The following is a 57,671-nucleotide window of genomic DNA, read 5'->3' on the forward strand; positions in this document are numbered from 1 at the left end:
CAACAAATAACTCCGCCTACACAACAACAAATAACTCCGCCTACACAACAACAAATAACTCCGCCTACACAACAACAAATAACTCCGCCTACACAACAACAAATAACTCCGCCTACACAGCAACAAATAACTCCGCCTACACAGCAACAAACTCAATATCAGTTAATACCTAACTATGTTGGGATAGGTGGTAATTTTGGATTGAGTGGAGATACTGCTTTAGGTGAAAATGCCTTTACTGTCTTCGGTAAAATTGGTTTAACAAAAAACTTCTCTTTTCGACCTGCTGTTGCGGTCAGTGACAAAGCTGTATTTCTTCTACCTGTAACAATTGACTTTCCAGTGGAATCATTCACAGAACTTGGAGAATCCAAAATAATAGCAGTTCCTTATATTGGAGGGGGAGCAGCAATTTCTACAAGTGGAGGTGATTCCGTCGGATTTCTTCTCACCGGTGGTGTAGATGTACCATTATCACGTGAATTTACTGCAACTGCTGGATTAAATGTTGGCTTCTTCGATCAAACAGATGTTGGGTTAGTGTTAGGAATTGGATACCACTTTTAAGAGCGTTTGTACTTAACTGTATCTGGAATCCTTAGTAGCGAAATCGCATCAAAATGACAATTATAGACGAAAGTCGAATAAGTCTGGAATGTATTTTCTCTTATGCTTATCTTAAAGCACAGTACAATAATCCATCAAAACTAGTGGTATGTGTAATTAATTTCACGCTTACGTAGACGTTACATGTCAAAGTCTCTACAACAATTTATAATTTGGAAATAGTATTTTTTGATACTTAAATGCTTGATATATAACGATGAGCGCAACGACTACCAGCAATCAGAACGTTGATAATCATGCGTATATGACGATCGCCTTAAGCCAGCTTAGGGAGACTTTGCTGAACCACGCTGATCCAAGTTTGCTGGAGGAGGATATTACACATGGGGAAAGTCCAGTAGCGAAAGATTTAATAGATTCGATTACATCCGCTGAACCGTCTGCGTTAGATAGACTTTGTGCGACTTTTGGTTTAAGTGATTTTGAACGAAATTTACTGCTGTTATGTGCTGGTGTAGAACTTGATGCGAGTTTTCCAATACTTTGCGCTGCTGCTTGTGGAAATGCACAGCGTACTTATCCGACTTTTGGTTTGGCGATGACGGTATTGGAAGGTATGCACTGGGGCGCCTTTACTCCGGCTGGTTCATTACGCAGGTGGAAGTTAATCGAAGTGGGTTCTGGAAGTGAGTTGATGAGTAGCCCTTTGCGGATTGATGAACGGATACTGCATTATTTAATGGGTGTACAGCATTTAGATGACCGTTTGTTGGGAATAGTCGAACCTGTAGGGGCGCCTTCTGATTTAGTTCCCTCTCACTCACAAATCTCGGAAAAAATGGTAGCTGCTTGGTGGGTAGAGATTCATGATTTTCTCAAGCTGCCAATATTACAGTTATGTGGAAATGAGGTAGCTAGTAAACGTCCAATTGCAGCTCTAGCTTGTCACTATTTGGAATTAAACTTATATGCAATTGCTGCTCATGCTTTGCCAACAACTCCCAGTGACCTCAAACAATTTAAATTACTTTGGGAGCGGGAAGTGTCACTAGCTAATTGTGCGCTGTTAATTGACTGCGATGACTTGGAAGGTGCAGATACCGGAAAAGAAGGAACGATTACGTATTTATGCGAGTGGATGCGTTCTCCGGTAATTCTTACTACTACCGAACGCAAGCGATCGCGATTAAGACCATTACTAGTTTTTGACATCGAACGTCCGACAACAAAGGAGCAGTACACTATTTGGGAACAAGCATTGGATGGCACGTCTGAATCTATTAATGTTCAAGTCGATAACTTAGTATCTCAATTCAATCTCAGTGTTCCGGTGATTCAAGCGGCTTGTTCTCAAGCTAGCGTTCAGTGGCGTCAGCAAGAGTCAGAAGTTGCAGAAAATATAGAACCCACAACAGATTTTAACTATCTTCTCTGGGATACTTGCCGTGCGCAAGCTCGTCCGAAATTAGATGATTTAGCACAGCGAATTGATTGTGCGGCGAATTGGGAAGATTTGGTATTGCCAGAATCTCAGATACAAGTTCTTAGAGATGTTGCCATGCAGGTTAAGCAACGAGCAAAAGTATACGATCGCTGGGGTTTTGGAGGCAAAAGCAAGCGAGGATTGGGGATTAGCGCATTGTTTGCTGGTGTCAGTGGTACAGGTAAGACAATGGCAGCAGAAGTACTCGCACGGGAGTTACGATTAGATTTATATAGAATTGATTTAAGTGCAGTAGTAAGTAAGTATATTGGGGAGACAGAGAAAAACCTCGGTAGAGTATTCGATGCAGCTGAGTTGGGAGGTGTAGTATTACTATTTGATGAAGCCGATGCTTTATTTGGTAAACGTAGTGAAGTTAAAGATTCTCATGACCGTCACGCCAATGTCGAGGTAAGCTATTTACTACAGCGTATGGAAAGTTATCGAGGGCTTTCTGTATTAACAACTAATTTAAAAAGTTCATTAGACCAAGCATTTCTTCGTCGTATTCGCTTTATTACCCAGTTTCCTTTCCCAGATTCGACTCAAAGGGCAGAAATTTGGCGGCGGATTTTTCCAAAGTCTACACCAACTGAAGGTTTAGATTATCAAAAGTTGGGACAATTGAATGTCGCAGGAGGTAATATTCGCAGTATTGCATTGAATGCTGCATTTTTAGCAGCAGATGCTAACGAGGCAGTGACAATGTATTATATGTTGCAGGCAGCTAAGAGCGAGTATATCAAATTAGAGCGATCGCTTACTGATACTGAGGTTAAAGGTTGGGTTTGAGCTTCTAGTTTGGGTATTTTTTTATTTGCAAGTCCCTGATGCAAGAGTACTCTCCCGAATCCACAGGTAAAATCCCTCAGCATCTGCCCAACCTAGTTCTTATGAAAATCCAAATATAATTAAAATAAACTGAAAATGCAAATAAAACATTACTAAAGGTGAATACTGTGGATAATTGGAACATTTTATTAGAAAGTACAGCCGATGGCTCTACTGTAGCTACTGTCCTAGAAATTCCTAATTGCCAAACTACAGATGAAACTAAACAGGGCGCAGTTGAGAAAGTTCAGCAGCTATTACAGAAGCGTCTAGCAAAAGCGGAAATTATTAAGATTCCGGTGCCTGTACAAGCATCTACCTCAGATCACCCTTTGATGAAATTTGCTGGAATTTTTAAAGATGATCCAGATTTTATGGAAATCATCAAAGAAATAAGAGCAGAACGCGAACAAGACAGCGATATATGAGCTTCTGGATTCTCGATACTGACCATGCCTCATTGTTTCTAGCTGGAAATAAGCCAATAATTGCCTCTGTTGCAAAATATTCTAATGATGTAGCAATCACCGTAATTACCGTGCAAGAGCTATTTAATGCCTGGGTTGGGAGATTAAATGACCCTGCACAAGCGCCAAAGCTTATTTACCTTTACACCAAGCTGTGGGAAACTACAGAGTTTTTCAAGGTGATAACCGTTTTAAACTTTGACCTAGATGCCGAAAACTGCTATCAAGTTTTACGGCAAAACTCCAAGGCTCTAGCAAAAAAGAAAATTGAAAAAGATTTACGTATTGCGTCCATAGCTCTGGCTCTTGACGCAACGATAGTCACACGCAATTACAAAGACTTTTCCCAAATTCCAAACCTCAAGATAGAAAATTGGGAAGAGTGAAAGTTAATTTTAAGTAATTTAGTTTCTTCGTTAGCTATAAATAAAGATACTTACTTTTGGTAATGAATACTACAACAGTACCGCACGCAAGCTCGTCCGAAATTAGATGATTTAGCACAGTGAATTGATTGTGCAGCGAACTGGTCCGATTTAGTATTGCCAGAATCTCAGATACAAGTTCTTAGAGATGTTGCTGTACAAGTTAAACAACGAGCAAAGGTTTATGAGCGCTGGGGTTTTGGAGGTAAAAGCAAGCGAGGATTGGAGATAAGCGCTTTGTTTGCTGGTCTTAGTGGTACTGGTAAAACAATGGCTGCTGAAGTACTCGCGCGAAAATTGCAATTAGATTTATACCGGATTGATTTAAGTGCAGTAGTTAGTAAGTATATTGGGGAAATAGAGAAAAATCTTGGTAGGGTATTTGATGCGGCAGAGTTAGGAGGTGTAGTACTATTATTTGATGAGGTAGATGTTTTGTTTGGTAAACGTAGTCAAGTAAAAGATTCTCATGAGCGCCACGCCAATGTCGAGGTAAACTATTTACTACAGCGTATGGAAAGTTATCGAAGATTTTCTGTATTAACAACTAACTTAAAAAGTTCAGCGTACATCTATTTTTCTGTTGGCTATGTGCGTTACTTTTTTTCCTCTCCATACAAGTTTGGCGATCGCACTACACGATTTGCAAGCTCTCACATTCCCGTTTGTTCACGAGCTTTGGTTTGTCGCTTTTTTTCCACTCTTCGTCCCAATATACCCCTTTGTATGGGCGCTATTCGCTCCGACCTCCCCTCACTCGTGCCTTTTCTTCCTACCGAGTTCTAGTTTCTTCTCTCAAGTTTCCCACCATCTCCTTTTTATCGCTCCGACATGTTCCTCACAATTTTTCTTTTTGATCGCGTCCTTGGTATAGTCCGCAATTTCGCCTATCTTCCTCTTCCATGTTTACAACGGTAGCGTCAGTTTCTACACCATTTTCTGCCTCATCCCGACTGGTGGCTCAAGCTTTATTTTTTCTCTTCAAACTTTATTTTTTCTCTCTTTCTTTTTTCTGTTTAAAAAATTTTTTAAAGTCTGTAATTTCTTGGATTTCCTGTGGTAAACTAAGCTCTTCTTTTCTTAAATTACCCGTGACCGCTGTTTCAAAGTCGTTTTTCCCTGGCTCTAATCCCGCTCGACGAACATCCTGTTCATTAAAACCAGTCCTCTTCAACGCTGCGTTCGTTTCCTCTCTTTGCTGTGCCCGGGTGGCTGGCAACGGTTCGCTCGCACTCCTCTCTAATGGCTTATGTCTTTGTCTCCTCTCGTAATCTAATTGATAGTTTAACTGTTTTCCTAATCTCGTCTCCATCATTTTCTCATCATCGTTTTGGAGTGCTGCTGTCTCAGTTGTGATGATGTCTTTTTGTGACCCTTTATATGCGGCTGGCATCCGGCCCGCCGTATCTTTATTTCCATATGCTCCATCTCGGGTGGTATTTGAGTCAAATAAATATCCGCTCTCTTCTGCCATTATCTGACCTGCACCTGCCCCCATCCCCCTGGTCATTTCCGATACACTTACAGCAGCTCGCTTGTTCCTTGCGCTAGAGTCTGTGCTGTTATAGTGCGCGTTCCCGTATATATTATTATCAGCCTTTTTGCTGTAATCACTCTTATTTGGTCCGCCGTGAGCTATTATACTCGAAAAAGGTGTCTGCCCTTTTGGGCTCCTGGCTGCATTTTCACTGCGTGTATTATTACTATATGGTGAACTATAGACCTTTCCTACCTTTTTGTTTTCCTGGTCTAACAATTGCATTTTCTCCACGTTTCCACTCTGATTTTTCACTTGGCGGGCTCCTGCAGCCAAAATCTCCCTATTGTTGCGGATTGGTGTATCCGTATATCCTTTGGAGTTTTTCTGCCCCTGAGGGGGCAACTCCATCCGCTCCGCTGCCCTATGCGTTCCTCTCATATATTCCGCGACCTGCCTATTCGCATCTATGTGTCTCGCATCTCCATGTTTGTCTATGATATGGCTTTGCGCTTTGTCCCATGGTTGACCTGTTTCTTGCCACCTCCCTGCATACTTCTGCCGTAAAACTGCCGGGTCCCTTTCCTCTCCATTCTCTGCCTTTTGAATCGGTGTCATCCTGCCAAGGTTTCCCGCATCCGACGCAAAATTTCTCTCTTTACCGAGTTTTTTGGCTGCATCCACTTCGTTTTCTGCGCTTTTGCCCTTTTCGTCCGTAGGAAACTGCTTTTTACTTAAGTGATGACCGTAGCGCTCTGCTTCCTTCAACGATGCCTTCAAATCTGGCGGCTGTGACTTGAGAGCCGATTCCGACTGCACAACAAACGGGCGCGACTGGTACATCGGCTTTGCTTTTGCCGTGGTATCGGGTGTCTGTTCCCTTGTTGTCTTGTTGCGGGCGTGCATCTGGCTTTTCATCGCGAACTCCTATCCATTTTTCCTATGTTTTTTTACCTAGTTTCACTCGAAATCTCTTCAGGCATTGCTAAAATCTTTACCCTTTAAGCAGATAATATTTTCGACTTTCTCCTGCGTATCTTTCCTTTGAGTCAGAAGTTTATTTTGCATATATTTAAAATAAAATAATTACATATTCTCAGTTTACCGACTTTGCAGTCGTTGTCGTAAATCTAAATTTATCATTGCATTTTTTGCAAAATCAATTGTTCACCACCCTGTTTAGCAACTATTGCCGGGTCTAAATTCAGCCTTCCTCGAAGGTATTCCTTCACTTGTCTATCTTCGTTAACTACTTGGTCACGAACTAGCTCTGCTGCATCTTTTAATTTGACTTGCTGCTTACTATCTTCTCCTTTGCTACTTTCAGATTTATCTGTTTCGCTTACAGGAATTTTAACCGCACGCTGGGTAGTGGCAAATCTTTTGTTATTACCCAACATATCCATCGCTTCTCTCTTTGCTAAAGATTGACCGTGCGTTCCCACTTTCGGACTTGGAGCGCTTTTATTTTCATTGTAAGTAGAAGGAGGAGCAACAAACTGTTTCTCTTGATTGTTCTGTTGGATACCACCACCCGAACCTGCTAAATTACTCTGAGTTGGTTTATTTAACAATCTACTAACTTCGGGGTCTTGAGATTGCGATGATTCTTCTTTTGCTTGATTGTCCGAAATCTTACTTTTTGCAGGTGATGTTAAATGCTCATCCAAATTTTGCTTTTTCTCTTTATCTTTTGATTGGGAAGTTTCCGTTGCACTTTTCATTTCTTCATTAAAGTGTTCTTTTGGTTCAGTCTCAATCTTTGGATCTTTTTGATGTTTTTTATTAAAGCTTTTTAACGAACTAGCAACACCCAAAACCTGTTTTAATTCTGAATTATGACTTTTCCCGTCATGTGGAAACGAGGGAGTAAAACCTAACCCCTTAGCCCCCTTTCTTTCAAGAGAGGGGGGAGAATTTAAAGCCTTTTCTCTATGAGGGGAGAGGTTTGGAGAGGGGTTTTTAGCAACCTGTGATAAGTTAGGTACAGAATTATTCTCATTCAACTTGCTTAATTCTAAATTTATACCCGACGTTAGCTTTTCTTCCTCCTCTTCCACCGAGAGCATTTGTATTGGCGCCATCGTAGTAAGACCTGCACACTGAATTGCATCAAGGTGATGACCGTAACGTTCTGCCTGACTTAAAGATGTTTTTAAGTCTGGTTGCTGGGAAGTCGTCTTTAATTGCATAATAAACGGGCGACCTTGAAGCATTCCCGAATTAAGATTAGTTAGGGAATGCAGCGTTTTTTTCTTATTTCTTTCCTTGCGCTGGTACACTCGGCTATATATACAGATACTTTGACTAAGCTTTAATCATTAATACTCTATTTCTTCTATCTTAAAACCATTATTAAGTAAGTCAACACAAAAGATTAGACTTAAGTCTAATCTTTTGCAGGATTTTCAGCAAATCAATTGAGCTATAATTTCGGGTATTGCAATTCAATTATAATTTAGAATTTCATCTCACTAGTTTTGGATACTTGGTAGTAAGCAATTTATCGCTTATGTAAGCAGGTCGCTCCGATTAATATATTTATTGTTCAATATTATACCTATAATCAACAATGAATACTCAAAAACTTCTTCAGAAAAAGTCTACCTCAACAGACACTGCAACCTCAGATAATCAATTTGAAGGTCGTGGGTTTGCCGTGCAAAGTAAGTCAGATGCTCAGCACTCAGACTTAAATACTCAACTAAAACAGGCAAAACGTTTTGGTCACAGTATCACCCAAATGAAGTCAGAATCTGCTCAACCTTCAAAACAAAACCAAACTAATCAAAATTCATCCTCTGGTGCTCGTGGTTCGATGCCTGCACCAGTTAAGTCAAAGATGGAAAATTCTTTTGGAACAAGTTTTGGCGATGTCAGTATCCATACAGACAGCCCTCAAGCCAAATCAATGGGTGCTTTAGCTTTTACTCAAGGCAATAATGTTCACTTTGCCCCTGGACAATATAACCCGCAAAGTTCTTCAGGGCAAGCTTTGTTAGGACATGAACTTACGCATGTCGTACAACAAAGAGCCGGAAGAGTCGCTGTACCACACCAAAGTAAAGGTGCCCCTATCAATGCTGACCCCAGTTTAGAAACAGAAGCTGACCAAATTGGAGCAAGAGCTGCCAAGGGTGAGCAGGTACAAGTTCCTGGCGCAACTAGCAGCTTCAAAACTATCCCGCCAATCCAAAATAGCACCGAACCCGTTCAGTGTTTCTTACCCTTGTTAATGGGTGGGTTAAGCGCCTTAGGAGGAATGATGGGCGGTGGCGGTGGTCAACAAGGTGGTGGAGGTATGATGTCAGGTCTCGGTGGAGCGCTTGGCGGAATGCTTGGTCCGCTTGGAGGAATGGCTGGCAGTATGTTAGGTGGTGTTGCAGATAGCTTTATGGGTGGTGGCGGTGGTGGCCAACAGGAAGAAATGATGTAATTACAAATTTGTTTTTGGTGCGTGAAAAATAATGTAGAGACGTTCCATGGAACGTCTCTACACGTTTAAATTCGGTCGATGTCTATTATTTAATTGTGATTCTTGGTGAGTCATATTCCCCGCTTGGGTTTTTGGATAGTGCACTCTCTGCTCCATCTACCTTTACCCGCACTAAGTACTCTCCTGGTTTGATGTTTTTAAGAGGTACTGTGATAGTGTCAGTATCTTCTGTTTGTGCTGGTGCTAATAAAGAGTACGCGATCGCCTCATTATTTGATATTCGATTTAGTTGTAATATAACTCTTTGGTCTTTACCAACTTTTGGACTAAATTTAACGCTGATGTCTATTGAGCGTAAATCCCCATTATTACTCTGTAGAGACTGTACTGTACGTGTCTCTACGGTAATTTTTGGATGTAGCACAAATGCCATAACATTTGATTCGACGAGATTATGTTGCTCTGTACTTCTCATCGTTTCATGTATAATTTGTACAGTGTGCACACCTGCGCGTAATGGAGGTACTTGTAGACTTACTTGTGTATCTTGAACATCAAAAGGTGTAAATAATTTATCTATATTACTCAGTCGAACTTTGGTAATATCACCGCGCAGTCGCTTACCCCGAATTAATAGTGTACTGCCTACAGTAATATTAGCTCCTGCTTGTGAAGAAGGCGTTGTTATTTGTTCGATACTTGGTTCTGATAACACCAAGTTAAGAACCTCTGATTTATCGGTACTATCACTCTCTATCAGAACCATTGACACCTGATAAGTAGCCGAAGGGCGATAATTCGTTTGCAGGGCAGACCAAATTCTGGAAGTTTCTTCCATATTCAAGAATGCTGGACTAACTTTGATTTGCCCAACTTTAAGAGCTAGATTAGATACAGACAAACCTGTAATAGCTTGTGAAAATACACCAGACGTACTTGTCTCGGCTGCATTTTTCAAAGCATTTTCTATAGTTTCAGATGTAATAGTAGGTAATTTATGCAACATTTGCATTGCATACCCCAGTAAAATCTCCGCTTGAAAATCTTTGGGACCGTAAGCCGTTAATACATAGTGTAGGTCAAGAGCTAAGGGTGGATTGGTCGAGTATGTGTTGCTGGTGCTATAAGGACTGCGGTATTCTTGAGATATCCAATCTACGTTACGATTTTGCGTGACGTGATATAAAAAAAGGTTGATTTGCGCACGCTCGTCAGTTCCCACTTGAATTTTATCTGGTGGCAACGCCGTTACAAGTACATCACCAACACTCGCTGCGATCGCGTCACTTACTAAACCATTTTCCAGCAGGTTTTTTATCACTGCTGTGACGGTGGCTATAGAGAGCGCATTACTCATCCTGCTTCCTCATGGCAATCCCCCAATTCATCATACCTGAGACTATAGCAATCCTATTTGAGTTCCAAATGCTAGCTATCAGAAACCCGGTTTCTTAAAGAAACCGGGTTTCTCGGCATTCAGTTTAATTTTTCTTACAAAAATAGACTTATTTTAAGAATAATTGTAGATTGGCCACGCATTTTGGACACATTTTGTGATTTAGACGATAGTATAATGTCAAATCTATATAGAATATATTAGTATCGTATTAACTAAATTCTAAATTATTATTAGTATAGTTTATTAATTATCTAACTATGTTAATACATTTAGGTTGATCAAAAAACTTTATTAAAAGACAGGATGGGTTTCCCTCAATGAACTCACCACCATCAAATAATTCTTGGATAAATCGCTTGATTGGTGATAACCAGCGTTATCGTTTAGAGAAACGGTTAGGTGGAGGTGGTATGGGAGAAGTCTTCCTTGCCACAGATACGCGGGTTGGTAAAGATGTAGCCCTTAAACTGCTTAAAGACAAATTGGTTGCATCTGGCGAAATGAGAAAACGCTTTGAGCGGGAAATTGCAATTTGTGCTGCCCTACAAAGCGACCATATCATCGAAATTAGCGACTGTGGTGTGACTACAGAAGGTTATCCATTTTATGTCATGGAGTACCTGCAGGGGCAAACACTACGTCAACTGCTGATGCGCGAAAGACAATTACCACCGGAACGTGTGGTAACAATTATGACACAGGTGTGCAAGGGTTTGCAGCTTGCCCACCGAGGGGTAGTCATGCAACGCAATGGTAAGACCACAGAGCGCATCAAGGTTATTCATCGCGACTTGAAACCAGATAATATTTTTTTAGTTCCTACAGATTTTGGTGAGTTGGTAAAGATTTTAGATTTTGGGATTGCTAAAATTTACAATGAGTCTTCCGAGTTAACAAATATCACTAAAACTTTTATTGGCACGCTTCGCTATTCGTCACCCGAACAAATTCAGAACCAAAAAAATATAGATGTAACTGCTGATATTTACAGTTTGGGAATCATTCTTTATGAAATGCTTAGTACCGCAGACCCTTTTGGGTTAAGCATTCAAGGTAATAATATCAGTGAATCTTCATGGTTACTGGCTCATAGCTACGAACCACCTAGACCATTAAGCGAACAACCAGGGTGTGAGCAATTACCTTCAGAATTAGAAGCTGTGGTGATTAAATGTCTGCAAAAAAATCCAATCAACCGCTTTCAATCAGTGCAAGAACTCGGTCAAGCATTGGAAGCGGCTATTAAACCCGTAACGAAAATTACTATTAAAAATACAACAATTGTTCAACCAGTATCACAGCAACTGCCTGGTAGTTCGGATGGCGAAACTGCTGCCAAACCAATTCAAGCATCAAACGATGAGACAGTTGATAGAACACCACAATCATCACCGCAAAACAAACCTCAACCAGGTTCTCAAGATATAACAATTAATAAACCATTGCAACCGCCGTTATTACAAACACCTCAACCCGGTTCCAATGAGGAAACAATTAACAAACCATTGCAACCACCACCGCACCAACCTGTATCTAATCCACCTCCACAGCAGGCACCCGAAGGTACTATTGCACAGATGCGACCTTCTAATACTCCACAGCCGACACCCGAAGGTACTATTGCCCAGATCCGACCTTCTAATACCCCACACCAGGCACCCGAAGGTACTATTGCCCAAGTCCGACCTTCTAATACTCCACAGCCGACACCCGAAGGTACTATTTTTCAACCGCGTGCTAGTAGCGGTGACAGACAACCACCAGATAAAACCTTATTTCAACCGCGACCCGATACCAATCCTAGTGGACAACAGGTTGTCGATAACACGATTATGCAACAGCAACCTCGTGCTACTAATAGTCAGCATTCGACAAATATACCCCAGAATACACCTGAAAGTACAATATATCAACAACGACCTGTTTCTAATCAAGGGCAACAGCAGATACCAAAACAAACAATCTTTCAGCCAAAAAAAGATCAAGCAACACCTCAAAAAAAATCTCTCAACACCTTGCTGATTGCAGGTATTACTTTAGCGAGCGTAATAATATTAGGTATTATTTTTTACTTTATTTTTAGTAGAATTAGCAATAATGATAAAAGGACACCGACATCTATTATATTGAAGGTAAATCTGAGCAGTTAAGTAGGTGTAGCGAACTGCAAACATCGGGAGATGAAACTGCAAACAAGTCAAAATTGAAACCACATTAACTGCAAATAAGAGGGGTCTCAAAACCACATTATCTGCAAATGATATCATGTTCGGTAAATCACTTACGATTAAGCTCCAATTTGAATCCACCAATGAAAGCCTGTTAACCCTTGAATCAAATCTTGCTGCTGAAGTAAAGATTGACACCGATGAAATAAAATTTCCTCCAAATCATCAAGTGTCTCAAATGTTCGATTAGCGATTGGTTCGTTTACCAAAGTCCACAATCTAACTGAAGAGTTGTAACTCGGGTGAATGGGAGGGCAAAAATGTCAAATGCAGCCCGGACGGAAGTTCTAGTTCTTTACTGGTATGCCATCCAGCTTGGTCAACAGCTAAAAGAATGTGTTTGTTCGCACCTAAACTGAATTCACGAGCAAAATCTGCTAAAACCTGATTAAAAAGTTCTGTATTTACATAAGGAAGAATCCACCAATAAGTTTCTCCAGTTTGGGGATGTACAAATGCATACAACCATAACCACTTGTATCTCCAGTTAACATTGGCAATTGGTGTTTCGCCTTCAGGAACATAGACGTAGTCGTTTTATTGGCTTGAGTCCTAAACGATGTTCATCTTCGCACGCCTCGTTCAACTTCCGCTTCTGGGTAAGCCGCTTTGAGTAACTTCTTCGGCTAGTTTTTTTTCCAAGCTTCTTGCTCAAAATGGTCACTTTCTATGTGAGATGGGCGAGGTACTCGTAGCCTAAAAGTCATCTGTCGTAATATCTCCCATCCCCTGTATCTACTAATCTTTTTCCCAATGACTTCACTCAACCAATCCGCAACTTTTCGCCCATTCCAGAATCCCCCATCTGGGGCGTTTGACTGCAAAGCTTGCCATAGCTGTGCTTGGTGAATGTCATCTATTAAGGGAGTTGCTCCTTGATTTTCACAACGGCGTTAAGCGTAGCTCTGCCGTAGGCAATCGCCTAATCCTTCAACGCCAAATTCGTTATACCTTTTTACCAGTGCGTATATCCATGTTCTGCTATAGCCTGTGAGTTCCTCAATTTCTTCCGTTTTTTTCCCTTGTGCTAATAACCATATAACTTGATATTGACGTAAAGTCTGCCGGGGGAAGCTTCCCCCGGCGAGCTTTACGACTTTCTACCCCGGTTTTCGCTTGACGGTAGAGTTGTTCTAACTCAGAAATCTTTAAATGTGTGGTTATACTTATCCGTTTTGGCATATTTCATAGTTGCATTTCTTAATTTTATCATAAGCGATTATGCGAACATGATATGAAACCACAATCGCTGCAACCAAACCACATTATTTGCAAACAAACACTGATTTACTGCAAATAGCCGGAAAGCCGTAGCCCGAGGAACTTCCAAGCAATAAAATCACCAACTGCAAGAATGATAATCATTGTTAGGCTGGAGAAGTAGAAGCAGCGGTCGGCTGCTTCTACTTCTCCTTTTTGTAGTAAATTCAATTTGGAACGGAATTTTTGGGTGTTGCGAGTGTTGATAGAATTAACTGATTCAGCCAAAAAATTGTTTAACGAAACAGCAAGCCAACTCAAAGGAGCAGCACGACGGCGGTTTCAAGCACAAGTCGTGATGGAATTAGGTTACGGAGGCCAACTGCTGGCTCAAAAAGAATTGGGGTGGGATAGAAATACTATCCGTAAAGGAATCAAAGAACTAACAACTGGGATTACTTGTGTAGATAATTATTCTCTAAAAGGGCGCTGGAAAGCAGAAGAACACTTACCAACCCTTTTAGAGGATATCAAGAAATTGGTTGATTCACAAAGCCAAACCGATCCAAGCTTTAAAAGTCAAAGGCTGTATACGCGACTAACTGCAAGTCAAGTGAGAAAGCTATTAATTGAGAAGTTCGATTATAGTGATGAACAGTTACCGACCGAAGAAACAATTCGCGTTAAATTGAATTATTTAGGTTATCGACTCAAACGAGTAGCAAAAGTTCTTCCTCAAAAAAAATTCCAGCAAACTTAGCAATCTTTGAGCAACTAGCGGTAGTTAATCAATCAGCTTTAGATGATAAAAGCATTTTACGTCTTAGCCTTGATGCCAAAGCTCGTGTGAACATTGGGTCTTTTGATAGAGGGGGCAGAAATAGAGCTTTTACCGAGACTGAAGACCATGATTATAACCTAAAAACAACTGTAACTCCTTATGGGATATTTCTTCCAGAGTTAGATGAACTATTTTTATACTTTACAGAGTCTCAGGTAACGAGTGATTTTATTGTTGATATATTGGAGGATTTTTGGGAAAGTGAAAGTTGGCGATTTTCAGATATAAAAACACTTATTCTTAATCAAGATAATGGAGGAGAGAATAATTCTAGACGTACCCAGTTCATGAAGCGTATAGTGGAATTCGCTCAATCTAACCAACTTAATATACTTTAGCCTACTATCCACCCTATCACAGTAAATATAACCCAATTGAGAGAACATGGGGGATACTAGAGAAATATTGGAATGGTAGTATTTTGGATGAAGTAGAGACAGCTTTAAAATTTGCTCAAAATATGACATGGAAAGGAAAGCATCCTGTAGTTAAATTAGTAACTCAAACTTATGAAACTGGAGTTAAGCTTACCAATCAAGCTATGTCTGCTATTGAAAAACAAGTAGCCCGTCTCACTAATTCTACACATGAAAAGTTTCCCAATTTAGGTAAGTGGTTTGTTGATATCTGTTGTGGAAGCACCTAATTTAAATCATCATTACTAGAATATTTTGACTCTTTAATTATCAATATTAATTATTACCATGCACCTTACATTTATTAAAGAGTGCAAAGCTTTTCATGAATATTTAAGGAGGAGAAAGGGGTTGGCAACCCCTTTCTCCTCCCCCTAAAAATAATTCTCATTATTTTCTATACTTGGCTTCTTAGTTTTTGTTGATTAATTTATTTTTTGGAAGTCCCTGAAGTGAGATAACGACATGACTGACAGGCAAGCAGCAGATGCAGTGCGCGGTCGAATTGATTGGAAGTACCCACTTTCTCTAGAACTAACCGACCCCGGCTTTGATTTTAGCGTGCTATGCGAATTTAAAGGGCGACTAATAGCGGGGGGTGTTGAACAAAAATTACTGGATATTTTATTAAGTAAGTCGTGGTGAAATTTTATAAGTATGTAACAAAAAATTAAGCAGAAGAATTAGAGTGAAATCTTACACGGTGTGTACTGTAATTTCCTTTTTCTCCTCTTGTTTGAACTCCATCAATGACGGCATAGGCAAGATCTAACTCGTCGTCAAAACTTTTAGAAGCTAGTTGATCTTTTTTCAGGTGTTGCCATTCCAATTCAATCGGGTTCATCTCTGAGCAATATTTGGGTAGAAAAAAGATGTACAAACCCATGTCTTCCCACTTTGACCATAATTGCTGAACTTCTTTACACCGATGTATCGGCCCGTTGTCCTGGACGATGACTCTGATGCGTCCTGTTTTTTGGGCAATTGCGGCTTCCTGCTCCATCATCTGGATATAAGTTTTGCGTGAAACACCGCCAATCACCAGTCCGTACACAAAGCTAATTAGAGGCTGAAGAAAACCAATAATGCTCAACCTTCGTCCCCGGCGTTGACTCTGCTCCAAGCGTTTTTGCACAGCGAGAAAGTAGTAACTGTAACTCGGTTCTCCCTGTGCGCAAAATCCTGATTCATCCAAATACTTTAAGTCTATTTCCCCAGCCGCCGCAGACAATTTCAGCATTTCTAGGTCTGCCTGTTTGAGTTGCTGTACTAGCAGATCTTGTTTTCCCTTGTGGCAATTTCATTGTTCGCTTCCAGATAATCCCTTTTTTTTAGTACCTGCCTTAGCCAGTCAGGACTTAACTTTACTGAGCGTTCTTTTTCTAATTTTTGGGCTAACTGAACGCTGTTATATGTGCGTGGTTCTTTTTCCAAACATTCTTCCAAGAACACCATGTCAGCTTCCGTCCACCTTGGTTTTCCTCCTCGCCCTGGTTTAGACCACAGCCCCTCCACCCCTAGCTTTTTCCATCTATGCAAAACTTCTCTTACTGTTTGGGCTGTCCAGTTAAAGTGAGCGGCTATCTTCTCCACGTACCAACCATGTGCGCTCAACCTGACTACTTCTGCTCGGTCTTTTACTTTCTGGGGTACATCTGCCGTTCTCAGATTGAACAAAGTTTTATCTTGCTCAAAAGTCAGAAATACCCTTAAACGGCTGCCCATATCCCTGTTACCTTGGTAGACCATTGTACGTATTTACTTATCTTTACACAGTTTGGTTTTTTCACCTCGTTCTACTTAAAGCAGTTTCAAGAAAAAGGTATTATAAAATACAAAGGAAAACAGCGCACTGATTCAACTCATGTGCTGGCGGCAGTATTTCCTTCTTATTGCTAATAATTGAAAATGACTTGGATGTGTTATGTCATAGTCTTCACACTCTTTAAAATATTTTTACTGGATTTCCAATACTGCTTATCTAAATTCTTATACCAGCTACATATCTCTGACAATAAAGCAACATGAGATTTGGCATTCGTCAAGAACGATATAACATCACATCCAACCTTTGGGACTTCTTCCCTTAAACTACATAACTCAGATTCCAAATTATTCCTATCGCTATTATCAGTCTCTAATAACGATAGGAATATTTTTAGCCACTGTTTCCAACTCCCACCAAATTCACTCGCTAACTTAGAGATGTAGCCCTGGCTAATACCAGAAACAGCCGAAACCGTTGATTGAGTAACTTTTTGTCGCATCTCCCAAAGCTCTTTAACAGACTCCTTGATTTTCCACCAAGATTTTTCATCTAATGAACCTGCTTCAATAGTCATATCAGCAGCATTAACACACTCTACTTCCTGCTCTAGAAAGCTAAGGTCATAGTCAGCACAAAAGTAGAAGCAAAGTTGTTCTTGGGTTCGATTGTGCGCTCGTAAACGTCCTATACCCTGCTTAATCTCAGCCTGTGTTGCCCAATTTACAAAGCAATGAAACTCTGACGAATCACAAATTTCTTTGGAAATGAGATTTTTTTTACATAAGGTTAGATAAAGCGCTTCTAAACAGCCGATATTTTGGTAGGGAATACCAAAGGTGACTAAGGTAGTCACCTGTTGAAAATCATTCGACCCTCGACTATCTCTGAACCATCCACCGTCACCTTCTTCACAAAACTTCACAAAATCAATGAATTTTATATTCGGGTGACGTACTAGCAACTCCTGGCGAAGTGCATTGACTCTGCTTTGGCAATATGAACTGCGATTTTTAGAAACTTGTCCTAGTCCTGTGACTTGAACTATCTTGAGATTACTGCTAACTGGTACTTCTTGTTCAATTGTTAAAATTTCTTCGGCTGAAATATTCATCCACCAAGATAAATACTCAGCATCAGCTGTTGCATCCAAATAAATGTTCCATGCAGCAGCTGATGCTATTAATGGGTGTCTTTCATTACGAGTTGAAATGAGCAACTGACCTTGATAAAGGCGCAAAGCACCAGGAATTCGTTGAGCCCATACTTGCATAAATGGTATAAACCAACACAAAGGGAAGTTTTGTTGAATTTTCTGTATCAGTTCAAAGGTTTTATTGTTAAAACGTTTTCGCAATATCCCAGGCAAATCACTGAGGTTTACCGAATACTCCTTGGTTGTATTAAAAAGTGATTCCAAGTCGGGATGTAAAACCTTCATTGCTACAGCAATGATTTCACCCAAATTGTCTGGTGGTTCACCAAGCATCTCCCGAACTGCAGCATCATTCCAGCCATAGTGAGGTTGTTTAATTTCTCCTGTCAGGCACTGCCGTAGTACCATCCACACTGACTGTAACTTTATATTAATTTCGGGATAGTGAACAGTTAATTGTGCTATGACCTGGTCTAGGTCTTTAACGCTGGCAGCGATCGCACTAACTGGTTGCACTGTCCGCATTGCTTCGTCCCAGATGATACCACAACTTGACCAGTCAAAGCTACTGGCATCAGGAGCACTATCAGGATGTGCGCGGATACGGTCGTACTTTAAAGTCTCTCGTCGTAAAAACCGATATCCAAACCCACCACCCGCACTCGAACGACAAGCTTCGAGTAAATGGCATGTACTGCAAACAGGATTGTCTACACCTGAATAAATTGAGATATTCTTGTTCTGTAAGGCTGTAAACACAGAACTGCGATGGCAGTTACCAGTTGTGTCAGGAATTTCTTTATTTTTGGGCCATCTGAGATATTGTTTTCCGTTGGGTGTAGAGTCCCACACCATCCCGCAATTGCGAACATCCAAATATTTATAATTGTGCTCGACAGTATCTGTGGTAATGTTTCTTGCATGATTTGTAAAATACCATAGTTTGTCAACTCCTAAAGCGTCTGGAGTAGCAATTCCTACATCATGGCTTTTGAATGTTCCAGTGGGACTTTTGTCTAAAATATGTTTCCATCCAGCAGCGATCGCTTCAGAGTAAACTTGTAAGCGTTGACCTTTCTTAAAGACAATTCTGGGTGGATGTTTAAAATCACCCCATCTGGGTAACTTTCCTGGTTTGTACTCAATTGTATGGAGAGTAACTCCTTCGTCCACAGTTTTGTCAGCGGTTCGTTGTGCAGAATATGAGTTACCAAAACCGTTTTTCGGTCGATAACGTTCTACCATCCGCCCGAACCAAAGCTTAAGTTTGTAGAGCATTCCCCACTCAAAATCTATGTCAGCAAGAGCTTTTTGAACTTTTTCTGAACACAGAGCAAAGAAATCTTCTGGTGTGATGGTTGTATTGTTCCAAACTACGACTACCTGATGTCCACCTTTGCGACAGTACTCAATACCTGTGGCATACTGGCGAATGAAATCCAGGTTGTCTATGGAGTGTTCCACCGGCTGTAACTCAATTACCTTGTCCTCTACTTGATGGAACGAACTTTGTTTGAGTAGCTTCCTGATTTGGTTATGGATATGGCAATGGTTAAAGTAAGCAGCACTGGTAATCAGTTTAATTTCATTTTGACGACCAGCAGCTAGTAATTCGTCGATGTCCAAGTGTTCTTTGGTTTCTAGTTGTCCCCAATCACCCACACTCAACTTATATTTCCATTTACAGCAGCGTTGTAGGGTTTGCTCCGATGCTTTAGCAATATGGGGATTGAGTAGTGTCCCTGCATCGGGCATAAGCCGAATTTCTTTGGGACGTAATCGTTTCAGGTAATCTTGAAGGGTTTTCTCACCGTAGTGAGCAGCACTTGCTGTACCGATGACAGTGATATCAGTTTGCCCAGAACGCCATAAGAAAACAGCTGTTAGTAGTGATTTGAGTGCTCCTTCGCAGAGAATTACTATTTTCACCTTTTTGGCATCGGGGTGTTTCCAGCAAAATAGCGGTAGTTCTCCATTTGGTAATTGTGGTCCAGTTCCTCCTTGGTTGTTACCACTTAGCCAGATGTATTTGGGGCTAGTACGTAAAGTGGCAATTTGAAAGCCAGTGATGTGAAAATCGGGGTCAAGAGCTGCTATAGTTATCCCCTCTGTTCCTAATAGTTTACTATCAGGAGATATACCGGGGAGGTCAGCGGTTATCCCAATTGGGGCATACAAACCTGGTTCCCAGGTTCTTAGCCAACCTAATACTTTTAACCAGTTAATTTCTTCAGTACTGAGCTGTCTTCTTTGCTGGAGGTGTGAGGAGTGTTGAGTACTCACAGTTGTTACGGTTTTTTGTAACAGTAACTGAAATTGGCGATGTCGCTGGGCGATAAGCCCCTCCATGTCTGCGCATTTTTCTACGCTCAAATGTTTTTGAATATTAATAGAATGGCGCTGCTGTTGCGAGTACAGAGGTTTTTCTTGTTGGTGGTTACTGCCGCTGTCGTCGTCCTTTACAAACAAACCGCCCATGTCGTTACGCAGCAGCGCCAGGAAGCGATAGCCAGCTGGTGCGTCTTGTTGATTGAAACTCCGCAGGCACTCAATTAAGTTGTCGTCTCTAATGGCGCAGCCGTGATTGTTAGCGCAGATGGGACAGGGATTACGTTTGCTAGTGTATTGACGTTTCATAGACGCAATTTACTTAAGTGGGAGTTTGAATCTCCCATGCATTAGATTTACGTGCGTCTGTAAAATACCATTTTGCCTTTTTTTGCTAATTGAGTACTCCTCTATATATATAGATCAGATGAGTACTTTTAGCCAAAACTCTTGTTATATAAGCATTTCAAAAAAGTAACTATCACATGAGGGGGCGTTAATTTTAGTGGGTTGAGTACTCATTTCAAAGTTTTGCTATATAAGGGTTTCAAACAAAATAACACTCATATTAGGGGGCTATCACATGAGGGGGCGTTAATTTTAGCGGGTTGAGTACTCATTTCAAAGTTTTGCTATATAAGGGTTTCAAACAAAATAACACTCACATTAGGGGGCTATCTATCACACGAGGAGGTAATTTGAGGTGAGTAAGGAGGGTTGAGTACAAAGCAGCAAAAATTGGGCTAACACTTGAGAGTGCAATGGCTTCCGAAATTTCTCAGGAAAGTTAGATGACGCTACCCAAGACTTCCTTCAACTTCACAACGTACTTCTGCGGAATTGGCTGGTCTTTGCCCTCATTTTCAATATCTCGCACCCAACTCTGACTCATCCCTATAGCACCAGCAATCTCCCTTTGACTCATACACTTAGCAGTTCTAATTTGCTTTAAAATAGCCCCAGTAAGTTCGCTTGTTTGAGTTAATTCAACGATTTGTGGCGTAGCCTCTGCTTGGGAATGTGTTTTCACCACTTCAGGGGTGCTGACTGTGGTGCGTGCATCGTGATTTTTTGTTTGGCGTTGAGAAGTTTTTTTAGCAGTTCGGTTTTTCCGAGTCTCAAATTTACTCAAATGCCTTTGGATTTGAACTGGCACTTTCAAAATCAACTTTGCAGGTAACAAAATGTGTTGAATGTAGTTATCTGGCAGCCTCTTAGTTCCAACAAGCGCCTGATTTCGTTCTTTCGCAGACAAACTACTCAGTTCATCTGGCATTGCCCACAAAGGTCTGAGCCACAGTGGGTAACTTTCATCATCAAACTCTATTTTGATACCAACTTTATCTTTTAAAACTAGTAATGCCTCTTCTAGATTTTCTTTCAGTCTCCAGCCATAACGATAATCATTGACTGCCTGTTCTATTTGAGAAGACGGCAAAACTTTACTCAATAGGCTATGAACTGTGTAAATGCCATTCTTGTGAGCGCGACTATTCTGAATTATGTACAATGCTAAGCTAGTAGCGAGTTTATGCTGACGTGGATGTAGATCGAAAATTTGCTTGGGCATAAACCCGTACTGATACAGAGCAGTTTTGGACTGTTCACCTTGGGAATTAAGGAAGTTATAAGTCCAAAGACCTGGTTGTACCCGGATGATAACTTCGCAAAGTTCATCTTCTTCCTCGAATAAATTTGGCTGACTATATTCTTGTACACTCACCATCCAAAGCAGGCAGCGTTCTTTGATGCAAAGGTTTAACTCTCCTTCGTACCAGTGGATGACAGCACCGAGAGTCCCAACAACGAGAGCTAAGTCTGCTATAGCTTTCAGTTTTTGCGATTTTGTTAGTTTTTTACTTTTGTATACTTTTAGTGTTTTTGTGAGTTCCGAACCTCGCAGAACGAATGGTTGCTTCCAAGGTTCTGTTTGCTGAGCTGCATATGTGGCGAACACAGCATGGAGTCTTGCTGCCATCACACCATATTGCTCAAGGATTTGATGTTCGGCGCTGTCTGAGATGTATTGTGGTTGATGCTCTTGTTTGTGAAGTATGTAAAACTCAATATAACGACCCTTCCCAAATGATTTTTGGAAGTAAAGGCTGCCATTACTGTACTCACTCCAGTCTGGATGCTTAAGGTATGCTTGAGTAGCACTGACAATTGGTGCGCATGTTGCCGTCATCTCGTAGTTTTTGCTTGTAAACAGCGGTGGTTTTGTGAAAGGAAGGTTTTTCGGTTTCCTAAGACGCTTGTAAGTTTTTGCTGTTTGCGATATTTCTAACCCGGAAATTACCTGTTGATAGACTGGTGATTGCGGGTTAGCATACTCTATTCTATTCTGTTTGACCGACATCAGGGTTGCTCTCTCCCATGACGCGGAATATGCGACTTAGTGTTGTGGTGAAGGGTGAATGTCGGGATAATAATTTTTTGGGCATTATCTGAAGCATTGAGCCAGACTGCTGTTAATGCCAACGGTTGTAAATTGTTTGAGTTGTATTTAGAAATTTCTAGTTGTTTGCTCATAGACGAAGCCAAAATAAAGTGATTTGTCAAAAAAAAAGCAGACACCAAAGTTTGTGCCGTCACATGACGGTAATTACTTAGTTTGTGTAACACTAATCGAATACCAGGACTTAGACAAAAAATACAGATAAAATAGCCTCAAATGCCTATCCCAAAAGACTTTGACATCATTTAGCTTGGTTTGTTGATATATCTCGGTTCCAGGGCTTTTTGAGTATTTAGTGTATTTTCCTTGTTCTGCATGAGTTTGAGGCTTGTTTTGTCCTCAAAAATGTTTAAGTCCCAATACCTGATTCTTCTAGAAGCTGCACTCTGCACGTCTAGGGAAGCCGCTAAGCTTACCCTACGGGTACCGAAGCCGTTACTCTACCAGAAGCTAGCTTTCGGGTATTTAAGGATCTACGGCAACAATTTCTGGTTTGCACTACAGCAAGCGAAGACGTGCTTGTGATGCTCCTCTGGAGTCGCCATGCATGGCGATCGCCTTTCTCAAGCAATAGTTCTTTCGTCAGCATTTACCTCTTCTCAGGCAACTTCTGACACTGAAATATCGATAAAATCCTGATGAATCTGCGTATTTTTAGATGCATTCCTTTTGGAAACCGCCTCTTGCAAAAGCTTTGCCGCCCAGTCTACTGCAACCAAACCAGACTCTTTGGCAGCGTCTTGTATCAATGGTTGTAAGTATGCAGGCAGTTGTAGAGTTAAGGTAAAGGTTTCTTGTAATGGTGGCCGAGCCTTTTTGATTTCATCTGACTCTTCCCCTCGATAAGTCCAGAATTCGCAGCTTTGCCCCCGTTGATTACCGTCCTTTTCGATAAAGCTTAATTTCCCCAACTGGTAGCAATAAAAGCTTTGGGGATCATCAACAAACTCTCGGCTGCAATGAGTGCAGTTCCAGCAGCTGCGGGCAACTGACTGTATAGAGTTGTTAGTTGATTGTTGTTTGTCAGGAGTTTTCTTCTTCCTGAATTTGGTTGCTACACTCCCTTGCTGATACTCTTTAGCAACTTGGGTAATGTGAACAGCTGTGACTTTGCCACTTGGAGCTGTAGAAACCGCTTTCGCCCATGCTTCTCGTTGTTGTTCGGGAGGGAGTGCAACCAGAGGACGAGCTTGGCGCTCATTGGCCGGAAGAATTTGTGCGCCATGGCGCACATTTTCATAAACCGAGGCTGCCGAAATCAACTGATAAGCCGAACGCCGAGACATCTCCCAGCGAGTCATACAATATTCCTCAAAAGTACTGTAGTATTCTCGATACAGACGTTTATCTCGAATCTCTCTTAGGGCTTGTCCTATCTGCCAAAAAGCTTTTAAACAACGTTCAACTGTGGCTTCCAACCTCCTTAGTTCTTGTGCCTCAGCCTCGCTGAGCGTATTTTCTATACTCGACAGGTTTTGACCATTAGCCTTGTTTTGCTTACAGTCTCTATTTAACTCTACTTGCTCAATATCGTGAGTGAGAGTAGGGTTAAGTGTATCTAAATCAACAGTAGAGTCAGAGAATGACATTGATATGTTTTCTCCCTAGACAAGGTTAAAAGTCTTTTGTCCTATGAAAGTTACCTAAATGTTCCATGCTTGACTGATGCTTTTGTACACACCAACAAGATTTGCACCATGCAATATTAAGCCTTGCACAATGCAATGCCGATGACATCAATGCTTAAAATTTCTTAATTATTTAATTTCGTTACTTAAATAACATAAAATTATAGATATATATAGTAAAACATCTTGTGAAAAGTTCCTAAAACCCTTGTAAATGTAAGAGTTTTGGTTATAAAGTAGTACCATATGGCCAATTATTAAACTCCACAACGTCAGACCCTAACCGGATCTTTTGGCGAAGGTTAAGACACAATGGAATTAAAGACTAAAGTAGTTCACCCAAATATGACCCGTAAAGTAACTTTGATGAATGATGATTCTGGGTCTTCTACCATCCAGAAACGCCAAGAGCGGCTGATTCATTTGATTGAGCAGCTACTAAAAGACGGTTGGACTCGAACTACTTTATCCGAAGTTATTGGTGTAGATTTCTCAACTGTGTATCGGTGGTTGAAGGGTAAAACTATTCCCGAAATTGACTCCAAAAACTTTCAGCAGTTGGCACAGCTAAGTGGTGGCGACAGCAAAACGCTGCAACTTTATTTGGATGGAGAAATTTCTCTATCAGCATACCGTGAAGGTTTGGAGAGAACACTAGTAGAGAAAGTAAAAATCAGCAAAACCTTGACTTCTGATATGATTAAAAAAGAGGTTTTGGCAAAGATTTATTCACTTGATCCAGTAGATATTGCAGAGGTAATTTCTATAAGTGTAGCGTTTTTAGCTAAGCGAGCGTGAGCTAATAATAGTTACACTTATTAGATAAATAAGTTTTCAAAGCATATAAGAATTGTTTTGTTAAAAACAATTGTGTATTTTTAATTCAACTTAAATTTAGTGAGAATAAAATTTAGAATATAAATTTCCTTTATTAACGAAAACCTAGTACAGAACGGCAAAAAAAAGATTTATTTGATATTTATGACAGCATTCCCAAATGTAAAAATTTTAAAGCTTCAAAATGTCTCATATCCTCGAATAATTGAGAATAGTGCTGGCAATAGTTATCTATAAAAGTGACTGTGTTAACTGCCGTTCTGCGTGCCGTAACCATCCTAATTACTTACTGTTTCCGGTTTCATTTCTGATTATACTCTCCCAGTAGTAAGAAAAGAGGAAACATACTTGTCAATAAGCGGGCATTAATGCGATTACTTTCTCATTTATTGACATTGAGAGGTAGTTGTTGACAATCGGCGTTTGCACTGGCTTATAGTAGATACAACTAATGTTTGATGATTCAAACTATTTTGGCTTTTGGCGTAAGCCATTGGTCTAGCTTTTTTATCTTTATCTTACTTTAGTTTGATATCAAATTTATGTATTACTTCGCTTTTTTATCCTACTATGTATACACTATATTAAATAAATATACGTAAATTGTGACAGTAATTTTCCGATAAAATTACTGTAGTCACATAAACAAAGTTTGCCGACTATATATTTTCAATTTTATTTAGTAATCTTTGTTACATTTGAAAATTTAAAGTCATCAAAATTCTCTTTATGAAGTTAATGAAATATTTATAATCATCCTTTAGTCAGAAACGAGTTTTTTTCTTGCTCTTGAGGGATAGTCGCTTTTTTAATATGTTCGCTATCAAGTAGTAATTGAGATGCAAATTTTGACAATTAAGTGATCGAGACATGAAAATCAGGAGCTTTTTACACAGAAAATTTGGAGTTTATGATTGCCGGTCTTTTCGTTATCAACCCCGTCAGCAAAAGCTTATAACTGGCATAAGTCCCTTAATGATTGGAGCAACAGCCGCAATGTTGCTGGATATAAGATTAAATGGCAGCTTAGTGAATTTTGCAACTTTTGGTTTCTGTGTTTTAGGTTTTAGTGCGTTTCTATGGCGTTCTGAATTAGACCTGGTATTCAAGTGGATTTCAAGGTTTAATCATCGCTATAAATTTGCGACTGTTTTATTTGCTTTAGTCGGAAGTTTTTTCATAATCGATGCCCTATCACAAAGAGCTGATGCTCAGTTTTTCAAAAATGCGGAAACATGGATGACTTCGCAATTTTCAGGTACTGGGGAGGCGATTACTTTAGTATTCAACGTGTTGCGGGGATTGTTTTTGCTTTACTTAGGGATTTCTTTGGTTAAAGTCATCCAAGCAGCTCGTCAGGATGAAGATTGGCAGAATTTAGCTCGGACACCAATGATTATTTTGATTGCAATGACGATGGGCGATATTCTAGCAAACTTGATTATTGGGGGAACTGGTGGTTAAGGATTTTTCACGAACCACAGTGTCTTACTCCCTTTCCACCTAAAGATTACGCATTATGGCAGCAGTTCTTTAGCAATGGATGCAGGGGAGGCAGTGCGTTGCAGTCTTGTCTTCAACTCTGATCATCAACCACCATGACTGAACTTCAATCAAAATTACTATGTCACGCTCACGCCCCGTCAATAGCACTCTAGGAAAGCAACCCAATATTGGACCGTTTCCCGCCGACCAACTTGTACCGTGGGCAATCATTGCAGGGATTTCTTACTACTTGTGTCACGGCTTGTTCCGACTCAATTGGATTTGGACGGGTGCGATCGCGATCTGGTTAATTTCTACTTGGTGGGTACTAACCGCAAATGGACATTGGCGCATTTTATCCAAGTTTATTATTACCCCCAATTGGACACGAGTACGAGTACCTTACCAACGAATTTATATTTCTCCATCTAAATCAAGGAGACGCAAATCCTCATGAGCACGACTCGCCAACCCAACAAACAAGGTAAGCGAATAGTTGACAACGGAGAGCGCAAAGTACGGCTTACTCCTTTAGAAGATGCCTTTAGTTTGGTGTCGATGCTGCAAATTAAACTGCAAGGACGTTTGGTAGGTGCATATGTACTTCGCAAAGGCGTTAATAACTACCTAATTCACTTTGGGTTTGAGTGCCGAGGAATTCATTCAACCTTGCAGAGCGACCAGATTGACCCCGTTTTTGATGCTATCGAGTCGGGGCTAAAAGATTTACCACAATTTGAGCGCCTCACCATTCATTTAAGTTCCTTCACTGACGACGCTGTACGCCAAAAACAGTTGAAAGAACTCATAAAACAATCACCTAACAAAGAATTGCAATATCTTCTGATGGGCGATCGCTTGCGCGTAAAACAATTAACGCTTCAAGGCATTCGCAAACCCAAACAATTGAGGCTTTACTGCTCCTACACACTAGAGCCGGAAACTCAGGGTACAACCGACGCAATAGAAAAGCTCATCACCAAGCTCGAACGTACTTGGAAGTCTTTTATCGGCGAACTCGACGAAATTCAATTTACCCAAATTGAACACCTACTGTACACATCTTTTACCGATGGCTATCAGCTGTGGGAACAGTTACTCACGAACAAAATGGGCTTGGATATCCGCCCCTTAACGGCTGAGGAACTTTGGGCAATTCTTTGGCAGCGGTTCAATGACACGCCACCACGCCCAGTCCCCCAACTGCTGGTTCTAGATGAAGATGGGTTGCGTGAGGAGGTATACTCAGAAGTTCATCCTACCTCTTTGCTGATGGAGAGCGAGTCATCAATTCCCGTTGCTGACAGGCGTTGGGTACACATCAAAGGGAAGTACATTGGAGCGCTCACTTTTGCGGATAAGCCTGGTGGTTGGACAGACAAAGAACGTCAGTTGCGTTACCTCTGGGAAGTTATCAGCAGAGAGCGGATTTATGACACCGAGATTTACGCACAGTTAACGCGAGCGAACGAGACACTCGTTAAAACTAACATGCAGCGCCTTACCAAACAATCGCAAACGGCATCCCAGATTGCAGCGCAGGGGAACTCGATTGATGTCAAGGCAATGCTCAACATTAAGAAAAGTGTTGCCGCTCAGGAGGAATTGTACGAGGGAGCAGTTCCCATCCACACATCTGTTGTATTTTTGGTGTATCGCTCTACCAGGGAACAACTGGATGAAGCTTGTCGCTATCTGCAATCTTGTTTTTTGCGTCCTGCCTGGGTAGTGCGGGAGATTGAATACCAGTGGCGAGTGTGGTTACAGACTTTCCCAATTACCTGGGAACGCCTAATGGCAGTTCCCTATAATCGACGGCTGGTTTACCTCAGTCCTGAAGTACCCGGACTGATGCCTCTAGTACGCACCAAAAGCGGTGACAATACGGGTTTTGAACTCATTGCCTCAGAAGGCGGGACACCTACATTTCTCAATCTCTACACCCAGCACAAGAATTTGGGATTATTCGGCACGACTCGGAGTGGAAAATCGGTAGCAGCAGCGGGGATTCTCACTTATGCACTAGCTCATGGAATGCCCGTTGTGGCAATGGATTATCCGAAACCTGATGGTAGTAGCACGTTTACAGACTATACCCAATTTCTGGGTAGTGATGGCGCTTACTTCGACATTGGACGGGAAAGTTCAAACTTGTTTGAGCTACCAAACCTTGCACGCCTAGATCCGAAATTACAGCAAGAACGCTTTGAAGATTATAAAGATTTCTTGCAGACTGCACTATTGGCAATGGTTGTCGGCTCCAAACGTGGGGAGTCGGGACTGCAAGAAAGGATGATGACCGATACAGTGCGGTCAATCCTGGCATTGGCAATTAAAGCATTCTTCAGTGACGACCAAATACGCGATCGCTACGCCGCAGCATTCACTTGTGGCTTTGGCTCACCAGAATGGCAGAATATGCCTACCCTCACAGACTTCTTGAGCTATTGCTCTTATGAACGACTCAGACTTGAACCACTTACCGCAGCGACTATTGCTAGCTTAGAGCAAGTGAAGTTGCGCTTGCGCTTCTGGCTCTCTTCGCGAGTGGGCAAGGCAATTTCCCAACCCTCAACTTTTAACAGCGATGCCAGGTTACTTATTTTTGCACTGCGTAACCTATCCAATGATGAAGATGCCGCAATCTTGAGTTTGAGTGCGTACAGTGCAGCGCTCCGTCGGGCGCTAGCTGTCCCAGCAAGTATATTTTTTATTGATGAAAGTCCAATCCTTTTTGAATACGATTCGATTGCAGCGCTTGTCGGCAGACTATGTGCCAACGGTGCTAAAGCTGGGATACGAGTCATTTTATCAGCACAAGACCCTAACACCATTGCAGCTTCTCCAAGTGGGGCAAAGATTTTTCAAAACTTAACGACTCGCCTCATCGGTCGCATTCAACCCTCGGCAGTTGATAGTTTCGTGCAAATTCTCAAGTACCCTAGAGAGATTATCGATTGCAATGCGACTGAGAGTTTTTTTCCCAAAAAGTCAGGTTTCTACTCCCAGTGGCTTCTGGACGACAACGGTATATTCACTTTTTGTCGGTATTATCCCGCCTTTAATTTGTTGGCAGCTGTAGCGAATAATCCGGACGAACAAGCACAACGCACAGCAGCAATGCAGCAACACTGCGATAAGTTTGTTGGCTTAACTGAGTTTTCTAAACAACTTGTTGCCAACGCAACGAGGTAATTTTTGAACGGTGAATAGGACTGATTTATGAAGAAAGTTAAACAACGATGAACAGGACTGATTTATGAAGAAAGTTAAACAACGATGAACAGGACTGATTTATGAAGAAAGCTAAACAACGATGAACAGGACTGATTTATGAAGAAAGTTAAACAGATGATTGCTGGAGGTTTAGGTACGATTGCTATCTCTGTAATTGGACTGGCGCAAGCTGGTGCAGTAGAATTACCACTCATTGGGGATAGCCCTCTAGCAAAAGTTTTTGAACCATTGCAACAGCAATTGAACTCTTGGAATGCTTATGTATCCTCAATTCTTTCTGACAAACTTGAACCTCTTACTAAATCTTTAGGAGGAGATTTGCAAGCTGCGATTAATGAGGCGATGGGCGCATTGGGTTTACCCGACCCTACCCAGACGAGGAAAGAAGTGGAAAAGATTGCAGCAGGTTCCACTACGCCCATCAATGGTGCTGAACGAGCGACAAACGAGGTAGACCGCCAGATTACTCGTGCTGTGGCTGATGCGACACTTGGCAAGGTAGGTCAGCAGCGTACCAAAGAGCAAGTGGAGAAAACACAAAGTTCAATTCAACAAGTCGTGGTACACGCTCAAGCTGCTCAAGGAGAAGTGGTGACGCAGAATGTCATGAAGCAAATTGCTGCTCAGAACGCCCAAACTGCTGCAATTTTAGGAGCGATGCGGGCGGATGGCTTGCGGCTGCAACAATCCCAAGATTTGGCAAACACCAATCTAACCAATATTTCTCGTGCTGTTGACGGTCAAAATCAAGCCAAAGTCCGCGAAACAGTGGGTCAAGGTTTTGAGAATTATCGCACTGCTGCGAGAGCGTGGTTGTTTTGAGGAAAAGAGGAGTGCGCCGCCATGATGTACTTTGCACTGCTGTCTACTAGATTAATTCTTGCCCAAACTCAAAAAGTTGGTGAAGCGGTTTCCAAGATTACGGAAGATGGCGCTGCTGCTAGCGTTGCTATTGCATCTGCAATGGATGGACTTTGGGATGACGTACTCAGTAGTGGTTTATATGCTGCGATCGCACGACTAGGGATGTTTTTTGCCATTGGCACCTTGCTTGTGTTTATCGTGCAGTGGACGAAAGACATGGTGGATGGTGACAATTCCAAACCTTTCACTGAACTTATCTGGCCCATCATTGTGATTGTCCTCTTAGCCAACAACGCGACTGTTCTAGCTGAATGTACCAGAGGACTTAGGGAAATGATTAACCAAACGAATCAAACCTTGCTAACTTCCACCTCCAGTTCAATTCGGTTGCAAGAAGCGTATCAACAGGTGATGCAGCAGAGTGGTGCCGAAAGTGCCGTGCGTGGCTTGATGACTCAGTGTAATGCGATCGCAGATCCCCAACAACAAACGGAATGTCTGAAAAATGCCGCAGATCAAGCGCAAGAAATTGCAGATCAAACCAATGGTGAGAAAAAAGGTGGGTGGTTTCCTGACTTTGGGCTGACTGAATTTTTCAGTACAAACCCTCTTCAGCTGGCGGTAAGAGGCTGGTTAATTGCTTTTAGCATCGCCTTTCAATGGCTGACTGAAATTTCATTATTGCTCACGGGTTTACTCGGTCCCTTAGCAATAGGTGGGTCATTGCTGCCCGTTGGTCAAAAAGCAATATTTGCGTGGCTAACGGGCTTTTTTAGTGTAGGTATGGTCAAGCTTTGTTTCAATATTATTTGCGGTTTAGTCGCAACACTTGTATTAAATGCTGAAGCAAATGACCCGCTCATTTTCGCCTTCGCCACTGGACTAATCGCCCCGATTTTATCCTTAGCTTTAGCTGCTGGTGGAGGAATGGCGGTTCTTAACAGCTTGTCTAGAGTTGCTACATTCGGATTGTCTAATCTCTTCATAAGCAAGAATTGATGAATATTAGACATCTGGTGAAAATTCATCTCAAACTCTTGCACTGTCTGGACTAAAGTTGAATTTCTGGAGAGGTCTATTAATCTCTTAATAAATAACAATGTATGACGGACTCAGCTACTCAAAAACGGTTAAAATTTCTCAACAGACACCAACTCAAATTTTCTACACCTGATGCTTTAGCTTTATTTGCATTAGGGACATTCGCTTTGCACCTTCTCACCTTTTTTCTGTTGGTGTTGTTGTATGGTGCGTACTCCACGCTGAGTAAAAAAGAACCTCCCTCATTAGTGCAATTACAAGACGGTAAATCAATCAAAGCAATTCCCTTAGGAAGTCGGGAGCGCACTCCTCAAGTCGTGACGCGTTTTATAAATGACACTATGATCTTAATGATGAATGCGAGTGGAAGCTTGCCAGCGACTACACCAGAAGAAGCGCGTGAACCCAAGATAGATTCAGGTGTTGATATCCGTGCCGTAGGAAATGGACGAAGTAAAGTTACGACTGCTGCGTGGCAAGCTTCTGCCGCTTTATCCGAAGACTTTAGGAAAGAATTCTTGAAACTGCTTGCTGATACGACTCCTCAAGGGGTGTTCAAAGGTACAACTCAAATGGTGTTAACGCCCCTTTCGATTCAACCCCCTGTAAAAATTGCTGAAGGCAAGTGGAAGGTCAAAATGGTTGCAAATTTAACTGTGTTTGACCGGAGAAATAATTTAGGTGAAATTATCCCATTCAATAAAGAAATTTTTGTCCAGGCAGTTGAAGCTCCCGATCCACCAGTGCAAATGACGGGATTGACAGCAGTAATTTATGGAGTGCGAAGTTCTGGGTTAGAAATTTATGCGATTCGGGATACAAGTGAGGAGAATTTGTAATGAGTGAACAACTGAATGGTGCAGTCAAAATTGATGAATCTGAATTGGATGATGAGGTTTGGCGTAGATTCAGCGAAAGTGATGCGGAGTCCGAAATTGATTGGGATGAAGGGACACTTGCCAAGTTATTGGATTTTCACGACGACGATAGTAATCCTGGTTCGACAGTCGTTACTGCTGAAGTAGCGCAGTCCCTACAAACTCAAACAGCGAATGCGAACACTAACGTCATCACTCAATCTGAGTTATTTGATGATCCTCATGCAGGTAAAACACAGCCTACTTTGGCGGGTAATCCTTTTGCCAAGTTTGGCACGGTGGGTTTGGGTTTGGGGGTAGTGTTTGTCACGGCTGCGTTTTTTCTCAACACAGTGATGAAGGGAAAACCGAAGGCTGCGCCAGAAATGGTGAAGACTACGCCGAAACCTGAAATTGTTGCACTAGAGAAAAAAGAAGAGAAAGCAGAAACTGGGAAACTAAAGGCACAACTTGCTCTAGGCAAGCAAGCGGAACAAATTAAAGCGGTGGAGGCTGCAAAGTCACCGAAGTCTACAATAAACGAGTCTCCGAAGGAGACACTGCCCAAACGCACTATCCCTATCAACAAACCCAGTCCAACTCCGCACCTCCAACGTCCAGATCCAGCAGTTCAATTCATACCCCCTCGTAACCCACCTTCACATGATGTATCAGAGCGTAGTTTTCCAGTTCGCCGGTTGCTTCCTCCAGTGGAAAACGTTGCCTTGAAACCAGTTCGTTCTGCTTTTAACAATGAGCTATCTATAACTTCAAGTAAAAAATCTCCAAATGTGCAACAAGCTGACCCGTTTGCGAAGCATATGCCCGAAGGGCTATTAGAACAGTGGGTGGCGATGAGCCGCTTAGGGAGTTACGGTACTGGTAAGAAGCAGTTGCAGACAAGCCTTGCAACTGCAACACGACCACAAAGTGAACTTCCCTCTGCATCAAATGCACAGTCGTTCCCCCAGGAACTTGTTGTCGTTGCGCCTAAAGCAACGCCTGTGGTGTTCGCTAGTGAGGGTGCTAGGGATGTAGTTGCTCCTCAAAGTCCCTCTGCTCCCCCATTGCTTCCAGATCCAAATCTAGAAAAAAACATTTTGACTGGTAACCCTGTGCAGCAGTTAAGAGTGGGGATGACCGCAATAAATGATTCGGAATCTCAAATATTAGATAAAAGAACGACGGTGCAGCAGTTAAGAGTAGGAATGACCGCAATAAATGATTCAGAATCTCAAATATTAGATGAAAGAACGACGGTGCAGCAGTTAAGAGTGGGGATGACTGCAATAGGTAAAATCGCTACCCCAATGGTGTGGGCTAACCCTGGTACTACTCAAACTAAATCCGATGGACGCAGTCAAGGAGAAGAAAATTTCGTGGTGCGTTTAACCCAACCTATCGTTGACGATGAAGGGTACGAAATTTTCCCAGCTGGTAGCGAGATTGTTTGCACCGTGCAAGGTGTTCATCAATCGGGTTATACAACTGTGCAAGCAACCCGCCTGGTGGTGGATGGTCGAGAGTATGTCCTGCCAAAGGGCGCGATCGCTATTACTGGAAAAGGTGGTAATCCCCTCATAGCATCTCGTTACGGCGATAAAGGCGCGGAGATTGCTTCTAGAGATGCTACGGCGTTTGTCTTTGGTTCCCTTGCCAAAGTCGGTAAAGTCCTAAATGAACCTGATGAAACGTCCTCTTTTGCGAGTGTGGGAATTGGCGGCTCTACCAGCACAACTTCAATTAAAGGTAACAAATCTAACTTGTTGGGTGCAGTGTTGGAAGGTGGGTTTACTCCACTGACACAGGAGATATTAGCTCGTAATCAGGCAGCGCTGGCAGAGATTACCAAGCGAGAAGATGTTTGGTTCATCCGCGCAGGTACTGATGTTCAAATTGTGGTTAACCAATCATTTGAATTGTAAATAACCTCTGTGTATGTACGTACAAAAAGGAGCGAGAGGCTTATGAAAAATTCCTTTAGACGATTTACTTTTGGCGCTTTTATTTTCACTATTCTAATTGCTGGAGGCACTGCTGATCTGGTGTCTATGGCAGCTGACACTCAAGAACCGGGAATGGTGCGGCGGGTATCGGTATCGGTAGCAACGGGTCAAACAGGTGAAAAGCTAACCACGATTGAATTATTGCCGGGGTATGGCGTTAACTTATCTTTCATCCCCACTGGAGAAACAGTGCAGAAGGTGTGGTTTGATAATCCAGCCATCGCCTCACTTGATGTTGAAGGTTGTCTTGAGGGGTTAGGGCGTGAGTGCGAACAAGAAGGAGCAAGCGTGCTACACCTGCGCTCGATAAAACCTATGAATATTCCAGGTTTACGCAAGACAAATAGCTCACTGCTCACGGTAATTACTAACGGTTCAGATGGGCGCAGGGTGTACTTGTTTCGAGTCGTCGTGGCTAACACCGCTTCTGCAAGAAATCACGTCCATACGGTCGAAGTTTTCCCAGACGCTGCATCCTCACCATCAACACCAACGCCATTACCTTCAGTGATTGATGCCCAAGGAGATTTTCATCAGATCCGTCGTGGGCTAATGGTTGCTTTAAACCGACGTTTAATCAATGAGAACTCGGTGCTGTGGAATCGCATTGTTAGTTTTTTGGGAAAGGTACGTTTAGGTGAACCACTTTCACAAGCAGCACAAACAAGTGGAATTTCTCTGCAGCTGGTAGCGAAGTTGCAAGAATTCGGTAATATCTCTAACTCTAACCTTAATTCAACTGTTAACAATACCTCAGTACAAAGAACAGATATTCTGTTAAGATGAAACGTTTAAAATTTCTTAATGCAATTGGTCTTTGTCTACCGATTTCAATCCTTGTTTTGATTGGGATAATACCAGAAAACGTCCTATCTCAACCAAATACTGTACCCATTCTCAACAGTAAAAGTCAACCAACTCTTTTAGATTCTATTCCCACCACTACTTGGAACGGCGCAAAATTACCAAATTGGGTAAACATTACTTTTAATGAAATGCCAGGAATTAGTGAGAATGGCAGTTTCATTGCTCCAGAAGGAGTGCAAGACCAACTGGGCTACGACCCCTCACGCACCTGGAGTGTTGGTCAAACCCCAGATCAGTACATGATGTTAGGAGACTTCCAAGACAGTTTCAAGCTTCAAAATTTTAGCTTGAGTGAGATTTCCAGTCTGACTGGATTGGATTTAAGTAAAGTAAAGTTAGATAGTTTTGGAGTGATAAAATTGCAAAATTTAGGCAGTTTAGTTAAGGCAATTCCATCACTTAATAAAGTACCAATCGCCGATATTACACCTGTATTTGACCTGCTAAAATCTCAATTAATAAGCCCGGTTGACCCTGCAATTAATATTGGTCAATTACTAAAGCAATCTCCCCATTTACAAAACTTAGAGTTTAAGTCTCTACCAATGGATAGTTATGGACTTGATGCAATTCCAGGTTTAGAACAAACCCCCATTGCTGCCTTTAAAGATTGGCAAGGAGTAAAAATTTCAAATATCCCTGGATTGAATAAAGTGCCATTCAATGAATTTCCCAACCCCATTAATGCTGTTGGAGGAACAGTTGGCAAGGTGGATATTGCTTTTGGAACAGACGAACAGCAACGCGAATACACTATTTCAGGCAGCCATAAAGAAGGCTTTGCTGTCCCATGTCATAAAGATTGCGCTCACGTCGAATTATCTGGTGGGGCGAATGTTTTGGGTAAAGCATGGGTCAGTGGTAAGTATCAATTGGTGAATGGTGGTAAAGGGTTTCTCGGTTCAGTTAATAGCGGCAAAGAACCTACAGGTCGTCATCCTTTTGGTTCTGCTTTTAAGGTTGTGGTGTGGGATGTTTCGGAAGTGGATGGCATCATGAGCCAAGCTTTGTTTTTCAGGGTTTGTATGCGTAACCAGTTTGTTGATTTGGGGTGTACACCCTATTTCATTGGTCCCGTTCCCTTTATGACTTATAAAGAAAAAGAACCCATCTTTTTAGGGTTAATAACCGGAGGTGATGAAAGTTCAGTTTCCACGCCTACAGGGTTGAAGAGTAGTGGATTTAGGTTTAAAAATTCCACTAATGCATCGGTGAATAAGTTATCTAATTTACTGCCAGCAATTAAAGGAGATTGTAAGAAGCTTCATTCATCGGGTACAAATATCAATGCTTTGAGTGCTGCTTTATCAAGCATCGAGGGAAACTATGATTCGGTGGGTAACTACGTGTGCGACTCCTTTGGTAATTGTGGTCGGGGACTCGGTACAATGCAATTTATGTCCTACCGCCCAGATGTGCGAAGTATCATCACCTCCAAAAATGGTGGTGCAGAATTTTTAGCTCGTGTGGAGAAGGGTGAATTGGTAACGGGTGAAGAAATGGTGCAGTATATCTCTCCCAGTGACCAGGAGGAGTTGTTTGCAAAGGATGCTACTACTTTGCTTGATCTTGCTGCTTCTGAAATTGACCCAACGACGGGACAACCCTTTACTGGAGAGCGATTAGTTCAACGAGCCGCACAGATGCACTTTGGAGGCTCTGCAATATCCATTGATGGCGGGATGAGCGACATTCAAGGCAAGCTCAGTGTTAAGGGTTACGGCGAAAAGGCGGCTGCATCCTATCAGGGTGCGATGCAACTTATGGGATGCAGTTAGGAGCAATTATGCAGTCAATAATCAATCGTTTTCCCCTTGTTAAATCCCCATACCATCGAGTACTACTGGCGTTGGCGTGTGTGGGTTTGTTTGTGGTTCCTGCCTTGTTCGTTAGGGTGACTTCATCAAGGAATCGTGACATAGCGCTTACTTGGAAAGCAGCTCAAGATATTGTACCCGCATCACTTATTCAAAAGACTATCATTCAGAACTCAACTGGTGGTGTCGATGCGAATAAGGTGAAAGTTTTGCAAATTCCCAATCAGGGCAAAGGAGCATTATACATCTTTGACTTTCAGTCGCCGCAGTTGTGCGGCGCTGGTGGTTGCTTATATGCGGTTTACCAGGAGTCAGGTAGCCTGTTGCTAAATGCGATCGCTAACCCCAAATTGCCTAAAGGAGAAGCATTGTTTAAGGTAGATGACGTGGTGCGCAATGGTTTTTCTTGTTTGGTTATCACGCAGACAACGACAACCCCTCTGATGGTATCGCGTACCCAATATTGCTATCAAGGCACAGCTTTTGTACGTGTTTATGAGGAGCTAACTCCAAGAAACATCTCCGAAAACTAATCTCAAACCCTGATCTGTCAGGGATAATGCTTAATTTATGGAGAGGTCTAATGAAACAGAGTTTCAATTAAAATTAATGACGTTATGAATAGCACATCAAAATATCAATATGTTGCCATCGCCCCAACATCTTCACAATCTTTATCTCGCATTACCGACCACTTAAAAAGCGTGCTCAAAACCCAGTCTGGATTAATGTTGCTAAGCAGTTTGGTAGTGGTAGGTGTTTTTTCTGCCATGAGCAGTGCCAGAAAGAAAGGCAAGATTGCTACGAGTTACTGGGGTGGTGCAAAAGAACGAACGGCTGCTTTAAAGAAAGCTAAAAAGCAGATGAAAAAGACGACTCGCAACAACGTAGCGCTGTATGTAGGTATACCTCAACAAATGCGCTCAAAGTTGGAGTCAGAGTGGCGTTCTCAAGGGTTGCTTAAAACCCCTTTTCCTACCTGGTGGACTAAAGCATTGCCCTCACTCAGTGCTTGCCCTACACTGTACGTCCCTGATGCCCAAAGAGGAATTGCTGCTATCGGTGCAGCAGGTTCGGGTAAGACTTTCAGCGTCATTGACCCCTTAATCAGAAGTGCCTTTGACCAGGGTTTTCCCGTGTGTTTGTACGACTTTAAATATCCTGCCCAAACAAAACGAGCCGTTGCCTATGCAATGAAGCGAGGCTATACGGTGCGCGTATTTGCGCCGGGATTTCCAGAGTCAGAAGTATGCAATCCCCTGGACTTAATTAAAGACGAAGAGGATGCAATTTCGGCTGCTCAATTAGCGCAGGTGGTATCTAAAAATTTTAACAAAGGTGGCGCAGACGGTGGTGGCGACAAGTTCTTTGAGGAAGCAGGCGATTCCCTTGTGGAAGGTATTTTGCTGGTAACGAAAGCGATCGCCACCCTCACCGGAGATGACAAATACTGCGACTTGATGACAGCCCAAGCCATTCTCAGCTTACCGAAGTTGCCAGCTCGCTTAGAAGCTGCATCAAAGTCTAAGCTGAAGGTGTGGACCACTCGCCCGCTTTCTCAACTAATCAGTGTAAAAGATTCGGAAAAAACTGCTGCGTCCATTATCGGTACTGCCCAACGGATGTTTCAGCGCTTCCTCAAACGCGATTTTGTTGGAGCATTCTGCGGCAAGACAACCCTCCCTTTAGACTTGGATGGCAAGCAGCTGATTGTATTTGGGCTAGACCGGAATAACCGCGATATCGTAGGACCACTCTTAGCAGCAATCTTGCACATGATAGTATCGCGCAATGTGTCGCGCACCGTGCCTCGTAAAGACCCTCTGGTGGTGTCACTGGATGAATTACCCACCCTGTATTTGCCAGCGTTAGTAAATTGGCTCAACGAGAACCGAGAAGACGGATTTGTGGGGATTTTGGGCTACCAAAACATTTCACAGTTGGAGAAAGCCTACGGCAAAGAGTTAGCGCGGGCAATTTTGGGAGGTACGGCGACGAAGTTTATATTTAACCCGCAAGACCCGGAGAGTGCCAAATTATTCTCAGACTACTTAGGTGAGATGGAGGTTAACTTTAAATCCAAGTCTCGGAGTACGGGTAAGGGTGGGGTGTCTACTTCACTTGCAGAGCAAAACCAAAAGCGGCATTTGTTCGAGGCGGCGGAGTTTGCGAAGTTGGGAACTGGTCGTGCTGTCATTATCAACCCAGCTTATACTCGTGCCAATGAAGCTTACATACCGTTGTTGCAAGCGGTGAAAGTTCCAAAAGCCGACATTGAGGAAATGAACTGGGCAGAGAGTAAGTGGGATGTGATTCGCTTACGACTCGTTGCTCAAAACTCTGGAGGTATTGTCACCGATGCAGAACGCTCTCGTCAATTCAGCGAGCGATTGGCATTGGCTGAAGAATTATTTCCGATACCAACCCAGCCTCTAGAGGTAACAGCGGAAGAATTAGCAGGTGTTTTTTAAAACTTGATAACAGCAGCTTTAGTATTTGCATTAAAAGGTAACAGCGGAAGAACTAGCAGGTGTTTTTTAAAGGAAATTTATGCCTCTACAAGAATCGATGAGTGAACGTTGTCAGCAAGTGTTTCAAAAATACCCCAGATGGTTAGTTCAAGTGCATGAAGCGCTGCACAAACCCCCCGTGCGCTTGGACTTTGCTCCTTCATCAGTGGAAATTTTTGACCAATCGGGATTACTGCTTGGTGTTTTGTTGGGAGAAACGGTGTATTCAGCTGCTAGAAAGGCTGGGGTAAGAAGTGAGTTTATGGCGTGGTTATATGATGGTGAGTTGGTCGTATTTGCTATCGAAAGTGAAGTAATTGTCAATCGCATACCAATTTTTAATCAAAATTAGGTGAATTACAATGTCTATTTCCGGTGTGTCTCCTGGAGATTCATCTTCGTTTACCGAGCAGTATCTGCAAGTGATTGAAGCTTGGTTAAGGAAGTTTTTGGATAAACAAAGGGAGCAAAATAACGTTAACAAAGATAATAATTTGCAAGTTGAGATTAGAGTGGATAATAAGCTTGTTTATGGAAGGGTTGATAACCAACTTGTTGCTTCCTTAACCCCAGATATTGTCAAAAAATTAGGACAAATTCAAAATACGTCTGTTGGTGACAAAGTTGATGGAGTGCAAAGTTCAACATTAAAAGTGGATGGAAAAGTTGTTTTGCAATCTGAGGCTGATGGCAGTGTGGTAGTTAATGAATATTTGAAAAAAGATTTGGAATTGGCAGGAGAGCAAATTTTTACAAAAGAAGAAATTTTTGATAACTCCAAGCTAGAAAAGTTAGTTGAGCAACTAGAAGAACAAGCTGAATTACCGATTAAAGTTGTGCTTCCTCATCAACTTTCACAGCAGATTCAACAAGAGCAAGAGTCACATTTGACTCCTACGGATAAGAACACAAATTCGGGTATGAAACGTGTGAGTGAAGCCGTGGATGTATTGCCTGAAGGTGAATTGAAAGCGTACCTCATGGCACAAATTTCTGAGATGCGACAGTTGCATCAACAACAGTTAGCTTTGCAACAGCGGCAATTTGAAGAGCTGATTCAACAAAGATTGCAAGAACCGAATAACCCAAGTTGGTGGCAATCATGCAGGAATACTGCCAGTCAGATTTGGAATGAATTTAGAGAGCGATTACATACCCGTGAAGCAGCGGCGGCACTTAAACAAGTATTCACCAGCCATGCTGTTCCAGGCTCAAACGTTTATCATGCTGTGGGATACACTATTACTCGTTCTGGTAGGTCTTATCAGTTGCAAGATGCTAGTGGTAAATCTATCTTGCAGTTTCAGGATACGCCCTTTGGTGTGAGGCTGCCAAAAAATAGTCCAGTGGTTGATGAGCGTCACAAAAAAGAATTAACTGCACTCTGTGAGCAAGTGTGTTCAGGGGAACATTTAAGAGGAGCATTTAGCCCTGTGGGTGCTAGAGAAAGCGAGGAGTTTTCCAGAATTCAAAAAATCACACGATCATTAAGTGATTATGCCAAAAGACAAGGTAAAACTGTTAGTATTGATGGTCAATTTTCTTATAAATGGAGAGCTGCCCCTGATGGTCGAGTCTTGATAGCAGCGAAAGATGGGCGTGGGGCTTTGCTAGCAGTGGGTAATGGCTTGCAACAATGCCGAATGAGTGAGCGGGATTTAGCTTATTTCGAGCAGATATTACCCAAATTAGAAGCAGTTCAATCATCGATTCAATCACCTGTGGAAACCAAAAAAGCTAGTGCTAAATCTCAGTTGGGTGTTGTTCAAAGTCAAAACTCATCTGAATGGGAAAGATGAATCATTTATCAAAATTAAACAAGCTGCTTGACTCTGGAGAAGCAGTGATTTCTATTGTTGTTCCTGTGCGAGAACGCCAAAACGTTCTTAGGTCGTTATACGACACATTAACTTTTCATTTAACATTACCAGTATACTTGTGGAATTTGGGAGACCCTGAACATTTTAGAATAATTGAATGTGGAGCAAGTGATGAGGAACGAGTTGTTCTACTGGATGGCTTTGAAGTAGGAGCAGCAGCAGAGGTTACTCCTGGTAGTAATGCACTTGCAGCTTTAAAATCCATTAAAAACTCTGACACTAATGGTGTCTTCATTCTGGAGAATATACCCTCTTGTATGCAGGAACGAGAGGGGGCAATTCTGAGACAGTTATTAATTAATATTTCTTCAGATATTACGGCACAAAAAACTTCTAAATTCTTGATTCTGCTTGTGACTGATGAAGTAGAATTGCCTGCAAGCCTGAGTGGGTTAATTGAAAGTTTAGAATTACCTTACCCTGATGTCAGTGAGCTAGAGAATTTAATCTCAACATACCTGCCTACCCTAATTGGTGCTACAGTGGGTGCTGATTTGGTACAAAGTCTTGCAACTGCGGCAGCTGGACTACATACTGAGGATATCAAAGCAGGGTTGCGGCAGGCGGTGCTAGACAGCGATGGTTTTCCTGGGAATGATGTCTCCTTGGTGCGTTCCCTTCTTGATTACAAAATCAATCGGTTTCGTTCCTTCAATCTCAACTTTGTCCCAGAACCGAACGTGCATGACTTCGGTGGACTGGATAACCTCAAGCGTTTTATTCAAGATGCAAAACGTGATTTCCAAACAGATGCACGCGCTGCAAATATTCCCCTGCCAAAAGGGTGTTTGCTTGTGGGATCACCAGGGACGGGTAAAACCTTAGCAGCTAACGTCTCGGCGCGGGAATTGGGATTTCCCCTTGTTAGTATTGATACAGGTGCTATTGTCGCGGGAGGAGTAATGTATTTAAAGCGCCTGTTGAATAGGGTAGAAGCTTGCGCTCCTGTGGTGCTTTACTTTGACGAATTGGATAAACTTTTTACTGCGCTAACTGTTTCAGGCGAAGATAGCGGTAGCAGACACATTCTGGGAATTCTGCTCACTTGGTTGCAAGACAAGCGCAGCGCTGTGTTTGTCGTCGCCACCCTCAACAGGTTGGATGTGCTTCCACCAGAATTAACCAGAGTGGGAAGATTTGACGAAATCTTTTATGTGGGTTTTCCTAATGCTTTTGAGCGCAAGCAGATTATTTCGCTTCATGCTGCACGATTTGACGAGCGTTACAGGGATGGTGGCGATAGCCTTACCCAACAAGAGTGGAAGATTATTCTCAATAAGACGGTAAATTGCACTGGTGCAGAATTGGCGCGAATGGTGGAGAAAGCAGCGCGATCGCTTTTCCATTCAGGTAAACCGATGGTAATAGATTTACCCATATTGTTGCAACAGCGAGATGCAATAGTTCCTTTGTACATGCGAGATACTGACCGCATCTTAGCAATTGAAAATCGCGCACGGGGATTTGCACAGCCTGCTAGCTCTCCCGATTGTAGCGAGTATGCTCCGCCGATTAAGAGTTATTGGGGAGATTGAACACTATTATATCAAAAAATATGTCATATAATTTTAATTTTCGTTTCAAATCTCTTTTATCTTAATTAGTACAAGTGTCGTCCCAGAAATTAGAGTGATTTTCTATTTTTCTGGATAAGTTAAAGTAAAAACAGTAATATATAAAAATATATTTTTATTAAAAAAGTGTTAGCTTAACAAAAACAATGACTATTAAAGAACAACTTTTTCGAGAAATTGAATCCGCTCCAGAATCGCTCTTAGCACAAACACTTGATTTCTTACAGTTTATCAAAACTAAACAGCGTGAATCGCAGCCAGTAGTGGATGTAACAGAAACCCCTGCACCTGAACAGCAAACAACAGTGCAGTCAACAGGTCGCTCGCTTTTGGAACATTTGAAGACTGTTGGTAGCTGGGAAGGAGATGACTTGGAAGAATGTCTCCAGGTAGTTTATGAAACTCGTGGCAAAGCCAAATTTAACTATGATAACCATTTTGAATAATGTATTTATTGGACACAAATCATTGTAGTCGTGCAATCCAAACAGATGAGAACATTTTACGTCGCCTTGCTGAAGCTGAAAATGCTTTAGTGACAACTTGTGTTGTTGTCCAAGGAGAATTGATTGACATGGCAGAGCGCTCACAACGTAGTTCAAGCAACTTAGCTTTGGTGAGGCGTTTTCTTCAAGGTTTATATGTTTACAGAATTGATGAAGTTACAGCAGAAACATACGGAAAACTTAAAGCAGCTTTGTTTAATCAGTTTGGTCCACGAGAGAAAAGTAAGCGGAGAAAAACCAAAATTACTGATTTAGGATTCGATGAGAATGACCTCTGGATTGCTGCTATTGCTGTGCAACACAATCTAACGGTTGTCTCGGCTGATAGCGACTTTAACCGAATTCAACAAGTTAGAGCATTGTCTGTTGAATCTTGGCTGTGAACTTACGGAGAGCAACGCTCAAAAGTTGGATGACGCTTATTCAATTTTTACTCTAAAATACGCCTCACGCTTGACCCTTACTTGATTGGGGAGGATATTTTCCGGACATAGTTTGTACCCGTTCTGACCAAGCACCGGCAATTTGAGCAACATTCATTCTTGTGATAGCATCAGACCAGATTTTGTCCCAGTTAAATTTCCATCTAGATAAAGTGCGCCCTAAATTCACCAATTCTCCTGCGGTGTCAATATCCATTTCTGGGGCTGTCCATTCAAGAAAATAGTGACTTTCTCTAATAACGTTGATGACTAAATTATAATGTGTTGAATCAATAGAAAATGACTGAATTCTGGCAAGATGAGTTGCTAAACTCCTTAAGCGAGTAGGGATATCATCTTACACAAAGTGCGTTTGCTGTACACTCCAGTTTGTCATACTCCTCTAATTGTTAGACTAAATTCCCTTTCACAATAGCAATTGTGTTGTTCCAATTGACAGTTTGATTAAGTAAGTAACGATGAAATAAATTTTTGACAGTTTCCACTTCCTCTTGTTTCAAATTCTTGGCTAACCAAGTAGCATAACTGGGGCGAACAGTCGTCTCCGAAGTTGTAAACCAGCGATTTAGTAAGTTGGATGTGATGTACATTTGAGTTTGAGTTCGCTCCTGTGTTATCTCCACCGCTAAACCTGCTTTCTCAAAAGCTGTCCTCAAATCCTCAACATCCCAATTAACCATAGAGTCGGAAGCAACAGAGTAAATTGCTTCCTCTGCTGCGACTAACTTTTCATATAGATTTGGTTTAACCCAAGCTCGATTAAGTAAATCATAAAGTCTTTGACTGTGGCGAGAGACAGTTTCTGCCAACACAATCATTCCATCCTGATTTAGCCATTTAACTAAGGCTTGAACAAGGCTAGATTTATCTACTTCTTTCATTAAGACATTGCGTCCAATCATCCGGTCAAACTTTACTTATTCTGTCAGATTTGCTAAACAATTGGGTAATTCGCTTAAAGAAGTGTTCAGAATAATTGGACGTACCAGTTCAGGAAGCACTATAGCTTGTTGTGCCAAAGCTTGGGCGTCAGCTTGGTTATGCACGCAAGCATAAACACTTCCTTCAGGGACTCGACGCACTGCTTCCCAAGTTAATAAACCGCTTGCTGCATTCAAATCCAAAATTATATGATGACGCGCTGGTGCAGCAATGTGAAATACTGTATCGCGTAATAAAGCAAGATGCTGCCCTACTTGTCCCAAGGTTCTTTGTAACCATCCGTCTGTACTTTGATTGGTTTCGCCGTAAGTTAGCATTTCTTGGGCAGCAACTTCTAGTCCTTCCACTGCAGCTGCGAGTTGTGCTTCGCGGCGACGAGCCACAGCCGTTTTAATTTCTGCTTCTTTGCCCATCTCTGAGGGCTGGTAAAATACCTGTCCCTGCAAACTTTTGGGTAAATATTGCTGCTCTACCCAATGATCCCGGTAGGCGTGGGGATACAAGTAGCCTGCGCCGTGTCCAAAGCCTTGTTTATCTCGGTTGGCATCTTTGAGATGATTGGGAATATCTGCTTGGAACTCCCGTTCAACTGTAGCTAAGGCATCAAAGAAACCCATAACACTGTTAGATTTAGGAGCATTAGCTAAATAAAGAGTCGCTTGAGCAAGATGATACCGTCCCTCCGGCATTCCTACGCGGTCAAAGGCTTGAGCGCAGGCATTAATTACTACTACAGCCTGGGGGTCTGCTAGTCCAATATCTTCACTTGCTTGAATTAACAGGCGGCGCAGAATAAAGCGTGGGTCTTCTCCAGCATAAAGCATACGTGCCAGCCAGTACAGAGCAGCATCAGGGTCAGAACCACGTATACTTTTGATATATGCACTGATGGTGTCAAAGTGAGCATCACCTTCTTTGTCATAGAGAACTGCTCTTTGTTGGATGGATTCTTCAGCTACATTTAAAGTGATGTGGATGACTCCAGCTGCATCTGGTGGTGTAGTTTCTACAGCTAACTCTAAGGCATTGAGGAGCGATCGCGCATCTCCATTTGCAACATTAACCAGGTGTTCCAGTGCGTCTGGTTCTATTTGCACAGCCAATTGACCATAACCGCGTTCGGTGTCTGTCAGTGTCTGGGTAACAATCTGGCGTAAGTCTTTTTCCTCAAGTGGTTTGAGTTGAAAAATCCGCGAACGACTCACTAAAGCTTTGTTGACCTCGAAGTAAGGATTTTCAGTGGTAGCACCAATCAAAATCACTGTACCATTTTCCACCCAAGGTAACAGAGCATCCTGTTGAGATTTGTTGAAGCGGTGTACTTCATCTACAAACAAAATCGTGCGCTGATTGTGGTATTTTCGTTTCTCAGTTGCTGTAGAGATGGCATCTCGAATATCTTTGACACCTGCAAGAACAGCATTGATAGCGATAAAATGTGCAACAGTCGTATTGGCAATAATGCGAGCTAAGGTTGTTTTACCTGTGCCAGGGGGACCAAAGAAGATTAATGAGGATAATTGGTCAGCAGCAATGGCACGACGGAGTAAGCGTCCTGGTGCAATGATGTGATCTTGTCCTACAAATTCATCTAAGGTGCGGGGACGCATTCTCGCAGCCAGGGGGGCTTCTGTTAGTATTTGTTGTTGGTAGTGGTGGTCAAATAAGTCCATAATATGAATGCATTCTGAGCAGTTCGTGTGGCAACCAGATCGTTACCTTGTCATTGCATTGCTGCTTTTAGCTCCTATAGAAATATTAATTGATGGTAAGGTGAACGAATAACAAAAACTAAAATAACTTTTGATAATCTTCGATGAGGTGAATCTCATGGCCAAAAAAGCCAAAAAAATCTGGCTTCCTTCTACAACTAAAAAGCCAAAGCCCCAAGTTCCAGAAGATGAGAAGCAATTCGTTTTGCAAAAATGTAATGAGTTAATTGAAACTGAATTCAAGCCGAAATATATCGAATCTCCACCTACAGATAATGATTGGAATTATCGAGTAGATATCTTTGGCAAGTGGTATCGCAATTATTTTTACTTCTGTTCTATTTTTAATTGTCCCAGTCCTAGAGCCATTTCTCCTTCATTTGAATCAAGATTCGCTCGATTGGAATATGTAGGAAGAGATTGTTTTAATGTTGCTTACATGAGGCATACAGAACAATGGTGGGAGATTTTACAAGGGTTGTCGCTTGAAGAGTGTTTGTTGGAATTAAAAATCAATCCTGTGCTACAGCCGTAAGAAATATGATTTGTGGCAATATCAGTAGATCACAAAGTTTTTTAGAACCCTTGTCACATGGACATTTCAACAAAACACCCACATAGCAGAAAAGAACGGATTCATTGGGGTTTCGGGCGATACCGTTAGTTACCAGTAAAGCGATTGCCTACGGCAGAGCTACGCTTAACGCCTGAAACGAACGCTGTTTTCCCTCTAATTCATAATGGCTCTTACCCTCACTACTACGTCAGTTTCCAAAAGTTTGTGATCTACTGAATATGCTTTCTTATCACAGAGAATGGAAAGAGTGTCGTGAGTGAATATCAATACTATGAATTTCAGGCATTAGACCGACCATTAACCGCATCGGAACAAGACTATGTAAGTAGCCTTAAGTAGTTGATAGCTTTTCGACTTTAGTAAATCACCAAATTATTTGGATTTTCTAGCCATAATTGGCATACCTCCGTGTGTATCACTTTCATCCCATCCAAAACAATCTTATCTTTTAAAGGTAGCTAGAGCGTACTGTTTTGAGGAGAAAATTGAATTGCTTCACTCCTTCCCCACAGTAACAGTGCGCTCTTCGCGTAAATTGCCTACCTAAGAGTATTGCAAATATCTAAAAGTTCAGTTGCACTACTCAAGCCACTTTCATCCTTTCCACACGAGTTGGAATATTTTCTTCAGCACAGGCTCTTAAAATAGCAGCAGCTTTGCTATTACCACGACAAGCGAAAAACTCCCAGATAATCAGCCAATCTTTTATGCTGAGGGTGTCTACCATTTGTACTCCTTCTTGTGTTTGAATTTCGCACTGTTTAGTTGCTCCACAAAAACCTTGTTTCTCTAGCTTTTTCCGTTTTCTTGGAGACAAAGGAAGTTGCAACAACCAATTGATGGGTAGTCCAATCAAACTTAGTCCTGATTCAATGCTAATGCGGTACTCTGAGTTTGGGAGCGCAAGCACTTCTAGGAATACCTTGTTCTCAAGCTTGAAAACTACAGGGGTAGCTATTGGATTGCTCGGTGGAAACCAGGTTGACGACGCTGTTTTGGTTGGTTTTGCATCAATTTTCAGACGGAGTAAACTTGTGTCTGTTATAGATGCAATCAGCTCTTGCCAATTGATTGAATAGTAAAGGTTGGGTGGAATCAAATTGTATTCCACAAGATATTGCCAATAAGCCGCAACACTCGGCAGCGGATATGCAACAATTACCTGTCGATTGAGTACTTGGATGCGAGTACTGGGTAACTGGTGTAATTGGAGAAAATCTTTTGCTTTTTTTCTTGTTCGTCTCATTGGTAATGCCATTTGGCGATCGCTCATCACAAACTCTCCGTTTGGAAGTTGGTAAGCAGCACAAGAGAAGTGCTTCCACTTCCAGCGGGTTAGTAAAGCTTTTGGTATTTCAGTTTCATTTATATTTTGCGGAAATATTTGTGTCATAGTCTGTATGCACGTTGAGATAAAAGCCGTATTCAAAGAGCCGTATTCAAAGGCGATGCAAGGAAACGCGCCCTCCATCAAACAGAAGTCCATCATTGATAATTTGAATGTATTTGCATCCTGGTGCGCGGTAGTCGTTTGCATTAGCTTGCCTGTATTAAAAATCGGCAACAACCGCTTCCTTGCTGTGCAACACAAAGTTTATTAACTGGCTAAAAACAAGATTCTGGTTTATCGGATTCTACTAATATTTGACAACTGTGAATGAAGAAATGCTATCCTGTCTTTAGGATTTCTGCACTCTGGTGTTTTTGTCGGAGCACGTGTTGCTTAATAATTTGAGTAATTCACGCTGCACTCAAAACTATTTAGTGTGTGTTTGAATTTAAGGTGTAATCGTTATAATTTTTTTGAGTTACAGTTATTAGAATTACTGCACATTACTATTTGGTGTTGCTTAACTTGCGGTAGATATGCATCCCTTAAAATGTTGCATTTGATTTGCGCAGCAAATCATTTTTCGGAATGCATTTTTTTTCAGCATAAAGCTTTTAAGAGAATTTTTCTATACTAAATACAAAACTTCATTCATCTCAAATTTTATAAAATACTTCAGACAAATAATTTAAGAAGTGATAATAATTGTTGTTTATTATGTTTGATATTTCTATTTTCATATCTGGCACATCTCCGTAGAAAACCGCACAAGCTAAAAATATGCGCTCATAAGCTACATTATTTTTCTTTCAAGAGAGAGTGTTTCTGTCAGGGTTCGGCTTGATCGTGTTGCAGTTTTCTATTATAAAACCCATGCTGAGTTAACTGTTCATTCCAATCTTTAGCTTTTGGTTTGAGTCTAGTTGTGTGGGGTAAAATTTCTTTGATTGCAACAGAAGTGTCGTTGCCAGCAGCGTCGTTATCGTAAGCAGCAATTACTCTTGGAATTTTACTCAAAAATCCCACAGGTAGACAGCGGGGGCTATCCGCTGCTAGGTACAGCGTTCTTTCTGATTTTGACTGGTCTAACACTGCTAAGGATAGTGCATCTATAGGAGACTTAACCAGCACTGCTTTTCCAATTGAGTCACTAACATTTCCACCTATAGTCAAGTGAAACCAACCTTTCGTACGCTTAGTACCTCTGGCAAATCCAATAAAGGAGTTATCCTGGTCATAAGTTCCACGTAGAAACGCACCTGTTACTTCACCCTTGAGAGAGCGCATTATGAATGTGGCATTTTGTCTGTTGTCGGCATAAATTAATCCTAATGAGTGCAGAGTATTAACCAAATTGAGTGGTAGTTTCCGTGTTACTGTTAGGTATTGCTGTACAGCAAGCCATCGACTTTCATCTGCTTGTGGTGGAACGAACCGGGGTGTCGGTTCTTTTTGTGCAATCTCTTGCGCTTGAGTGCGAGCATGATGAGTAACAGCTCTTTGCATTCCTGATTCCCCAAATTGGTCGTATAGCCAAGCTACAGCTTGTCGAAAGTTGGAGTCTAGTACGTGCATTACCAAATCAATGGCACCACCGCCTCCACGTTCTTCACCTGCAAAGTCGTAGAATTTAGAACCTTTGATGTTGATGATGTGACCATGACCTTTCCACCTGTGTTTGCCTTTATCATCTAGATAGAGTCCTAGATGGTAAGCCACATCTTCTAAAGGCAAGTCTCGCAGCAGGTTAACTTCTGCTTTCCACAACTGTTGTGACCATTCTAGATTTTGCACGCGCTGCTCTTGCTTCTGTCTTTCTTGTTCGGAAGCAAGAGCCTTTTGCTCCATCTGCTGATAAGCTCTAATTGCCCATTGGCGATCGCTTAACTGATGGTTGATGATGTCAAGCTGGGGTTGTAAAGTTTCCTTTACCCGTTCCCGATATAATTGTACTGGCTCTTGGGTTTTTGGTATGGGCAGAGTTTGTTCCAAGTTGAGATTGAGGGAGTCGCGGTTGACATCAGTGTAATAATCTTGAATATCTGTATGAGTAGCCTTACTGCCTTTGATACCTCGTTCTATGCCCAAATGTTGAACAGCAGCAGCAAAGCTAGTTTGGAGTTCTGATAATCTGGTTTTGCTGCCACCATACAGCGCCCGATAGTTAAGTTTACCCTTCTTGTCCAGTGGCACGATATAAGCGTGGATGTGTGGAGTCGCTTCATCTAAGTGCAACTCTGCTCTGACTACAAGGTTTTTATGCTGTGCTAGTAACCATTGGGTGGCAGCGGTTGTGAAGTCTTCCAAACGCTTTTGCTCATATACTCCAGCGGCGGTTGGATTGTCTGGACGGAAGTATTCTGCACTAGCGCTCAATAGCATTTCTACTCCCAAAACTGCATTGGAGCGAATCTTTTGGTTACCAATTCTTTCTTTGAAAAGTGCCAAAAGGTCTTTTTCACCAGCACTGTCAATCAGTCGAATGTTATTTACTGAGGGATTGGCGTTCGGTGTTTCTCGCTCTCTGGTGCTGTGCAGAGCACTACTGCCTAGTTGTGCCCAACTCTTAATTTTTTCAATTCTACAAACTGCGTAAGCCATCTACACCTCTGCATGGGGACTACCGCTATTTTCAATCTAGCGACAGATAGCGCTCGTCTAGTTAGATAATTGTTAGTGTTATAAGTTTTATTAATCATACAAGTGTTATTGTTTCCTGGCATTTCCCAAGCCAGTTCCCTGTGGGCGAACGCAGCAATTTTTAGGCATCAGCCGACCCTTCAGGGGAAAAATTGCGGAGTGAGTTCCTCATTAAACCAACGAACTACACGAAAAAATATTTGCAGTAGAAGTTACAGGTAATGACAATTATTCAACTAATCTACCAAAAGTTTGAGTTAGAAGTAATTCTGACTAAGAGTATGAGACAAGGGTAGTGGGGACAAAGATAAAGTGAAAAAGGCTGTAGATGGATTTTACAAGGACGATTAGCATTTTTTTATTGAATCAATGTTCCGTAAGCCATCACAAGCCAAAAGTAAGCAAGGAAACCACTAAAGTCAACTTATCAATAGGCTTAGGTTAGCTTGTTAAATCTTGATCTGATGTATATTGTCTTGAAAAAGTCATGAGTAAAGTTACTCAAAAAGCTCAGAAAATTAAAAGACCATTAATTACAGCAGCACTAGATTTTGGGGGAAGTGCGACAAAAGTCATTTATGAAAATACTGATGGAGAGGTGAAATCACTGGTTATGGAGCCGGAGGTAGCTACTGTACCAGTAGAGTCGATAAAGAATTACGGAAAAAATTCACTGGGTTGGACAGAGCCAGAAAATCGAGCCTGGATACACCTGCCTAAAACTCCAGTTGTCCAAGTGGTCGGGTATTTAGCAAAAGATAGGTATTACGCAAACGCAGGGTTAGAAGAACTAAAGTACGAGCGAGGAGTGTACAAAACGTTAGCGGCAGTATGGGCAATTAAAGAGAAGTTACAGTTACCACCAAGATTGCAAGTCGCACTCGCAGTTTTACTGCCACCAGGAGAGTTTGAGGACAAAGAGCAGTTTGAAGCAGTATTGCGGAACACACTGTTGAACTATTTAACTCCAACAGGGCAGATGAACGTGGAGTTAGCAATGTTTAGATGCTTGCCAGAAGGAGCAGGAATTTACCTGATGCATGAAAAGAAAGTAGGAGCCGCGCTCAAACAAAGGGTATGTGCGTTGACTATGATTGGATACCGAAATGCCTCTGTCTTAATTTCCAATCGGGGGATGGTCAAAGAAGGAAAAACCTCAGATTTAGGGATGGTACGGATGGTGGAGAAGGTGGTTGCTGCTACGTCAGGTCAGACGTTGGAACGGTTAACTCCTGCGATCGCAGCGGCGGGAGTAGACATAGAGCAAAGAATATTGCGACAATTGACGCGCTCGAAAACTCAGGAAGGACAAGCTTCAGAGATACAGAAGCTAGGGAATGCAATTCGTAAAGCAAGAGCAGAATACACAGCAATGCTAACTTCATGGCTAGACAATGTTCTTCCCAACTTTGTAGATGAAATCGTGTTCTGTGGAGGAACAGCAGATTACTTGATGAAAGAATTGAACGAGCATTATCCAAGAACCCCTTTATCGTGGAATGCTTCAATAGAAATTCCTGCCAGTGTGGATATTTCAGGTTTAGGAAGCAGGCTTTGTGATGTGTACAGTTTGTTTTTGTACTTTCACGGGGTTGTAGAGGCACAGTTAAGAACGCTGCCAAAGTCTGGTAAGGAGGGAATTAGGTATGCCGTCTAAGACTCAGGCAAATTTCCGTTGGCGGTATCAGCCAAATAATGAGTTAGATAAAGCGTTGCTCAAATACATCAAGCAGCATCCTGCTTTATCGGTGACAGAAGTGATGCTAACGGCACTGCGTTCGTTTTGGTTGCCAATGGCGATCGCACATTCTCCCAATCACGAGGAAGCGGACAAACAACGGATAGCGCAAGGTTGTGTAGATGCGCTGCTGCGACAGGCAGACAATTTGTGTGTAGCAGTGGGTTTAGAGTTACCTCCAAGAGCTTACCACTGTTCATCATCGTTAGCGCTTCTAAAGCAGCCGACTCCGTTGAAGGAAATTCAGTCAAGCGTTCCAATAACTGCATCGCAACTATCTGCTGCTGCAGGTGATGGCGATTTTGATGATTCAGGGCTAGCTGGGTGGTAAGAAAAAACTTTTGAGCTATATAAGTTCATGGTTTCCAAACTTTCCGGAGGATTTTTATGACAACAACAGACATGCAAAACTTGAAGACACAAACTCCAACTGAACCAACAAAGCGTGGACCTGGACGACCCCGCAAAACACCCAAACCACCATCTTCAGTTGGAAGCGAATCAAAGGAAGTTGACTGTTCAGAAGGCGAATTGGAATCAGAATTGCAAGCAGCAGAAAACAATGATGCTCAAATCGTAACAGTTCATGTTGATAGTGATTTGGCGCTGGAAGAATCAAATGTTGCAAATGCCTCAAACACGGATGCTTCAAATACAGCAGGACAAAATTCCGAGCTTGAGGAAGATAGAAAAAGTAGTCCTGATAAAACTCTTACCCTGTCAGTTGTTATAAAAGAGAATCCTCCGTCTCTTAAAGGTGATGCAACTGCCGATAAGAATGATGAAATTAGCAATCAAGAAGGTAGGAGATTAGAAGCCATAAATACCACATGTCAAACGTTAGAAACACATACAATTCACTTAGTAGATGGTGAAAAAGGTGGGGCAGGTAAGAGTTTTGTTTCAAGAGCATTTATTGAGTATTGTCAGTACAAAGGATTGAATTTTGCTCTTGTGGATGCTGACCCTTCCAACAAGGATATCTCAAAGATTTATCCAGGATGCATTGAGGCATTTTTCAGTGATGATGAAAAAAAATACAAAGAGGCAGATCAGATTTTTGAGTTGGCATTAAAGAAGTCAGTTTTGGTAAATTTACCGGCTCAAGTGTATGAAAAAGTAACAAATTGGATTGACGATAATGGATTGATTGATTTGGGTAAACAAAACGCAATTAGATTTGTGAAGTGGTTCGTGTGTACGGGAGGACATGACTCAGTGCAGTTTTTCTTACAATCTGTGGAACACTTTGAGAATCGTCTGACTCATGTTTTCGTGAGAAATAAAGGTTTGTGTGATGAATGGAGTTATATAGAGAATTTGGATCAATACAAAGATAACAAAAACAAGTATGACTTTGTGGTGATGGACTTTCCCAAGCTGGCTCATTGGGAAAAGAATATGGTAGATAGGCTGCAAATCAAGTTTGAATCAGCTTGCAGTCACTCGGATTTTGGCGTTGTTTCTAAACAGAAAGTCAAAAACTTTTTGAAGGAGGCGTATAAGACATTTGAAGGTACAGGGTTGGTACAATGAATGGCACAAGTGAAAAAAAGGTAACTGCAATAGATGAGTTATTAGCTGTAGCCTTGGTGGGGAAGAGCGAGGAGTTTAAAAAACGAGTTTGGGATTATGTGGATAAATCTGGGTTAACGCCTGATGATCCGTTGTTTTTGGTTCTGGTAGCAACGGGCAGGTTGGAGGTTCTGCTAGAAGATGCGCCAGATACTCTAGAGCAATTGTTTAAGAACTGGAGTAAAGAGATATCGCGGAATTTGGAGTTGGTTGAATCTGCAACAATTGAACGTCAGAAGTTAGCGATCGCTCGTGCTGTTGCTGACTTAATAAAAAAAGCAGAACAACAAGAAGCACAACGCTTGTTCACCTCCATTGTCCCCGCTACAGGACTTGTCATAGCAATATTGGGTTTGGGGATTATTCTTGGTATGAGCATTCCTCCTTGGTTAGAGGGTGGACTTTCCAAACCGCAGCGTCTCACCATAAATCAACTGGAGGCGTTGCGTTGGGCAGAGTCAAATGAAGGTGAGTTTGCCCGTAACCTGATGAAATGGAATGCTGGATACTTGGACAACTTTGAGTGTCAGAAGGACGCTCAAAGTTTAAAGGTGACACTGACTCAAGGGAGTAGGAAAGCATCTTCAGGGTTTTGCATTCTATGGACAGTTCCTCCCAATGAGCGCAAGTTTGTGAATTGACGCATATGAGTAGCTATCCCTATGTTTTGTACCCTGCGCTATTGCTTAATTTTATGTCGGAGCAAGGGGAAACGTGTGACTTCAACGTAGGGGATAGGGTTCAAATAAAAGAGCAATTCCTACAAGTTGCTGACAAACCCAATTCACAACATTTGTGGAAGCAATTGTATAAATTTATTGATGGATTTGTGACCATCCCAGCATGGACAAAGGTGCGTCACGCCCTGGTATTACTTCCTGGCATCATTTTGTTATTGGCTGTCATTAAAGGATTTGTAATTTTAGGAATTTTTGGTGATTACGGATGGCTCGTGCTAATTATTTTTGGGTTGGGAGGAGCGATACTACTGTGGTTAGTTTTTCATTCTCAAGTCGGTCAAGTCCCTAACAGTCATTTGACTCAAAAGGGACAGAAATTCATTCAATCAACATTACCTGAAAGCTTCAGTCATCTTCAAAAAAAAGAGAGTTTACCGCTAAATGATAAGAATCAAAAACTCCATCGACTCAAACAACTTAAACTCAAGCTTTACCAAAAAGTAAGACAACCTGTGGGGGTAAGCGATGCTCCGGTTGGTGCGAGTGAGCGGAAATTCAAGGCGGTTTTAGAGCAGCACTTTTGCTGTCTACGCGTACAAACTCAACTTAAATTCCCTGTCACAATTAATGGTAAAGAATACGCCTACAGCACTGACTTTGCAATCATTTTTGAAGAGATTGGATTATCGATTGATGTTGAAATTGACGAGCCTTATGATTATAAATCTAAAAAACCCACTCATTGTGTTGACCAGCCCAACGATATGATTCGGAATCAGTATTTTATCGAGGGAAATTGGATAGTTATTCGGTTTAGTGAAGCACAAATTGTTCTGTATCCTGATTCCTGCTGCAAAACCATTGCTAAGGTTATTCGCTCTATCACAGGATTAAAGCGGTTTGACAAACAGTTTGCTAATATTCCCAACCTCAAAGCAACACCGATGTGGACTTATCGGCAAGCATTACGAATGAGGAAGGCTCGTGTCCGCGAAGGTTATTTGTCAGGGCGAACGCATCTAAATTACTCTTGACACAAACCTGGGTTGATGCATTCCTGCAAAAATAATTGGTCGTTTAATTTATTTTCGCGCGTGTCAAAGCGAACGCCGAAAACCTTCTCAATAAGCACGTCTTAATGCGATTATTTGAGAGCTTATTAAGATTCATTTCTTCTTATTGACAAGATGCGTTTGCCCTAGGTTATTTGTCGTGTCTAAATTTTTGAATGTCTAATAATGAAAGGTTCAGATCACATTCCCCGGCGAAATCCTCAACCTTATTTGTCGTGTCTAAATTTTTGAATGTCTAATACGTCAAAAGGTAGATGTTAATTTGGTGCTGACTTGTGGCAGACCTGTATGTTTTCTGTAGTCCATTATTTTAATAATTATAACATTTCGGGCTAGCTAATTCTTTGATAGAAGCAGTCTGGATGTAAATAATTCGTAACTGAATAACAGTTCAGAAGTTGGAAACCATTAGTTACTGGGAGTTAAATAATGAATAAAAATCTACTCATTACCGCAGATAATTTGTTTCCCGAAGTTGTGCAGGAAGTTTTAAAAGACTATCCCTCAATAAGAGAATCTGTTGACACTTATCGGGACTTTTCTAAGTTTGAAACTTCGTACCATCCTCAACAAGTCAATGTTTACTTTGACGATTGCTGGGTTGCTGGTTGGAAATCCAACGGTCAAGTTGATGCAATACCCAATTTGTTATTGACAGCTACTGCACGTCCTGAAGTAGTGGAAATTGAGGTAGATGGTGAACCAGGGCTAATTTTAGTGCAAGGTGTGGAAGTTCTCAATCGTATTGAAAAGATTTCCGGTCACGAATTATGGCTGGTTGATTTTGAAGCGACTGCGTAAGCACCAAGACAATTTACAGTCCCTAAAAATATTTCATGTAGGAGTGACATATGGCTGCAACAAGAGCGCTTTTATCGATAGAGCAAACCCATAATTTTATTAAAGAGTTGGCAAGCCGAATGGATGCTAAATCTGGAGAGAAGATTAATATCCAGATGGGTAAAAACTCAGTTTATGAGGGTATTGTTGGACAGGAACCAGAGATGAGTAAGCTCACAGATACTCGTGTAGGAGTGCTGCGCTCAGCAATTGATATGGATACTCCTGCACTTGGACAAAAGGGTGAACCGTCCAATATTAAACAGGCGATTGTAATTGAAAAGAACGACCAAGAAATGTTTAGATTTGAGAAAGGTCAAGTCCTTTCGAGTAAATTAATTGAACCAGAAATCACAAATTTACAGCCAGCACAAATAGAGGGAGTGGAGGTTGTTTCCCAAGAGAAAAGTGCAGTCGTGGCATTCGAGTCCATAACTCCTTTTGAGGTAATAAAAAAGGAAGTAGAAGCATCTCAATTAAGAGAAGAAAGTCATGTTCGTGCCTCCACCAAACAATTTATCGAACACAAGGAGCA

At 41.8% G+C, this 57,671-nt stretch carries 45 protein-coding genes and 5 pseudogenes (1 of these 50 running past the window's edge); 34 read left to right on the forward strand and 16 right to left on the reverse strand.

Annotated features, from left to right (window positions below; genetic code table 11):
- The 5 genes and pseudogenes from AC5JM2_RS35115 to AC5JM2_RS35135 form a co-directional block, all read left to right on the forward strand.
- A partial coding sequence (locus tag AC5JM2_RS35115; RefSeq protein ID WP_495840722.1) for a hypothetical protein occupies positions 1–567 on the forward strand: 567 nt, incomplete at its 5' end.
- Positions 568–823: 256 nt separating this feature from the next.
- Positions 824–2,842 (forward strand): ATP-binding protein, encoded by a 2,019-nt coding sequence (locus AC5JM2_RS35120; RefSeq protein WP_495840724.1) that lies wholly within the window; start codon positions 824–826, stop codon positions 2,840–2,842.
- Positions 2,843–3,009: 167 nt separating this feature from the next.
- Positions 3,010–3,309, forward strand: coding sequence for a hypothetical protein (locus tag AC5JM2_RS35125; RefSeq protein ID WP_495840726.1), 300 nt, complete (start codon positions 3,010–3,012; stop codon positions 3,307–3,309).
- A complete protein-coding gene (locus AC5JM2_RS35130; protein WP_495840728.1) occupies positions 3,306–3,734 on the forward strand; it encodes a type II toxin-antitoxin system VapC family toxin in 429 nt (142 codons plus the stop codon). Before AC5JM2_RS35125 ends, AC5JM2_RS35130 begins: the two co-directional genes overlap by 4 nt.
- A gap of 81 nt (positions 3,735–3,815) precedes the next feature.
- Positions 3,816–4,337 (forward strand): annotated as a pseudogene (locus AC5JM2_RS35135) (ATP-binding protein); the annotation flags it as partial.
- Positions 4,338–4,761: 424 nt separating this feature from the next.
- Here the strand turns inward: AC5JM2_RS35135 and AC5JM2_RS35140 are convergent.
- The gene (locus AC5JM2_RS35140; protein ID WP_495840730.1) at positions 4,762–6,168 is read right to left on the reverse strand and encodes a hypothetical protein; all 1,407 of its coding nucleotides are present in this window, start codon (positions 6,166–6,168) and stop codon (positions 4,762–4,764) included.
- 221 nt (positions 6,169–6,389) lie between these two features.
- The gene (locus AC5JM2_RS35145) at positions 6,390–7,466 is read right to left on the reverse strand and encodes a hypothetical protein (protein WP_495840732.1); all 1,077 of its coding nucleotides are present in this window, start codon (positions 7,464–7,466) and stop codon (positions 6,390–6,392) included.
- 356 nt (positions 7,467–7,822) lie between these two features.
- Between AC5JM2_RS35145 and AC5JM2_RS35150 the strand changes: the two genes are divergently transcribed.
- The gene (locus AC5JM2_RS35150; protein ID WP_495840733.1) at positions 7,823–8,686 is read left to right on the forward strand and encodes an eCIS core domain-containing protein; all 864 of its coding nucleotides are present in this window, start codon (positions 7,823–7,825) and stop codon (positions 8,684–8,686) included.
- Positions 8,687–8,771: 85 nt separating this feature from the next.
- On the opposite strand, the gene AC5JM2_RS35155 is transcribed toward AC5JM2_RS35150, so the two are convergent.
- Positions 8,772–10,043 carry a Pvc16 family protein gene (locus tag AC5JM2_RS35155; RefSeq protein ID WP_495840735.1) on the reverse strand — a complete coding sequence of 424 codons (1,272 nt, stop codon included), beginning with the start codon at positions 10,041–10,043 and terminating at the stop codon, positions 8,772–8,774.
- Positions 10,044–10,402: 359 nt separating this feature from the next.
- On the opposite strand from AC5JM2_RS35155, the gene AC5JM2_RS35160 reads away from it, so the two are divergent.
- Entirely contained in the window at positions 10,403–12,235 is a 1,833-nt protein-coding gene (locus AC5JM2_RS35160) for a serine/threonine protein kinase (RefSeq protein WP_495840737.1), read from the forward strand.
- 137 nt (positions 12,236–12,372) lie between these two features.
- Here AC5JM2_RS35160 and AC5JM2_RS35165 read toward each other — a convergent pair.
- Together AC5JM2_RS35165 and AC5JM2_RS35170 are read right to left on the reverse strand one after the other, a co-directional pair.
- A pseudogene (locus AC5JM2_RS35165) lies at positions 12,373–13,495 on the reverse strand (IS630 family transposase).
- Positions 13,496–13,600: 105 nt separating this feature from the next.
- Complete coding sequence (locus AC5JM2_RS35170; RefSeq protein WP_495840739.1) at positions 13,601–13,801, reverse strand: hypothetical protein; 201 nt, start codon at positions 13,799–13,801, stop codon at positions 13,601–13,603.
- Between the two features lie 70 nt (positions 13,802–13,871).
- Between AC5JM2_RS35170 and AC5JM2_RS35175 the strand changes: the two are divergent.
- Together AC5JM2_RS35175 and AC5JM2_RS35180 are read left to right on the forward strand one after the other, a co-directional pair.
- A pseudogene (locus tag AC5JM2_RS35175) lies at positions 13,872–15,000 on the forward strand (ISAzo13 family transposase).
- Between the two features lie 235 nt (positions 15,001–15,235).
- Positions 15,236–15,400 (forward strand): annotated as a pseudogene (locus AC5JM2_RS35180) (IS5/IS1182 family transposase); the annotation flags it as partial.
- Positions 15,401–15,440: 40 nt separating this feature from the next.
- Here AC5JM2_RS35180 and AC5JM2_RS35185 read toward each other — a convergent pair.
- From AC5JM2_RS35185 to AC5JM2_RS35210, 6 genes and pseudogenes are all read right to left on the reverse strand, one after another.
- A pseudogene (locus AC5JM2_RS35185) lies at positions 15,441–16,495 on the reverse strand (IS630 family transposase).
- A 197-nt stretch (positions 16,496–16,692) separates the two neighbouring features.
- Positions 16,693–20,328, reverse strand: a complete 3,636-nt coding sequence (locus AC5JM2_RS35190; RefSeq protein ID WP_495840740.1) for a hypothetical protein — start codon at positions 20,326–20,328, stop codon at positions 16,693–16,695.
- Between the two features lie 478 nt (positions 20,329–20,806).
- Positions 20,807–22,378, reverse strand: coding sequence for a helix-turn-helix domain-containing protein (locus AC5JM2_RS35195; protein ID WP_495840742.1), 1,572 nt, complete (start codon positions 22,376–22,378; stop codon positions 20,807–20,809).
- On the reverse strand, positions 22,378–22,551 hold the full coding sequence (locus AC5JM2_RS35200; protein WP_495840744.1) for a hypothetical protein: 174 nt from the start codon (positions 22,549–22,551) through the stop codon (positions 22,378–22,380). The genes AC5JM2_RS35195 and AC5JM2_RS35200 overlap by 1 nt, the downstream gene beginning before the upstream one ends.
- A 338-nt stretch (positions 22,552–22,889) precedes the next feature.
- Positions 22,890–23,066 carry a hypothetical protein gene (locus tag AC5JM2_RS35205; RefSeq protein ID WP_495840745.1) on the reverse strand — a complete coding sequence of 59 codons (177 nt, stop codon included), beginning with the start codon at positions 23,064–23,066 and terminating at the stop codon, positions 22,890–22,892.
- Positions 23,067–23,076: 10 nt separating this feature from the next.
- On the reverse strand, positions 23,077–24,066 hold the full coding sequence (locus AC5JM2_RS35210; protein ID WP_210615571.1) for a hypothetical protein: 990 nt from the start codon (positions 24,064–24,066) through the stop codon (positions 23,077–23,079).
- Positions 24,067–24,417: 351 nt separating this feature from the next.
- Here AC5JM2_RS35210 and AC5JM2_RS35215 point away from each other — a divergent pair, with 351 nt between their 5' ends.
- The 17 genes from AC5JM2_RS35215 (at position 24,418) to AC5JM2_RS35295 (ending at position 43,969) form a co-directional block, all read left to right on the forward strand.
- Positions 24,418–24,903: a helix-turn-helix domain-containing protein gene (locus AC5JM2_RS35215; RefSeq protein ID WP_495840748.1), complete on the forward strand. Its 486-nt coding sequence runs from the start codon at positions 24,418–24,420 to the stop codon at positions 24,901–24,903.
- Between the two features lie 1,014 nt (positions 24,904–25,917).
- Complete coding sequence (locus tag AC5JM2_RS35220; protein WP_495840750.1) at positions 25,918–26,406, forward strand: hypothetical protein; 489 nt, start codon at positions 25,918–25,920, stop codon at positions 26,404–26,406.
- A gap of 160 nt (positions 26,407–26,566) precedes the next feature.
- Entirely contained in the window at positions 26,567–26,884 is a 318-nt protein-coding gene (locus AC5JM2_RS35225; protein ID WP_495840752.1) for a hypothetical protein, read from the forward strand.
- Positions 26,881–29,622, forward strand: coding sequence for a putative type IV secretion/conjugal transfer ATPase (locus AC5JM2_RS35230; RefSeq protein ID WP_495840754.1), 2,742 nt, complete (start codon positions 26,881–26,883; stop codon positions 29,620–29,622). The genes AC5JM2_RS35225 and AC5JM2_RS35230 overlap by 4 nt, the downstream gene beginning before the upstream one ends.
- Positions 29,623–29,760: 138 nt before the next feature.
- Positions 29,761–30,486, forward strand: a complete 726-nt coding sequence (locus AC5JM2_RS35235) for a hypothetical protein (protein ID WP_495840756.1) — start codon at positions 29,761–29,763, stop codon at positions 30,484–30,486.
- A gap of 21 nt (positions 30,487–30,507) precedes the next feature.
- Positions 30,508–31,527: a hypothetical protein gene (locus AC5JM2_RS35240; RefSeq protein ID WP_495840758.1), complete on the forward strand. Its 1,020-nt coding sequence runs from the start codon at positions 30,508–30,510 to the stop codon at positions 31,525–31,527.
- Between the two features lie 104 nt (positions 31,528–31,631).
- Positions 31,632–32,408, forward strand: a complete 777-nt coding sequence (locus AC5JM2_RS35245; RefSeq protein ID WP_495840760.1) for a hypothetical protein — start codon at positions 31,632–31,634, stop codon at positions 32,406–32,408.
- Positions 32,408–34,351, forward strand: a complete 1,944-nt coding sequence (locus tag AC5JM2_RS35250; RefSeq protein ID WP_495840762.1) for a TrbI/VirB10 family protein — start codon at positions 32,408–32,410, stop codon at positions 34,349–34,351. The genes AC5JM2_RS35245 and AC5JM2_RS35250 overlap by 1 nt, the downstream gene beginning before the upstream one ends.
- 42 nt (positions 34,352–34,393) lie before the next feature.
- Positions 34,394–35,218 carry a hypothetical protein gene (locus tag AC5JM2_RS35255; protein ID WP_495840764.1) on the forward strand — a complete coding sequence of 275 codons (825 nt, stop codon included), beginning with the start codon at positions 34,394–34,396 and terminating at the stop codon, positions 35,216–35,218.
- Positions 35,215–37,077, forward strand: a complete 1,863-nt coding sequence (locus tag AC5JM2_RS35260) for a hypothetical protein (protein WP_495840766.1) — start codon at positions 35,215–35,217, stop codon at positions 37,075–37,077. Before AC5JM2_RS35255 ends, AC5JM2_RS35260 begins: the two co-directional genes overlap by 4 nt.
- 8 nt (positions 37,078–37,085) lie before the next feature.
- The gene (locus tag AC5JM2_RS35265; protein WP_495840768.1) at positions 37,086–37,649 is read left to right on the forward strand and encodes a histidine kinase; all 564 of its coding nucleotides are present in this window, start codon (positions 37,086–37,088) and stop codon (positions 37,647–37,649) included.
- A 195-nt stretch (positions 37,650–37,844) separates the two neighbouring features.
- Positions 37,845–39,587 (forward strand): type IV secretory system conjugative DNA transfer family protein, encoded by a 1,743-nt coding sequence (locus AC5JM2_RS35270; protein ID WP_495840886.1) that lies wholly within the window; start codon positions 37,845–37,847, stop codon positions 39,585–39,587.
- A 79-nt stretch (positions 39,588–39,666) separates the two neighbouring features.
- Positions 39,667–39,978, forward strand: coding sequence for a hypothetical protein (locus AC5JM2_RS35275; protein WP_210615582.1), 312 nt, complete (start codon positions 39,667–39,669; stop codon positions 39,976–39,978).
- A gap of 10 nt (positions 39,979–39,988) precedes the next feature.
- Entirely contained in the window at positions 39,989–41,425 is a 1,437-nt protein-coding gene (locus AC5JM2_RS35280; protein ID WP_495840770.1) for a hypothetical protein, read from the forward strand.
- On the forward strand, positions 41,422–43,041 hold the full coding sequence (locus AC5JM2_RS35285) for an AAA family ATPase (protein ID WP_495840772.1): 1,620 nt from the start codon (positions 41,422–41,424) through the stop codon (positions 43,039–43,041). The genes AC5JM2_RS35280 and AC5JM2_RS35285 overlap by 4 nt, the downstream gene beginning before the upstream one ends.
- A gap of 185 nt (positions 43,042–43,226) precedes the next feature.
- Positions 43,227–43,526 (forward strand): DUF2281 domain-containing protein, encoded by a 300-nt coding sequence (locus AC5JM2_RS35290; RefSeq protein ID WP_495840774.1) that lies wholly within the window; start codon positions 43,227–43,229, stop codon positions 43,524–43,526.
- Positions 43,526–43,969, forward strand: a complete 444-nt coding sequence (locus AC5JM2_RS35295) for a type II toxin-antitoxin system VapC family toxin (protein ID WP_495840776.1) — start codon at positions 43,526–43,528, stop codon at positions 43,967–43,969. Before AC5JM2_RS35290 ends, AC5JM2_RS35295 begins: the two co-directional genes overlap by 1 nt.
- A 64-nt stretch (positions 43,970–44,033) precedes the next feature.
- On the opposite strand, the gene AC5JM2_RS35300 is transcribed toward AC5JM2_RS35295, so the two are convergent.
- The 3 genes from AC5JM2_RS35300 to AC5JM2_RS35310 all read right to left on the reverse strand — a co-directional run bounded on the left by AC5JM2_RS35300 (position 44,034) and on the right by AC5JM2_RS35310 (position 46,644).
- Complete coding sequence (locus tag AC5JM2_RS35300; RefSeq protein ID WP_495840778.1) at positions 44,034–44,225, reverse strand: hypothetical protein; 192 nt, start codon at positions 44,223–44,225, stop codon at positions 44,034–44,036.
- Between the two features lie 193 nt (positions 44,226–44,418).
- A complete protein-coding gene (locus AC5JM2_RS35305) occupies positions 44,419–44,910 on the reverse strand; it encodes a hypothetical protein (RefSeq protein WP_495840779.1) in 492 nt (163 codons plus the stop codon).
- Between the two features lie 36 nt (positions 44,911–44,946).
- Positions 44,947–46,644 (reverse strand): AAA family ATPase, encoded by a 1,698-nt coding sequence (locus AC5JM2_RS35310; protein ID WP_495840781.1) that lies wholly within the window; start codon positions 46,642–46,644, stop codon positions 44,947–44,949.
- A gap of 157 nt (positions 46,645–46,801) precedes the next feature.
- Here AC5JM2_RS35310 and AC5JM2_RS35315 point away from each other — a divergent pair, with 157 nt between their 5' ends.
- Positions 46,802–47,218: a DUF3024 domain-containing protein gene (locus tag AC5JM2_RS35315; protein WP_495840783.1), complete on the forward strand. Its 417-nt coding sequence runs from the start codon at positions 46,802–46,804 to the stop codon at positions 47,216–47,218.
- Between the two features lie 625 nt (positions 47,219–47,843).
- Here the strand turns inward: AC5JM2_RS35315 and AC5JM2_RS35320 are convergent.
- Both AC5JM2_RS35320 and mobV read right to left on the reverse strand, forming a co-directional pair.
- Positions 47,844–48,653, reverse strand: a complete 810-nt coding sequence (locus AC5JM2_RS35320) for a hypothetical protein (RefSeq protein WP_495840785.1) — start codon at positions 48,651–48,653, stop codon at positions 47,844–47,846.
- Between the two features lie 765 nt (positions 48,654–49,418).
- Positions 49,419–51,191 carry a MobV family relaxase gene (gene mobV / locus AC5JM2_RS35325; RefSeq protein WP_495840787.1) on the reverse strand — a complete coding sequence of 591 codons (1,773 nt, stop codon included), beginning with the start codon at positions 51,189–51,191 and terminating at the stop codon, positions 49,419–49,421.
- 526 nt (positions 51,192–51,717) lie between these two features.
- Here mobV and AC5JM2_RS35330 point away from each other — a divergent pair.
- From AC5JM2_RS35330 to AC5JM2_RS35360, 7 genes are all read left to right on the forward strand, one after another.
- Entirely contained in the window at positions 51,718–52,887 is a 1,170-nt protein-coding gene (locus tag AC5JM2_RS35330) for a ParM/StbA family protein (protein WP_495840789.1), read from the forward strand.
- A complete protein-coding gene (locus AC5JM2_RS35335; protein WP_495840791.1) occupies positions 52,877–53,299 on the forward strand; it encodes a hypothetical protein in 423 nt (140 codons plus the stop codon). Before AC5JM2_RS35330 ends, AC5JM2_RS35335 begins: the two co-directional genes overlap by 11 nt.
- Positions 53,300–53,511: 212 nt before the next feature.
- A complete protein-coding gene (locus AC5JM2_RS35340; RefSeq protein WP_495840793.1) occupies positions 53,512–54,504 on the forward strand; it encodes a P-loop NTPase family protein in 993 nt (330 codons plus the stop codon).
- The gene (locus AC5JM2_RS35345) at positions 54,501–55,184 is read left to right on the forward strand and encodes a DUF6753 family protein (RefSeq protein WP_495840795.1); all 684 of its coding nucleotides are present in this window, start codon (positions 54,501–54,503) and stop codon (positions 55,182–55,184) included. The genes AC5JM2_RS35340 and AC5JM2_RS35345 overlap by 4 nt, the downstream gene beginning before the upstream one ends.
- 53 nt (positions 55,185–55,237) lie before the next feature.
- Positions 55,238–56,257, forward strand: a complete 1,020-nt coding sequence (locus AC5JM2_RS35350; RefSeq protein ID WP_495840797.1) for a hypothetical protein — start codon at positions 55,238–55,240, stop codon at positions 56,255–56,257.
- 468 nt (positions 56,258–56,725) lie between these two features.
- Entirely contained in the window at positions 56,726–57,097 is a 372-nt protein-coding gene (locus tag AC5JM2_RS35355) for a hypothetical protein (RefSeq protein WP_495840799.1), read from the forward strand.
- Positions 57,098–57,147: 50 nt separating this feature from the next.
- Positions 57,148–57,671 carry the 5' portion of a hypothetical protein gene (locus tag AC5JM2_RS35360; RefSeq protein WP_495840801.1) on the forward strand. 838 nt of this gene lie beyond the right edge of the window, so 524 of the gene's 1,362 nt are visible here — the first part of the coding sequence; its start codon is at positions 57,148–57,150; its stop codon lies off the right edge, out of view.

The sequence above is a fragment of the Brasilonema angustatum genome, assembly GCF_059505445.1.

Coding starts and splice junctions, on each gene's coding strand:
- AC5JM2_RS35280 (WP_495840770.1), top strand. CDS start 39,989: ATGTCTATTTCCGGTGTGTCTCCTGGAGATTCATCTTCGTTTACCGAG.
- AC5JM2_RS35330 (WP_495840789.1), top strand. CDS start 51,718: ATGAGTAAAGTTACTCAAAAAGCTCAGAAAATTAAAAGACCATTAATT.
- AC5JM2_RS35295 (WP_495840776.1), top strand. CDS start 43,526: ATGTATTTATTGGACACAAATCATTGTAGTCGTGCAATCCAAACAGAT.
- AC5JM2_RS35150 (WP_495840733.1), top strand. CDS start 7,823: ATGAATACTCAAAAACTTCTTCAGAAAAAGTCTACCTCAACAGACACT.
- AC5JM2_RS35320 (WP_495840785.1), bottom strand. CDS start 48,653: ATGACACAAATATTTCCGCAAAATATAAATGAAACTGAAATACCAAAA.
- AC5JM2_RS35245 (WP_495840760.1), top strand. CDS start 31,632: ATGACGGACTCAGCTACTCAAAAACGGTTAAAATTTCTCAACAGACAC.
- AC5JM2_RS35140 (WP_495840730.1), bottom strand. CDS start 6,168: ATGAAAAGCCAGATGCACGCCCGCAACAAGACAACAAGGGAACAGACA.
- AC5JM2_RS35220 (WP_495840750.1), top strand. CDS start 25,918: ATGATTGGAGCAACAGCCGCAATGTTGCTGGATATAAGATTAAATGGC.
- mobV (WP_495840787.1), bottom strand. CDS start 51,191: ATGGCTTACGCAGTTTGTAGAATTGAAAAAATTAAGAGTTGGGCACAA.
- AC5JM2_RS35260 (WP_495840766.1), top strand. CDS start 35,215: ATGAAACGTTTAAAATTTCTTAATGCAATTGGTCTTTGTCTACCGATT.
- AC5JM2_RS35305 (WP_495840779.1), bottom strand. CDS start 44,910: ATGAAAGAAGTAGATAAATCTAGCCTTGTTCAAGCCTTAGTTAAATGG.
- AC5JM2_RS35310 (WP_495840781.1), bottom strand. CDS start 46,644: ATGGACTTATTTGACCACCACTACCAACAACAAATACTAACAGAAGCC.
- AC5JM2_RS35250 (WP_495840762.1), top strand. CDS start 32,408: ATGAGTGAACAACTGAATGGTGCAGTCAAAATTGATGAATCTGAATTG.
- AC5JM2_RS35265 (WP_495840768.1), top strand. CDS start 37,086: ATGCAGTCAATAATCAATCGTTTTCCCCTTGTTAAATCCCCATACCAT.
- AC5JM2_RS35355 (WP_495840799.1), top strand. CDS start 56,726: ATGAATAAAAATCTACTCATTACCGCAGATAATTTGTTTCCCGAAGTT.
- AC5JM2_RS35235 (WP_495840756.1), top strand. CDS start 29,761: ATGAAGAAAGTTAAACAGATGATTGCTGGAGGTTTAGGTACGATTGCT.
- AC5JM2_RS35205 (WP_495840745.1), bottom strand. CDS start 23,066: ATGCTGACGAAAGAACTATTGCTTGAGAAAGGCGATCGCCATGCATGG.
- AC5JM2_RS35160 (WP_495840737.1), top strand. CDS start 10,403: ATGAACTCACCACCATCAAATAATTCTTGGATAAATCGCTTGATTGGT.
- AC5JM2_RS35120 (WP_495840724.1), top strand. CDS start 824: ATGAGCGCAACGACTACCAGCAATCAGAACGTTGATAATCATGCGTAT.
- AC5JM2_RS35145 (WP_495840732.1), bottom strand. CDS start 7,466: ATGCTTCAAGGTCGCCCGTTTATTATGCAATTAAAGACGACTTCCCAG.
- AC5JM2_RS35225 (WP_495840752.1), top strand. CDS start 26,567: ATGTCACGCTCACGCCCCGTCAATAGCACTCTAGGAAAGCAACCCAAT.
- AC5JM2_RS35335 (WP_495840791.1), top strand. CDS start 52,877: ATGCCGTCTAAGACTCAGGCAAATTTCCGTTGGCGGTATCAGCCAAAT.
- AC5JM2_RS35215 (WP_495840748.1), top strand. CDS start 24,418: ATGGAATTAAAGACTAAAGTAGTTCACCCAAATATGACCCGTAAAGTA.
- AC5JM2_RS35200 (WP_495840744.1), bottom strand. CDS start 22,551: ATGAGCAAACAACTAGAAATTTCTAAATACAACTCAAACAATTTACAA.
- AC5JM2_RS35210 (WP_210615571.1), bottom strand. CDS start 24,066: ATGTCATTCTCTGACTCTACTGTTGATTTAGATACACTTAACCCTACT.
- AC5JM2_RS35345 (WP_495840795.1), top strand. CDS start 54,501: ATGAATGGCACAAGTGAAAAAAAGGTAACTGCAATAGATGAGTTATTA.
- AC5JM2_RS35240 (WP_495840758.1), top strand. CDS start 30,508: ATGATGTACTTTGCACTGCTGTCTACTAGATTAATTCTTGCCCAAACT.
- AC5JM2_RS35275 (WP_210615582.1), top strand. CDS start 39,667: ATGCCTCTACAAGAATCGATGAGTGAACGTTGTCAGCAAGTGTTTCAA.
- AC5JM2_RS35255 (WP_495840764.1), top strand. CDS start 34,394: ATGAAAAATTCCTTTAGACGATTTACTTTTGGCGCTTTTATTTTCACT.
- AC5JM2_RS35190 (WP_495840740.1), bottom strand. CDS start 20,328: ATGAAACGTCAATACACTAGCAAACGTAATCCCTGTCCCATCTGCGCT.
- AC5JM2_RS35155 (WP_495840735.1), bottom strand. CDS start 10,043: ATGAGTAATGCGCTCTCTATAGCCACCGTCACAGCAGTGATAAAAAAC.
- AC5JM2_RS35350 (WP_495840797.1), top strand. CDS start 55,238: ATGTCGGAGCAAGGGGAAACGTGTGACTTCAACGTAGGGGATAGGGTT.
- AC5JM2_RS35195 (WP_495840742.1), bottom strand. CDS start 22,378: ATGTCGGTCAAACAGAATAGAATAGAGTATGCTAACCCGCAATCACCA.
- AC5JM2_RS35300 (WP_495840778.1), bottom strand. CDS start 44,225: ATGGATATTGACACCGCAGGAGAATTGGTGAATTTAGGGCGCACTTTA.
- AC5JM2_RS35315 (WP_495840783.1), top strand. CDS start 46,802: ATGGCCAAAAAAGCCAAAAAAATCTGGCTTCCTTCTACAACTAAAAAG.
- AC5JM2_RS35285 (WP_495840772.1), top strand. CDS start 41,422: ATGAATCATTTATCAAAATTAAACAAGCTGCTTGACTCTGGAGAAGCA.
- AC5JM2_RS35290 (WP_495840774.1), top strand. CDS start 43,227: ATGACTATTAAAGAACAACTTTTTCGAGAAATTGAATCCGCTCCAGAA.
- AC5JM2_RS35230 (WP_495840754.1), top strand. CDS start 26,881: ATGAGCACGACTCGCCAACCCAACAAACAAGGTAAGCGAATAGTTGAC.
- AC5JM2_RS35130 (WP_495840728.1), top strand. CDS start 3,306: ATGAGCTTCTGGATTCTCGATACTGACCATGCCTCATTGTTTCTAGCT.
- AC5JM2_RS35270 (WP_495840886.1), top strand. CDS start 37,845: ATGTTGCTAAGCAGTTTGGTAGTGGTAGGTGTTTTTTCTGCCATGAGC.